This window comes from Bdellovibrionales bacterium, from assembly GCA_041662785.1.
Taxonomy (GTDB): domain Bacteria; phylum Pseudomonadota; class Alphaproteobacteria; order UBA9219; family UBA9219; genus UBA8914.
The window spans coordinates 1-45,620 of sequence record JBAZRW010000009.1; the positions used below are offsets into that span (position 1 = coordinate 1).

The following is a 45,620-nucleotide window of genomic DNA, read 5'->3' on the forward strand; positions in this document are numbered from 1 at the left end:
CCTTCGCTCACTGGAAAAACAAGGTCAAAATACATCGAGGATTGAAGAAGGATCGGCGGAGAAAAATGATCAGCTTTTTGCTCTCAAAATCGTGAATCTACCCACACCTTTTGATCATTATGCCGAATTAACTGATAAGAAAAAGAAAACGGGATCCCCGCTTTCCCCCTACGCTGCTTCGCAGCTTCGGCGCGACAGGTCGCGGGGATGACAATAGAGGTATAAATTTAAAACAAAGACCGTCATGCCCGTGAAAACGGGCATCCCGTTTGGTTTCTTTCAATGAGCCAGTTTATAGGGTCGTTGGTATAAGACACAGGCCTTTAACCGGCATACGCTTTGATGTTGCGGTGAACGCGCTCGCGCACAGGCTCTCCCCCTGATGGAAAGACAAAATCCTTGCCCGTAATCGCTTCATAAAGGCTGATATACCGCGCTGAAAAGTCGACAAGTGTTTCATCGGGAATTTCAGGAATCGACTCTTTATAAGGGTCGCAGCGCTCAGCAATCCATAGACGCAAAAACTCCTTATCAAGACTTTCCGGCTCTTTGCCATCGGCATGACGCGCTTCATAAGTCGCGGCCTTCCAGTAACGGCTGCTGTCAGGCGTATGGATTTCATCGGCGATGGTTAGGCTCCCCTGTTCGTCATAGCCAAACTCATACTTTGTATCGACAAGGATCAAGCCCTGCTTCGCCGCAATTTCGCGGCCCCGCGCAAACAAAGCTAATGAGGCCTTTTCTATTTCCTGCCATTGCGCTGCCGTCAAAACCTTTCTCTCCAGAACCTCGTCCGGTGTTATGGGAACATCATGCTCGCCCATAATGCCTTTGGTTGTGGGGGTCAGAATCGTCGCAAGTAGTTTGTCATTCTTCTTCATGCCATCGGGCAGAACTACACCATAAGGCTTACGGTTACCGACATGGTACATCGACCAAATTGCCGTCGAGGTCGAGCCTGTCAGATAGTCGCGCACCACAATTTCAACGGGCAGCATGTCCAACTTGCGCGCCACAACGACGTTAGGGTCTGGATATTCGATGATGTGGTTGGGAATGATGTCCGCCGTCGCCTCAAACCAGAAACGCGCCGCCGACGTCAATACCTGCCCCTTAAAAGGAACAGCGGCCAGAACTTGATCGAACGCGCTTTGACGATCCGTAGTAATCATCAGGCGGCGATTACCGGACAAATCATAATGATCGCGCACCTTACCCCGTCCAAAGTTGGGAAGCTCAGGAAACTCGGCATCAACAAGGACATCATGAAGATGGGCACTGATAATGTTGTGTAATGTTGATTGATCGGTCATGGGTTTTTCTAATCCGTTTGTTGCGTGCGCCACTTGTCGCAGTAACGGTTGGTGATGGGATAGCGCCTATCCTTGGAAATATGGCGGCGCGTGACCTTGGGACCCGGTGGCATTTGACGGCGCTTATATTCAGCTTTATCCAGCATGGTATAAACACGGCGCACCATGGCGGGGTCATGTCCCATCATGGTTGTTTCCGCTACGGCCAAATCCTGCTCGATCAGGCAGCGCAGAATATCATCAAGTGTCGCATAGGGAGGCAAGGAATCCTGATCCTTCTGAAGAGGCCTAAGCTCAGCTGATGGCGCTTTAGTCATCACCCGCGCGGGGATCAACGTTCCCTCGCCGCCCAAAGCGCCAACGGGCTTTTTGTTGTTGCGCCAGCGCGCCAATTTGTACACTTCGGTTTTATAGACGTCTTTCAAGGGTGCGTAGCCACCGCACGTGTCGCCATAAAGCGTCGTATAGCCAACGGCAATTTCCGACTTGTTGCCGGTCGCCAGAAGCATGGAGCCGCTTTTGTTCGAAAGAGCCATCAACAGCGTGCCGCGTAGGCGGGCTTGGATATTTTCCTCAGTCACATCGGGCTGGCATCCCGCGAATTGTTCGGCGAGCAGGTGATCGAAAACCGTCATCGCCTCTTGGATAGGGATGGTATCCAAACGGCAGCCCAGCGCTGCGGCCACGGCGGCGGCATCCTCAATCGAGTCTTTTGAGGTATAGGGCGAAGGCATCATCACGGTGCGAACATTGCCCGCCCCCAAAGCATCGACGGCCAGCATGGTGGTCAAAGCGCTGTCCACGCCGCCGGAAAGGCCAACCAGAACGCTTTTAAAACCGTTCTTTAGGACATAGTCCTTTATCCCAATCATCAACGCCCGATAAATCGATTCCTCGCTTTGCGGAATGTCGGCAAGGGGTGTTTGCTCTGGCATAAGCTTGCCATCGCTGACCGCACAGGTGACTAGGGCGATCTCTTCTTCCCATGCCTTGGCTTGAACCTTAATCTGGCCATAGGCATCCATGGCAAAAGACGCGCCCTCGTACACCATCTCATCCTGTCCACCAACCTGATTGACGTAAATGAGCGATAGCGCGGTTTCGCGAATGCGTTCCCGCGCCAGATCATAGCGCTTTTGCTGCTTGCCCACCTGAAACGGACTGCCGTTCAAAACCAACAGGATCTCCGCGCCTTTGTTTTTGATGTTTTCCGTAACGCCTGAAACCCACATATCCTCGCACAATAAAACGCCAAGGCTATGGCCGCGCCACGAAAGGGGATCGGGCATTTCGCCTGCCGAAAAGAGCCTTTTTTCGTCAAAGGGGCCGTAATTGGGAAGCTCACGCTTAAATGTTTGGCCTACAATCGCCCCGCCGTCCAAAAGCAAGGCGGCGTTGTAAAGCTTTTCACCCACGGCCCACGGCGTACCCAGCAAAATCGCAGGCCCCATGGCTGTTTCTCGCGCCAGTGCGTCCACGGCCTCGCGGATCACCTTATGCAAGCGTGGCTTCAAGATGAAGTCATCGGGCGCATAGCCCGTCAAGGCCATCTCGGACGTCATGAGCAGGGAGGCTCCACGCCTTTCAGCCTCGCGCCAAGCCGTCATGATTTTGGCCGCATTCCCCGCAATATCACCCACGATAGGGTTAAGTTGCGCCAAGGCCAACGACAAGGGCTCAGTCATAGTGTGCTCCAAGAAACGTCAGAGGTTTTAGTTTATTCAGGCTTCACGGGTTGAGCCGTCGATGCGCTTAAGTCTGCGGCAGCCTTATCGATCAAGGCTTGCGCCGACTTCGTCACCAAAATGCCCGTCGCCTCGGCATCGCGCTCTGCCTCTTTGGTAAGGCAGTTCATGTAGTCCTGCATGTCCGTCACATACTTGTTGTGCGCGGCCTTTTGGGTATTAAGGTCATTCGCTGCCGCTTCGGCATCTTTGGAAAGAGCGGCAGGCGTTGCCGGCGCTGTGCATTGCGTCGATTGCCACCTGCCCCGCATATCGGCATAGGTCACGCTACCCGCCAAAACGGGCGTGGTTGCCATCAAGAGAAACAGGAAAAAGAAACTATAAAAAGCGCGCATGGATGAACCCTCCCTTTAACGTGATGTAAAGCAGGAAAACCATAGCGCTTTCACAAGGCTACGCCAACAAGTTTATTCCTCTAACCCATCGTTTCGGCGCAAGTTTTTAAGCTGTGCCGCCACCAAAAAGGCTAATTCAAGCGCTTGAGAGGCATTCAGGCGTGGATCACAGTGCGTTTCATAGCATTCCTTTAGATCATGTTCGGTGATGTCCGAGGCTCCGCCTGTGCATTCCGTGACGTTTCTGCCCGTCATTTCCAGATGGATTCCACCGGGCCAGACGCCTTCCGCCCCGCAAACGTCAAAAAAGCCTTTAACTTCGGCCAGTACCTTGCTGAAATGACGCGTTTTATAGCTTGTTGAAGTCTTTTCCGTGTTGCCGTGCATGGGGTCAGAGCACCAGACAACGTTGCGGCCCTCGGCCTTGATCCGGCGAAGGAGCGGCGGCAAGGAGGCCTCTATCTTGTCCGCGCCCATACGGGCAATGAGAGTCAGCCTCCCCGCTTCATTGGTCGGGTTAAGCATATCGATCAGGCGCAAAAGGTCTTCCACATCCAGTGATGGCCCACACTTCAGGCCAAGAGGATTATTGACGCCGCGCAAAAACTCGACATGCGCGTCATCGGGGCCGCGTGTGCGGTCGCCTATCCACAGCATATGCGCGGAAACGTCGTACCAATCGCCTGTCGTGCTGTCCACGCGGGTAAGCGCTTGCTCATAGGGGAGCAGCAAGGCCTCATGCGAGGTGAAGAACTCTGTCTCGCGGATCGAAGGCGTTGTCTCGCCGTTAATGCCGCACGCCCTCATGAAGGCGAGAGCCTCGCCGATGCGGTTGGAGACATCCTGATAACGCTCGGCCTGCAAATCGCCCGCGACGAAATCAAGGTTCCAGCTATGCACTTTATGCAGATCGGCATAGCCGCCTTGCGCAAAAGCCCTAAGAAGGTTTAGCGTCGCGGCGGATTGATTGTACACTTGCATCATGCGTTCGGGATCGGGAATGCGAGCCTCTGGCGTAAAATCAAGGCCATTGATGATGTCGCCGCGATAGCTGGGAAGGCTCACTTCGCCCCGTGTTTCGCTGTCGTCTGAGCGCGGCTTAGCAAACTGCCCCGCCATGCGACCCACCTTGACGACGGGGATGGAGCCGCCAAACGTCAGCACCACGGCCATCTGCAAAATCACGCGGAAGGAGTCGCGAATGTTGGCCGCGCTGAACTCGGCAAAGCTTTCGGCGCAGTCGCCGCCTTGAAGCAAAAAAGCGTTTCCTGCGGCCACTTGCGCCAGTCCTTTTTTCAGACGTCTCGCCTCGCCCGCAAAAACCAAGGGTGGCTGTTTGGCCAAGCGCGTTTCAACCCCCGCGACTTTTTCTAGGTCGGGATAGGTAGGCTGCTGCAAAACTTTTTTCGTGCGCCATGTTTGGGGAGACCAGTCGGTGTGTTTCATGATTTTTGCCTATGCGTAATAAGGAGCCGGTGATCCGGTGGTTTTGTGTTTTAATAATGGGGGTGAGCAGCGTTGTTTATGATCCGGTTTTACCGGAACCAATAACCAAAATAAAAGCCATAAACGCCACCAGCAAAGGCGCGTTTTTGAACGGCTGTTAAAGATGATTCTGGACTTGTCATGGGATGACTATACTCGGTCTATGGGCTAGGCGCAATCCCGACCGCGTGTTTTTTGTGGGAAAGAGAATCCATATAGGCCACGACTCGTTCAATGTTGGGATTAAAATACTTGGCCCCTTGGGATTGGAAGCCATTTCCTGCCACGCCCTTGACAAAAGACCGAAAGTTTCTGGTGGAAAGGGGCTTGTCCCATTCTAGGCCAAGCTTCTCATTCTCCTTGCAGGCCTGTGGACCCGTAAGGCCGATGGCGGGAAGCAAATCGGCATCGCCCAACATCTTGGCTTTTTCGGCTACATCGGGACGCAGGCCTTCGGGGTAAGCCTTGACCATATCTTCTGCTCTGCCTGCCAAATCCGTCCATCGCAGCATAGTTTGAATGTCACGGATTGTTTGATCATCGACCCACGCCGCTTTAAAGAGGGGACGGGCATAGGCCATAGACTTATCCTCAAGACGAAAAGGTATGTGTTTCCCATTGACGGTATTGGTGCTGCCGTCATGGTTGACGTCATGGATCATCGCCGCGATAAGAAGGTCCAAAGGCGGAGGCTGTATCCCCTTCCTGTCAGACAGTTGGCTGATAACAAAAGTGTTGATTAAAACCTGCTTTAAGTGGTCGGCGTTGTGATAATCGTTGTTGAGATGATGGGCGGATAAATCCGAGTCTAACTGTAACGCGGTTAATTTTCCCGCTTCGTATAAGGTGGGATTGCCGCCCTGCCCGCCATAAGAGCAAAGATCAAAAAGAGTGCTAAAGGATGCCGCATTAATCGTTTTATAGGCATTCGTAATTTCAAAGGCTAACGCCCAGCACGGCACGGATTGATCGCGGCATAACGCGCTCAAATGCTCAATCGTTTTTTTTGTCGTCAATATGTTCTTGTCGATCATTTTTCCACCACGCGCCATTATAGCATTTACACCTTTATTTTTAGTATAAATTGCACGGGGGATCACATAACCACTTTATAAATATGACTTATTTGGCCTTAGCCCTACTCCACCGTTACGCTTTTGGCGAGGTTACGGGGTTGGTCAACGTCCGTTCCTTTGGCCAGAGCGGTGTAATAGGCCAGAAGCTGCACAGGGATGGTGTAGAGGATCGGTGCGACGACAGGATGGCATTCCGGCAACGTCGTCACCCAATAAGGTTTGCTGCCCATGTTCGCAAGGCCAGCCTTATCGGTGAAGAGAACAACCTTACCACCACGCGCGACAACTTCCTGAATGTTGGATGCTGTTTTGTCGAACAGCGCATCATGCGGCGCGACGACGACAACGGGCATTGTTTCATCAATCAGCGCAATGGGGCCGTGTTTCAGTTCGCCCGCCGGATAGCCTTCCGCATGAATGTACGAGATTTCTTTAAGTTTGAGAGCGCCTTCCAACGCGACGGGATACATCAGGCCACGCCCTAGATATAGCACGTCTTTCGCATCGCAAATCTTTTGCGCCAACTCCTGAATCTTGTGATCTTCGCGCAAGACGTCGTTGAGCTTGGCTGGAACCTCGCGCAAGGCTTGCAGAATTTCGGCAATTTTCGCCTCATCCATTGCGCCGCGCGCCTTCGCCGCATCCAGCGCCAGACACAGCAAAACCGTTAGCTGCGTTGTAAAGGCTTTGGTAGAGGCCACAGAGATTTCGGGGCCGCAAAGCGTCGCGACCATCGCATCCGCTTGCCGCGCAATGGTGCTGTGTTGTGCGTTGACGACGGCCAGAATCTTTTGCCCGTGTTGCTTCGCATAGTTCAAGGCGGCAAGCGTGTCCGCTGTCTCGCCCGATTGTGAGATGACGATCATCGCGCCCCCGTCAGCCATTGGGGATTGGCGATAGCGGAACTCCGAGGCGACATCGATCTCGACGGAAAGGCCAGCCAACTGCTCAAACCAGTACTTCGCCACCATGCCCGCATAGGACGCCGTTCCGCACGCCACGATGGTCAGGCGCGGGAGGTTTTTCCAATCAAACGGCAAAGGCGGCATCGAGAGGCGGTTGTCGGTGGTCACAAGCGCGTTCATCGTATCGCCGATCACGGCGGGCTGCTCAAAAATCTCTTTAAGCATAAAGTGGCGATATTCGCCCTTGCCAATGACCGCGCCGGAAAGCGCCGTTTCCTGAATCTTGCGCTCGACGATGTTGTCGTCCTTGTCGTGAACGACGGCTTTGCCCGCCGTCAGCTCGACCCAGTCGCCTTCCTCCATATAGGATATGCGGTTGGTTAGCGGTGCGAGCGCCAGCGCGTCCGAGCCCAAATACATTTCCGTACCGCCATAGCCGATGGCCAGTGGGCTGCCTCGCCGTGCGCCGATGAGCAGGCCATCATGTCCCGTAAAGATAATGGCGAGGGCAAACGCGCCCTCTAGCCGTTTAAGGGCTTTGGCTGTCGCGTCTTGGGGTGTCAGGCCGCTTTGCAAATAGTCCGTAATCAGGTGAGCGATGCTTTCCGTATCCGTCTCGGACTTGAAGACGTGGCCTTTGGCCTCTAGCTCTTTACGCAGATCGCGATAGTTTTCGATAATGCCGTTATGGACGACCGCGACTTGTGAGGAAAAATGGGGATGCGCGTTATCCTCTGTCGGGCGGCCATGCGTGGCCCAGCGTGTGTGACCAATGCCAACCTCACCCGCCAGAGGCTCGTTCCCAACTTTATCGGCTAGCGCCTGAAGCTTGCCCACGGCGCGGCGCGTTTCAATGCAGCCGTTAACCAAAGTCGCCACGCCCGCGCTGTCATAGCCTCGGTACTCCAGCCGCCTCAGGCCATCCACAAGTAAACCGACCACAGGACGCTGCGCCAAGATACCAACAATACCACACATGAGAGAACGACTCCTTATAGAAAAAGGAAGGATATAAGCTGTCACCTTTTTGCCCCTGCCCGCGCCTCTTGGCAATCCCCCTGCCCGTCAACTTGCACGACAAAATGTTACGGATAGAGGCAAAAACAGCTTGATTAACCAATCTTTTTTTACTTGCGACCTTGTCATGGGGCTATTCTCATGCAACATTTCACCGATTTCGCCGCACAACCCTATTCGTAAGAGGTATTTACATGACCGACGCCAACAACGTAGAGCTTTATCAAGCTATTCAAAAAGAATTTCAGGAGCTTTATGCCCTTACGATAAATTACCCTAAGGATGGGAAAAAGGATCCCTGTTCCTTTACCCAAGTTGCGGACATGGTTGTGATTCATTTGGATACAACGCCAGAATCACATTTTGTGGATTCGGGGTTCAACGCCATCAAAGAATTTAAGAAAGTTCTTTCGGATGTTAGCCTTCCCAAAACAGATATCAAAGAGGAATATAGCTACATTCCTGCAGGCTTTCATCACCCAATGTCAATAGAACCAACCATTTCCCGTGAGATGCCCAAGGCTTCCGTTCATGGCCGCGCTATCAAGAATGTAAAAAGCGACATGACGCTGACTCTTTCTTTTGCTCCAGAGAGTTTGGACCTTATCGCTCGCGCTCATCGCTTGGCTCTTTATAGAAAAGCCCACGCCAAATTGACAGCGGTTCATCAAGAAGTTGCGCAATTGGTGGGGACTCTTCCCAAGGAAGAACGCTGCGCTTTCATGAAAAATATTCTCAATGCGCAAGGTTTAGGAAGACTGCGTGATTTGGGAATGCGATAGTCAGCTAAGGTTTCTTCGCTAAACCCATTGACCTTTGAAAAATCTTTTATCAGGAGAATGAACGATGTTTGAAGAAAAAAAGGATACGGCGCTTTCTGCTAAAATTGTGGAGGCTTTCAAAACATTCCATGAATTTGCTATAACATCTTTGATACAGGATAATAAACACCTAGAGATATCGAGCGTATTTCTACATCATGAAATAGACGGCAAAATCACTTTTTACGTTAAAACGCCGGTCAAATCTTTTAACGCTGTTTCTGGGATCCCTCCTGTGCTTGATCTCTTTAGCAAAACATTAAAAGCATATTTTCCTGCCACAGAAAGTAAATTGAATAGTCTTTTGAAGGGAAGCGGTTCTCGCATAGCGCAGGAGATGGTTATTCCCTGTGCTTCCAATAACCTTTCGCTTATATACATGCAGGAGGCCTATAGCGCCTTTCGGGTCAAGCTTGCTTGTCAGGCGTTTGAGCCTTTTCTCGATCAGGTCAGCAAAATGGCACCATCGATCAGGGAAGGCATGGCAACATTGGAGAAAATTGAGCAATCCTATCCACGGCCTGTGCGTCAACGCTTCCGCAATATGGTCAAGAATACTGTCACGATATGTACGGCTAGGGGTCTTGATCTTTAAGCGGTCTCTGGACTTTAGAAATTCCGGTACGCCAGCGCAAATCCCCTCGGGGATGGGATGACCGTAAGGTCTAAGGCGCGTTCTGGCTTAGCGACATTGCCGATGGTTTTATCGCCCGTCGAGGCGACGTTTTGGATATAGTACGTCCCGCGATAGCCTGCCGTATCCAAAAACGCGATCATCCACGCCAAGTCTTTTTCATCCAGCAAGTCGGGATGAACCGTCGTGCGGATTTCAAAAGTGATGGCAGAAGCCGCCGCCTCTATCAACAGTCCCAGACTTTGCGTAAACGGCTCCCATAATTTGGCTGTGCCGACCAACTTTTCTGCTTTTTCTGGTGGGCATTTGAAGTCCATGGCGACGTAATCCGCAAGCCCCTCGTCCAGCAGCCCACGCAGCACTTCGGGGCGCGAGCCGTTGGTATCCAACTTGATTTTAAAGCCCATCGTCTTTACGCGGCGCATCAGATCGGGCAGCCCCGCATACAGCGTCGCCTCACCGCCCGAAAACACAACGGCGCTGAGTTTACCAATGCGCTTTTCAAGAAAAGAGATGATCTCGTCGTCCTCTTTCTCGCCTTTCCCCAAAACGATGTTGGGGTTATGGCAATACGCGCAACGCATATTGCACCCCGCCACCCAAACGATGCAGGACATCTCATTCGGATAATCGAGGAGGGAGAACGGGGTTATGTCGTAAAGAGAAGGCATGTCCAGAGTCCAGAGTTCAGAGTTCGATGATTGGAGCGTCAAAAGAGAAAGGGGGAAAGGGTTATTTTCCCTTCCCCCCCCTAAACTCTGAGTTCCGATCTCTGAACTCTAGTTGCAGCAACCTGTTGTGCAGGTGTGATGTTTGCGGATAGCGTCCTCGGTGAAGTGGACGCGCTCACGATGTTCACCCTTCTTGCCGATGTTAAAGCTGTCCACGGGACGGAAGTAGCCCATCACGCGAGTCCAGACCTGTGTCGTTTCACCGCAATGCGGGCATGTGGGTTGTTCGCCCTTCAGATAGCCATGCTCATCGCAGACCGAAAAGACTGGCGTGATCGTGATATAAGGCAGCTGATAGTTGGTCAAAACCGCCTTCACGAACTGACGGCACGAGTCCGCGGTATCCAGCTTTTCGTTCATGTACATGTGCAAAACTGTGCCGCCCGTGTACTTGCATTGCAGCTTGTTTTGCAGGTCCAAGGCTTCGAACGGATCCTCGGTGCAGCTGGCGGGAAGCTGGCTGCTGTTCGTGTAGTAGATGTTCGGGCCGCTGCCGGACTGCTTGATGCCGGGGAAGCGTTTTAAATCTTCCTTGGCAAAGCGATACGTTGCGCCTTCAGCGGGAGAGGCTTCCAGATTGTACAGGTTGCCTGACTCTTCTTGATAGGTGCGCAGACGGGCGCGGATATGATCCAAAAGGCGCAGCGTGAGCGCAATGCCTTCTTGGTCGGTCATGTCGTGCTTACCGTCCGTGAAGTTTTCAATCATCTCGTTCATGCCATTGACGCCAATGGTGCTGAAGTGATTGCGGAAGCTTGACAGATAACGGCGGCTATAGGGATACAGGCCGCGTTCGAACATTTCGTTCACAAAGACGCGCTTTTTTTCTAGCGTGCTTTTGGCCATATCCATCAGGCGTTCGATCTCGGCGATCAAGCCCGTCTCGTTGCCCTTAAACTTGTGGCCAAGACGCGCCATGTTCAGCGTGACAACACCGATGGAGCCCGTCATTTCGGCAGAGCCAAACAGGCCGTTGCCGCGCTTTTGAAGCTCGCGTAAGTCCAGTTGCAAGCGGCAGCACATCGAGCGCACCGCGTTGGGCTTATAGGCTTCGGGGTTCTCAATCAGTTTGCCGTTTTCGTCCAGCTTATATTGGCTACCAATAAAGTTCTGGAAGTACGAGCTTCCCACCTTGGCGGCGTTTTCAAAGATCGCATCGGCGATTTTGTTATTCCAGTCGAACTGCTCGGTGATGTTGACCGTTGGAATCGGGAATGTGAAGGGTTGGCCTGTGCTGTCGCCCTCTGTCATTACGTCATAGTAGGCGAGGATGATGCGCTCCATCTCTGGAACAAAGTCGGCATAGGTCATTTCCGACAGATTTTTCAGCTCAGGACGACGGTATTTCGCCAACGCAAAGAGCCTGTCCGCCTCGCCTGACTTCAGGCTGGCAAAAAGATGCTCGCCACGCGCCATCGGCATCTGGGGCTTCAAATCGTCGGGAACCGTGATGTCGAGCGTCACGTTCGTAAAGGGCGACTGCCCCCAACGTGCCGGAACATTCAGGTTATAGACAAATTGGCGGATCGCCTTGCGGATTTCGGCGTCATCCAATTGATCGCGGAAAACATAAGGAGCCAGATAGGTATCAAACGACGAGAAAGCCTGAGCGCCAGCCCATTCGGACTGCAAGATGCCAAGGAAGTTGGCCATCTGGCCCAAGGCCTCGCGGAAGTGGCGGGGAGGACGTGAGGACACGCGACCCGTGACGCCATTAAAGCCTTCGCTAAGAAGTTGACGCAGACTCCAACCCGCGCAGTAACCAGCAAGGCTGTCCAGATCGTGGATGTGATAATCGCCCTCGCGGTGCGCCGCACCCTCTTCTTGCGTATAGACCTGATCCAACCAGAAATTGGCGATCACTTTGCCCGCAAGGTTGTTGACGAGGCCAGCATGGCTATAGCCGACATTGGCGTTGGCGTTGATGCGCCAATCGGACTTAGAGAGATACTCGTCCACAGACTCAGAACAATTGATTTTTGTTCCCGTATTTTGTTGTTCTTGATCCGACGAAGCAGGACGCGGTTCAAACGGGATAACTTGAGCTGTAGCGAGATCGAGCATGCATTCCCCCCAAGGACTTCTTGTTGAAGTCGTTTAGTATTTTTGTGTGCACCCACAAGATGAGGGTGGCTTGAGATCATTTAAACACAAAATGTAGTGTGGTCTATTGATCTATGTCAAGTTTAAACAAAAAGATTGGTTAATGGAGATGACCAAAGATTAACCCCTAATTGCCACGATTATGACATGATTCAACCTATCAGCCTATTGGTACGGATTCGTATCAATCGCTGAACTCTTAATAGCACAAAAGGAGTCAAAAATAAATCGACCAACAGCCAAGGAAGGGACGAATTCTGGGGATGGAACTGGGGGTAAAAAGGGGAGAGGTGGCCTACAAGGATATGCCGTCATAACGCCTTATCCCCATCAAAAACAGTTGTATTGTAAGGGTGTTTAGGGGATCGAAACGAAACTTTTGCCTTCTTTTCCATGATAAAAGCCATTGATGAATGTGACTGATTCCATAAGGGTTTTCAAAGAGCTAAGAGCCGATTCGGGGTCGATCAGGGCGTCCAGAAAATTGCGATAGATCCGACTCACGCTCACCATGTCGCAATTTTGAGGCGAAAGGCGGAAATGCGTGACGCCAGCCTCTGCCATCTCGTGCATTTCATTCAATAATACAACATAGCCGCGCGTAAGGGTTTGCGTGCCGTTGACACTCAAAATGGGCTGTCCCGTGATGGTGTCGACATCAAGACCATCGGGATCGTTCTCGCAAACCTTGCGGCAATGATCTTTATCTCGGCCATGGGCGCGGGCGTGATAGCATCGCATCGAGAGTGCCAAAGACTGCCGCCCAGAGACTTGGACTTCGGTTTGAAGAGATTCAATCGGATGGGGTTTAGGCGATTGGTTGGCATAAACACAGTCGTCATCCCGCTGAAAAGCGGGATCCAGCTGCGCGTCGTCCGCCGCGCATAAGAGTCTTTTGCCGCGCAGACGCGCGGCGCTGGATACCGGCCTTCGCCGGTATGACGGTGGTGTTTGCGTCGCGTCCGCTCCTCGCAATGACGACGAATAATTAGCCAACGTCCCAATCGCCTTGCCCGACATCTCTGAGGCAAAAACGACACGCACCGCGCCACGGGCGGCCATAGCCGCCAACGTGCCTTCGTTCATCACGTTGATCATGGGGCCAACAATAAAAGGTTTCCCCTTCAAAAGCTGCAAGGCCGACACGTCGTTGGCCTCAACAAGGCGATCGCCTGATGCCTTTTCGCGCAGGGCTTCCATCTCTCGCGGCAAGGTCAGCAACGCCAGCGAAGACACGACGACCTGCTTGCCCGCTTTTTCCAGTCTTTCGAGAACCTCATCAAGGTAAGGATTGAAAAAAGGCTCGCGCTTTGAGCACACGACTTCACCCACATAAACGCAATCAATAGGGGCTTCATCCGCAATGCGGAAATAGAAATCCCGCTTCTTTTCCGGTGGCCAATTATAGAATAACGGCCCAAGGGTGAGTTTAGCTGAGGGCATTATCGCCATCCCTTCTGATACGCGCCAAGGGTTTGCTGCCCCCCTTCGGCAAGTTGATGCAGTGCGCCTGTATCAATATCGGTTTCGCCAGCCGCAAGAGCATCCAAAACGTGCCGAAAGGAACTGACGACCTGCGTGACGTAGGCGCGCGAGCGTTGCCGTCCCTCGATCTTCAGCGCCGTCACTCCCGCCGCTTTCAGTTGTGGCAAAATATCGATCACGTTCCAGCCCACCGGTTCCTCAAACAAATAAGAAGGTTGCCCCAGCGCCACATAGCGCCCTTTGCATGGCGTGGGATAGGAAGCAGCCTCATCCTTGCCAAAGCGGTTGAGCGTCACGTCACCAAGGCAGGCAAGGCGGCAGCCGCCCTCTTCTTCCTTATAGGCGACATGGCTGGCGGGGGCACAAGCGCCCGCGTGGCTGGGCGACAAGCCCGTCATGTAGGAGGATAGGAAGCACCTGCCCTCGGACATGGTGCCGACGCTGCCAAAGCAGAAAACTTCCGTTTCGATGCGGATTTCGCCGATAATCGCGGCCACTTCCTCTACCGACAAAACACGCGGCAAAACGACGCGTTTGATGTCGAAATTGTCACGATAAAAGGCGATAGAAAGCGGGTTTGAAGCCGCCGCTTGCACCGATAAATGCCGCCTTAGGTTCTGATGCTTGCGCGTGGCGTAATCCAAAAGGCCAATGTCAGCCATGATCACGGCATCCGCGCCTATCGCCGCCGCGTTGTCGATGGCCGCATGCCACGGCTCTGGCTCGCCCGCGAGGGGAAAGGTGTTGATGGCGACCAGCAGCTTGCGCCCGCGTTCGTGGGCATAGGCTGCGCCTTCGGCCATTTCCTCAACATCGAAGTTAAGGCCCGGATAATTGCGCGCGTTCGTAGCATCGCGGAAGCCGCAATAGACCGTATCCGCGCCCGCATCGATGGCAGCGCGAAGCGCGGCGGGCGTTCCCGCAGGGCAAACAAGTTCAAGATACGGAGGTTTCATGAACCCTCTTCATTCGTTCATAAAGGCGCGATCCCAGCGTATCCGCCAACGATAAGAAAAAGCCAGCCGATTTCGCGAAAGGCCCAAAAAGCGACAGGATTTCGGCCATAAGATCGATTTCCTCGCGGTCTAACGTATTGCGAAGGCCAACGATTACAGACGTATCCCCCACAACCTGTATAGCGCGGGAGAAAAAGAGCGTGTCGCCATCCGCCTGCCCCTCCATCATCGCGATCAAGTCCTGAAGCGAGCCTGTGATCGTGGCATCGGCTTGGCACTGTTCGTGAGGGGTAAGGACAGAAAAGGTCACAGGCGCTTGCCCCAGCGTCAGGGCAAAACGATAAGGCGTGTCCGTCGGCGCAAAGATCACAACAGCTTCGCTCAACCGCGCGAGGTTAGCGAACAGCTTGGGGTGGCGCCTGCGGATACGCTGCACGACGATTTCAGTCGTTCGCGCGACGAGAAGCGGCGGCGCGGCCATAAGCGCCATTTTCGCCAATGGCAAAGGAAAGGATCGTTTTTTCATCAAAGAACCATAGCAGAGTTTATAAGACCTTCAAAATAGGTGTCATCCGTCATCCTTATCTCGTCATCCCAAGACCCCGCTACGCCAAGGCTTCGCAGGGCAGGCATTTTCTCTTCGCCCTCTTGGGCTTCGCGGAGCAGGTAGCGGATGGCGCGCAAGCGTCAGACGCTCCCCTCTCGTCATCCCGCACAGCGGATGGCGCGCAAGCGCCAGACGCGTGATGCGGGATCCACAGAGGACTGGGGGCGATACGGCGGTTTTTGGCGGCAAGAAATGAGCTTTCAACTGGGTCCCGCATCTACGCCTTGCGCTATGCACAAGGCTTCGTGCGGGATGACGGAAGGGCTTATTATCGAAAATACAGCTTGCCTCATGTCTTGATATAGATCAAGAATAATGACTATTCCAACCACCTTATAAAAAGGCTTTCCTTTGCCAAACGCCTTGCTCCCTACCCTGTCCTTGCTGGCCGCTCTTCAAAAAGAGCGCGGCATAGCCCTTGTTGAATATGCGCTCACGGATGCGAGTGATATTCTGCCCTTTGAGGATCAGGCCCTCCTTACGCATAAGGAGCTTGTCCTTGCGCAAAAGAACAATCTTGATTTTTGGGTTCTGTTGCCAGAGCGCTTTTTTGAAAGCTTTGCCGAGCGTAATAATGCCACGTTTCGTAAGGAACTTTCGCATGACGCTCTCATCGAATGGTATCTCTTCAATTTAGAGCAGCCCATCTACCAACTGGCCTTAGGTCATCTGGCCAATCATGCTGGTTTTAGTCCCTCTCAGACCAGTGCTTTTATCCATTTTTTGGCCTCGCTTCGGTATTTAAGCCAATTACGCGACAGTGGCCTTTCCATCTATCACAAGGCCGAGATCCTGCCTGTTGATGTCAACCGGATGAAGAATATGGCTCTCTCCTGCCTGTCACGAGAGCGCCTTTTTATGGGTCTTGCCGACGAAAAACTAAGGCTTTGGATGGACGAAGCCCGTGCTCCATCCGCGGCCACCATCGGAAAAATGGATCAGGTTCTTCGGAAAATCAGGGATGGTTATAGCAAAGGGGTTGTGGCGGAAAACCCGATGTCAGCATGGCTGTCCTTATTCAACGACGAGATCGCGCAACGCTATGAATCTTTCATGATGACCCTTTCCCGTCTGACCAATGAAAACAAAGGCGGCGATACAGGCTATAATAGGGGCGTCTCGCTTGAGAGCGACATAGAACAACAATGGGACGTTATTCAAGCGCACCCCCTCTTCCGTGGTCTTTCCGAGGTCGCTCTGCGCAATGTTTTGAAAGGGGCAAAACTTATTGATGTCGATAAAAATACGGTTCTCTTTGCGCAAGGCGATCCGATTTCCCGTTTTATCATTGTTCTTGAGGGTTGGGCGCGTAGCTATAAAACAAGCGCCGACGGACAGGAATCTGTCTTGCAGATTTTGGGAAGAAAAGACTGCATGATGGATCATGCTCTTATGACGGCTTCTTTGGCCCCCTTCACCCTTAAAACTTTTACAAAAGGGCGCATCCTCTCTCTTTCCCTTTCGACGCTGACCGATCATCTTTCGCGCAATCGCGAATTATCGCAAAATCTTTTGCTGGCCTCAACGACACGACTGCAAAGATTGGTCAGTCACTTTGAGCAGATAACGCTTCGCACAGCCGAGCAACGCGTCGGCTGGTTTCTGGTCAACCTCTATCTGGAAACGGGGTTAGAGGGAGAACCCCTTAAACTGCCTTTTGATAAGGCGTTGATCGCGTCCTATTTGAACATAAAGCCTGAAACGTTCTCACGCGTTTTAAAGCAATTTAAACAGCGTGGGTTTCTCATCGATAAACACCAAATTACGATGCCAGAATCGCATGCCTTATGCGAATACTGCGATCCGGACATGGCCTTGCGTTGTTGCCGCGCCGAGGCCGCCAATTGCGCCCCTATCCAAGCGGCGCGTCGGGCACGGGGAGAGGTATAAGATTGAGCTGCGTATAGCCTATCTCCGATAAAGTGATCATAAAAAAAGAAAACAAACGGGATTCCCGCTTTGCCCTTTCGCCCGCCGCAAGCGCGGCGGGACGAGGGCGCGGGAATGACAGGATTTATGTTTTAATTTAAACCCTTACCGTCATCCCCGCGAAAGCGGGGATCCCGTTTTTTTGAATCATTTTATCTGACGTAGGCTATAGATATGGCGAGACAAGAGGCGCGAAGAGAAAGTTTTCTGGGAAGACGTCGGTGGACAAGGTTAGAAAAACGCTCCTCTCTCCTGAAACTTCCCCAAATTTAGCTTTTCCAAAAAGATGATTCAGAAAAGTGTTTGTTTTCAATGGGATAGATGGGGTCGTCGATTTTGACAAAATCGTTATATTTCATCAACATAGATGGTTAATCAGGTACAAACAGACTCAAAAGCGTCTCTCAGTAGGGCTCTGCTCGACGTACGGCCTCTATAAAAGCTCGATTCGTTGATTATAAAGGGTTTTTTACAGTCAAAAAAAAGAGGGGATCCGGCGATCCCCTCTTATATTTTTTCCGCGTGTGTTGGGCGGATTGAGCCTAGGGCTTTACGGGACCAGCAGGCGCTTTCTCATGAGCCACGGGAACCGAGGCGGGCGAGTCAGCTGGCGTAGCCTCTTGATTAGGGAGAACGCCGATTTGCTTAAGGCGGTTGACAAGTTCTTTTGCCGTTGCATTGCCCTGTTCAGCTAATTGACGCGTTCCGACGACAAGGCCGCCAAATTGCGCGTTCAGCTTCTGGCTTTCGGCATAGGGCGTTTCCAGCTGCGCTGCTGTTTGCGTCAGGAAGGAACGATCACGCATAACTTGCGTTAGCTGAAAAACAAAAAACAGCGCCATCGTAAAGGCCATGACGGCCATGGGAAGCAAAAGGTTTTTGACCGTGAGTTGATCGTGTTTGGTGCTTGTCATGGCTTACTCCTCATTCTTTGGTGTTTTAGGCGCCTTGGGCGCGGCCTCGGCTTTTGCTGCCTTATCGGCTCCTTTTTCTGGGATAACAAATCCCTGCGATGTCAAAAGCTCGCGGATTTTTGCATCATTATTTTTGACAGAAGCCTCATACAAGGCGTTTGAAAGCTGTTGGTTCAACGGCAAAACTTTGGAGGCCGTGCTGATGGCCAATTGCTTTTGGTTGATGTCGTTTTGTCTAACCTGATTGCTGTTAATCATGCAGGCATTGGAAACGAACAAAAGGAAGGCCGCTCCAGTAGATAGCATGGTCACCCAGTAAAGGATTTTCTCTGTCATTTTTTCCTCTTTGGTCTGAGATTTGTTATGACCTTGATTCGCAAGGTCTCTTGATATGACAAGATAAGTCTTAATAAATAGTTGACCAATTGCGGGGTAGAATAAATGCGCAAGGAGAGCTCTTATGTTGAGAGCAGAAGAACATAACGTTTCGCGTGATGAACTGGCTCATTTTGGCAGGGAGACGCTTGCGTATATCAAGCCGTTCACCGTCAAAGGGCGCAAGTTTTATATTATCTGCTCGGCAGAAGGCTCACCGATTGGGATCGTGACGGACAGAGATTTGGCTTTTGCTGCCATCCGTCAAAACGATATGGATCCCGTGAGCGTGCATTAGAAGGCTGCTTTGCCTGAAAACTCTATTTGCGGGAAGAAAACAAAACGGGATCCCCGCTTTCGCGGGGATGACGCTAAAGGGGAATGCGGCCACAAAAAACACCGTCACTCCCGCGAAAGCGGGAGTCCCGTTTTCTTGTTTGCTTCTTTTTACCTTCAAAAGCGTTTTTCAGCAGGCTGTTAGTCTTTAAGGGAATCCCCTTGCAGAAACTCTATCGCTTTTTGTAAGCAGGCCTGATGATCGGGGGCGAAATCTTGCCCGCACCACCATGCTTCTGTCTTCTTTAAGGCTTGCCCTAGGCGCGGGCCAGCGGCATGACCCTGTTTCAGTAAATCCTCACCGCGCAAAGGAAAGGCTGGCTTTTTCCACGACTGGACTTGCGCCCATAGGACAGGCAGATCGTGCGGCTCTCCCCCCGCTGCGGCAAGAAGTAACGCGGCTTGAACAACTTCCTTTCCGTTCTCATAAAGCTTTTGGCGGAGGTCAAAAGCGGATAGAGGTGCGAGCAAAGCCGGCGCGAGAGATTCCAGTGCCAACAATCCATCTCGCTCGATGTTGGAAAGGCGGAAGCGCTTGGCCACAGAAGCCGCCGCGCCATGATCCAACAGAGCCGCCAGCCGCGTGATCGCATTAGCCGATATGGAAACGGATTTTTCCAACTCTATCAGATTATCCAGTTTTGACGTGTTTTTCCCCTCTGGCAGGATATAACCCATAACGCCCGCTTTTATCATGATTTGCAGCGCTAAAATGGGGGCTTCCGTGCGCAATAAGGCCGCCATTTCCTTCCAAAGGCGCTCACCCGATAGGGTGGTCAAATGACTGGCCTTCAGCTGGCAGGCCTCCAGCGCCTTATCATCCAGTTGCGCCGGCTGCTCTGGCGTAGAAAGCTGCGCGAGAAACCGGAAAGCACGCAGAATGCGCAAGGAATCCTCATCAATCCTTTGGGCCGGATCACCGATAAAGCGCACAAGACGTGCCGCCAAGTCCTCGCGCCCGTTGAAATAATCGACGATTTCGCCCGTTTCTTTTAAATAAAGCGCGTTAAAGGTGAAATCGCGCCGCGCCGCATCCTCCTGCCAATCGTCGGTATAGGCCACTGTCGCGTGCCGCCCGTCTGTTTGCAGATCACGTCTTAATGTCGTGATTTCGTACCCTTTATGATCGATGATGGCCGTGATTGTTCCATGGGCAAGCCCCGTTGGTACGACTTTGATCCCCGCCGCTGTCAGCGCTTTGATCACAGACTCTGGCGGTAAGGTTGTTGCGGCATCAATGTCTTGGGTGGCTTGTCCCATAAAAGCATCACGCACTGCGCCGCCAACGACCCGAATCTCGCCGCCCGCCGCCCTGATAGCCTTTTGGATAGGTAATAAGCCCTCGTCCCTCACCCAAGGGTTCTTATCAGGAGAAAGAAAAAGGGCGTTGTCATTCATTATTTGTTTCCACTTTTTTCATTCTTATTGTTTAGCGTTCTAAGGTAACAATCAATACCAATGAGCAGACAACATAAAAAGAAAAACAAGAAAACGGGATCCCCGCTTTCGCGGGGATGACGCTAATGGGGTGAATTTATACATAAACCCCGTCATGCCCGTGAAAACGGGCATCCCGTTTGGTTTCTTTTTTGTGAGTCACTTCATTAGTTTTGGTATCAATAGCCTAGTTTTCCCGCCATAAAGGTTCTTTTTCCCATGAATGAGTCCATTCCCCCGAACATCGATATCGGCGCTTTTTACAAGGCGCAAGATAAACTCACCGAAGTTTGCCGCGAGGTGAGCGGCTTTATCTTTGGTCAAAACGAAGTTGTTGAACATGCGCTGATCACCCTTTTGGCGGGTGGGCACATGCTTTTGGTGGGCGTTCCGGGCCTTGCCAAAACGCGGCTTGTCACTATTCTTTCTAAAACCATTGGCTTTGACACCAAGCGGATCCAATGCACGCCCGACCTTATGCCTTCCGATATTATCGGGGCTGAGGTGTTGGAAGAAGTCGATTATGGAAAACGGAATTTCCGTTTTGTTCAAGGCCCAATCTTTTGTCAGTTTTTGATGGTGGACGAAATCAACCGCGCTAGCCCGCGCACGCAATCCGCCCTGTTGCAAGCCATGCAAGAGCATAACGTGACGGTATCGGGCCGCGAATACGCCCTGCCCGCGCCGTTTCATGTTCTGGCAACGCAAAACCCGCTGGAGCAAGAGGGAACCTATCCCCTGCCCGAAGCGCAACTTGACCGTTTTTTGATGCAAATCAACATCGACTATCCCGACCTTAGCGCCGAGAGGAAGATCCTTCAGGCGACGATGGAAACGGCTCCGCCAACGCCTAAATCCATCATGTTCGCGAATGAGCTGCGCGAGATGCAGGGGCTTGTTCGCTCTCTACCGATCCCGCCGCCTTTGCTGGAGAAAATACTGATCTTTGTGCGCTTGGGGCGTCCCGATACGTCATCGCTCGATATTGTCAAACGCTATGTGTCATGGGGCCCTGGGCCTCGCGCGACGCAGGCTATGGCGCTTGCCATGCGTGCCCGCGCTCTCATGAAAGGCCGCGCCGAGCCGATCATGGAGGATTTGCTGGCCTTGGTGCGCCCCGTCATGATCCATCGTATGGCGCTCAATTATTCCGCGCGAACCGATAACGTAACGCTGGACAATGTCTTGCAAAGCATGATCGACGGGATGGAACAAGCAACCTGATGTCCTACGCTCTTTCCCTTGCCACCAAGACAAAAGCGCAAAGCCTCGCGCAGGCTCTTTTTTTGTCGCCGCAAGGTCGCCATCGGGTGAAGCCCACCGAGCGCATCTGGCGCTATCGCACCTATCAAGGTGGCGATTCTATCATCACGATAGACTGGCGGCAATCCGCCCGCAGCCGTGAGCTTGTCGTGCGCGAACATGAACCATTGAGTAGCCGCAAGGTTTTCTTTTGGGCACCGATGGAAACAACGCCTGCGTCTTTGCAAGAAAAGCTTGCGCTGCTTTTTCTATCGTTGGGAAGGCTTCTTATCCAAGGCGAACGCACCATCGGTTGGCTGGGGCTTGATCAGCCAGAAACCAACACCTCTAGTCAAGTCGATGCGTTGTTTGAGCGTGGATTTTCGGATAACGCCAACCTGCCCGCCCCTTGTTCCTTGCGATCAGCGATCTTGATTGTCGCGCTCGATTCATCGGCGATGACCAAGCCGTTTTACGATGCGCTGCGAACCTTTTCCGCGCAGGGCAACCAATGCCTATTGTTGGATATCAACGCCAAGGCCCATGAAGAATCCTCGGTTATCTACAGAAAGAGCTGGCCCGTTTTATCCATGGGGTCAGAGCGCCCGCTTGACGCCCTCCTCCCCCTTCTTTTGGATGAAATCATACGCCTAAGCCGCTAAAACGCCCTGTTTTATCGGGTAGTTATAATCTAACACCATGAAAGTAAATCCTTTTAATCGTTGCTTAAGCCTGCTGTGGTAGTTTGGTCTTTGTCGGATATCTTTAATATGTTCCAGCCGATGGCAAAACGAGGCGTCACAATGGCAAGCGAAAAACAAACCAGCTCCTCTTTCGAGATGACCGAAGCGCAAATGAAAACGCTTGTTCGTAATACCCTTATGGTGGCGGGACAAGAGATGGGCGCGGAGGGTGACCACTGGCCCGTGATCAAAAACACGATCACCGATGTGATGAATGATTGGAAAGAGTTGGAGATCGAGCGCAACGTTTTTGAGGAAACAAAAAAACACGCAGCCGAACAACTTTGCGAAATGGAGCGTATTTTCAAAACATGCTCACCGGAGGAGCAAAAGGAAATCAGGCCGATCCTTGATCAGCTGCAGGAAATCAACGATGCCTATTTCAGCGCTATCAAGGACGAAACGTTTCGCCCAGACGAATGCGAATTTCTTGCTGACGAGAACAAACCTATTCATATCAAACGAGCTGAATCCATTCTAAGTACATTGGAGGAAAACCATGAAGAATGATTTTACTACTGCCCTCTCCTCATTTTTTGGCTATGCCGGAGCGCGCGTTTTGCAAACAAGGCTGGCTCAAAAAACCTATGCCAATGCCGTTGTGCCGTTGGTCGTGGGGCTGGCAACAAAATCGCCCAAGATGGCGGCGGTGGCCTTTCAATTCCGTGAGCTTGTTGAAGCGTCTCTTTCGCCAGAATTTGACATCAAGGACTATAAAAAAGAGGCTACACGCTCAAACGCTGTGGGACACAAGGCTTCGATGACCCCCGCTTTTACGCGTGGCTAAAGATACCTCTTGCACTTCAAGCGTTGGTTTTCTGTAACAGAAAAAATAAGAAAACGGGATCCCCGCTTTCCCCCTACGCTGCTTCGCAGCTTCGGCGCGACAGGTCGCGGGGATGACGCTAAAGGGGACTATCGCCATAAAAAACACCGTCATGCCCGCGAAAGCGGGCATCCCGTTTGTTTTGTCCCTCTTGCTAACGCTTGAACTGTTTTGGGCATACTATCGGTTGATGCCAAAAAGGCCGGATCGTTTGATCCGGCCTTTTTTGTGCTGTTCTTATAAGAATATGTTCTGAATCTTGTTTCTCAAACAGGAGCGGGAGTTCCAATGTACTGAGAAAGGGTGTAGGTCGAGAAACTTCTTTCTCGTGTCGGCTCCATCAACGGTTTGGGGGAGAAGACTGAAGGAACCTTTACAAAGAGAAGATTGCCCTTGTTCTTATTTTTATTATACAGGTAGAGCTGTCCTTCTGATGTGTTATGGAAAACGCCGACGACAGAAGCACCTTCTGTTTTGGCATAATGCTGGGCAGCGTGGACATCATTCAACAATTGTTGCAGACCGAGGCAATCGGCAAAGTTGTTCACCTTGACCCCCGTACGCGACTGGTAATGTCCGACGATTTCTTTTTCTGTTGAGCCTGCTTTCAAAACTTCATTATAGATTGATCTATGGGCTTCCCCCAATGTTTGAAAAGCAGGAGGCAATGCTTGATTTTTGCCCGTCAGGTGATCCGTTGCAGCATTCATCGCCCCACAGGTACTGTGGTGGGAGTGGACAACGGGAACCTGCTCCAAACGCGCAATGGCGAGATAACGCAAGGCCGTTTCTGTTAACGCGCCCTCATTGTTCACAAGGGAATTGCCCGGAGCGCGCAAAACATAAAGCTCAAACCCATCGCTCCCCGGACGCCCAAGGATCAGATGAGCCGGCGTTCTGGAATCTGTGCATGAGCTGCTGCCCGCTTTCGTTAAACGAACATTGTTCAACCCGTCTCTTCTCTCTTTTGTTTTTAGATACAAGCCATAGCCAACGGATAAGGCATGAACCGTATTGTGCCAAGCCAAATGGTCTTCATTGCTCTCTGTCGTGCAAGGATGGTGGCCTGCCGTGTCCTTAAAGAAAGATTTCATCTTTGCTTTTATCTGGGCGGGGCTCCCTTCCTGATCCGGAACGGGAATAAATCGGTCTTCATGCGCTAAGTAAAGATAATGGGAGGCTGTGAAATCGCTTTGAAGAATCGGAACGATTTCTGGTTTCGGATCCTTATACTGGCAAGCGCCGACAAGATCCCACATAAGCGCCTGAGCGGCCATGGCCAGCTTAAACTTTTCAGCCTCGGTTTTAGCCTTGTCAAAATTGATTCCCTTGGCGGCATAAGAGTCAAAGCCTTTAATCTCAACTTCCCTGTATAAAACGTGACATTGCTTGGCATAATCCAAAAGGACAGAAGGTGTTCCTTCTAATTCTTTGGATAACGCCGGATTTTCGCCCCTGCTTATGGCCGAATGATAGGCATAAGTGATCTCTAACATCTTGCTGCTGTCGTTTTTGGAATGAACGATCTGCTTGATGCCCTTGGATTGGACAAGAGCAATAAACGCTTGAGCTTCAGGAACCATTTGTCCATCTGCGGCAAACCATTCAGAACCCGGTAAGCGAAGGACCAATGTTTCCCCGACCATCGTTTGACCGACAAAATACTTTTCATGGCCGTTGGCATTGCTGCCGCCGCTGTAGGCATAGTGAGGATTTTGTCCTTCCGTAAGACTGGCCCCTTCATTACGCGCTTTATATGATGCAAATTCTTTTTCGGTTTCTTTTTGTCCATGCAGCGCAGAAAACGCGATGGTGCGAAGATAGTCATCAACGCCAGAGGGATCGATTTGATCTAAAAAAGAATATATCTTCTCTTGAATCGCTGGGTCGTATTTTTCAATTTTTCTAATATAGTCCATCGTAAACCCCTTGCCCTACCATCAATCATTCATAACTAAATCCATTGTGAATGATGACATATTATCCTTTTTTTCTCGTTAATGCTGCAGTGCGAAAAGCCATATTTTTAGCAGAGTCGGCCTTAACTTGAGCGGACTTATATACCTCGTTTAGGAAAGCGCAAGAGGCAAAAATGCTTTCATAAAAGCAGAAATTTTTTCTGCTGTTAGCGGTTTGTTAAGGGGCGCGTGCCTAGGCAGAAAAGGAATCAATTCTGAGGCATGTCGTTTCTTTTTGTTAACCAAGATGGGGGGGGCAATGCCCTCTTTAAGGTTAAGCGCCTGCAACAATTTGTGATGACTTGAATGGTCGATTAGACTTGTGCTGATTTAACAAAAATGTTCCAATTAGCTTGTTATGATTTTCAATCTATAGGGGTATAAAATGCCGCATACGGCAACTGTTTCTGGAAGCGAATTGACCCTTGAAGCGGGTGAAGCCGTCAGAACCCAGCCCGTTGGGTTGGTTGGTGACGTGTATGTCGCGCAGACATCGCCAACGCTTGAGCGGACGAATGCTCACATTCCTCATCCTGTTCACAACTTAATTCACCAATTCCTTGTCTTTTTTAATAAGAAGAGCATGAAGCCCCATTTCGATTCTGTCAGTCGCAAGAAGGATCTTAGCAATCTGTCATCGGCTCATTTCGGCTACACCACGCCCTCCAACAAAGTTTCGAGTGCGAATGTTACGCTCAAAATCATGGGGAGAATGGTGGATCAAGCCAACTCATTCAACATGAGCCCAGAGGATAGAAAAACGTTTAATAAGTTGGCCAAGCAGTATAGAAAGCTGCAAAAAACAAAGAAGTATGCAGCTCTTAAAGCCTATACCCCAGCCCAGCAGGCTCCTAAGGCGGTCTTTTTCACAGGGCAACAGGCTGAACGGATCCATGAGAAGGTTGCCCCTGTAGAACGGCGTGGATTGAGCCGCAAAACAAACCACTATGCCGACCTTAATACCCTGCTTTTGGCCTCTATGATGGAGCCAACCCCGCCGATGCCCAAACGCGGCGCGGCGGACGATTATCATCACAAGATGGCCCTTACTTTCGGTTGAGCCTGACGTGTTAACCTGTTTTCTTAAAAAGACGCCTTCGGGCGTCTTTTTTTGTGCCTTTTTCGCTTGCATTCCTTTACAGCTGTGCGGTGGCTTGCTATAGGAGCCGCAAGCGTTTTGGGGCCAAGACTAAACGGCCCCGCTCCCTATCCGAAAAGGCTCAGCCCATGCCCGCGAACATCAAGCTTATTGCCGGCTCTAGCAATATTCCTCTGGCTACGGCCATCGCCCAGAATCTAGGGCTTCCTTTGGCTCAAACCAACTTCCGCCGCTTTGCGGATATGGAAATGTATGTCGAGATTATGGAGAACGTGCGCGGCGAGGACACCTTTATCATTCAGCCAACCTCGTTTCCAACCAATGACAGCCTGATGGAGCTTTTGATCACCATCGACGCCCTTAAAAGAAGCTCGGCCAAGCGCATTACCGCCGTCATCCCCTACTATGGCTATAGCCGTCAGGATCGCAAGTCGTCCCCGCGCTCGCCCATTACGGCGAAGCTTGTGGCTAACCTGATCACCGTGGCCGGAGCCAACCGTGTCTTGACGATGGATTTGCACGCAGGACAGATTCAAGGCTTTTTCGACATTCCTGTCGATAATCTTTACGCTTCGCCCGTTCTGGTGGCCGATATTCGCAACAATATGGCCATCCAAGGCAAAATGCCCAGCGACCTGACCATCGTCTCCCCCGATGTGGGCGGGGTTGTTCGCGCCCGCTCCTTGGCCAAGAAACTGGATGCCGACCTTGCCATCATCGACAAACGCCGCGAAAAGGCTGGCGAATCTGAGGTTATGAACATCATCGGCGACGTTCAGGGTCGCTACTGTATCCTTGTTGACGATATGGTTGATAGCGCAGGAACCCTTTGCAACGCCGCTGGAGCCATGATGGAGGCCGGTGCGAAAACAGTTGCAGCCTATTGCACGCATGGCGTATTCTCCGGCAAAGCCGTGGAGCGCATCGCCGCTTCGCAGCTTACCAATGTGACATGCACGGACTCGATTGCCGCGACGCCTGACGTTGCGGCTTCCACAAAGATCAGGCAGCTAAGCGTAGCGCCGCTTCTTGCCGAGGCCATTGCCCGCATCGGACAGGATCGTTCAGTTTCAAGTCTGTTTTGACAACAAAATAGACTGAATAAGGGTCGTTTTGACCCAACCAGCACCCCTGGAGGCTGGATAACTCGTTGCCAAAAGCAACAAACTACTGAGGAGTTCTACCATGACGCAAGTTGTTGTTCTTGCGGCTGTAGCGCGTGAAAGTGTCGGCAAGGGGACCGCACGCGCCGTACGCCGTAATAATATGATACCCGCCGTAATCTATGGCGATAAACAGCCGCCCTTGATGATCAGCATGGAAACAAAGCTGATGCTGAATTACGTCAATAAGGCCAAGTTCTTTACTCATCTTTTTGATATTGAGCTTAATGGCAAGAAACATCACGTTTTGCCCCGTGACGTTCAGTTTGACCCCGTCACGGATCGTCCCCTTCATGTGGACTTTCTGCGGGTTTCGGCCAACACGAAAGTGCGCGTTCAAGTTCCCGTTCACTTCACGAACATGGACAAGTCGCCCGGCATCAAGCGCGGTGGCACACTTAATATCGTTCATCACGAAATTGAAGTGCTTTGCCCCCCCAGCAAGATCCCCGAAGCCTTTGAGATCAATCTGGAAGGCTATGCCATCGGCGCAGCCGTTCACTTGAGCGCGATCAAGTTGTCTGAAGGGGTTACCTACACCTCGAAGGAAACGGACTACACGATCGCAGCTATCGCTGTTCCTTCAGCGCTGCGTGGCGAAGTTGAAGCGGCGGCCTCTACGGCGGCGGCAACGCCTGCGGCTGGTGGTAAGGCAGTGGCTGGTGGTAAGGCAGCCCCAGCGGCAGCAGCGGCGAAGGCCCCTGCTGGCAAGGCGGCTCCTGCTGCGGCAGCAAAGCCTGCTGGTAAGAAGTAAGGTTCAGCCTTATGGCTCAACCCACCAAAATGATAGTCGGCCTTGGTAACCCTGGGGCCGACTATTGTTTTAATCGGCATAATATCGGTTTTATGGCCGTGGATTGTTTGGCCGAGGCAGCGGATGCGAGTCCTTGGCAAAAGAAATATAAGGGTCTTATCGCGACGGGCAGCCTAAAGGACTTTTCCTGTCTGCTGCTTAAGCCTCAAACATACATGAACCTATCGGGCGAGTCCGTGGGCGAGGCCATGCGCTATTACAAGCTGGAGGCCCCTAACGTGATTGTCATTCATGACGACATTGCGCTTCAATCCGGCCAAGTCAAAATCAAACAAGGCGGCGGGCATGGCGGGCACAATGGCCTAAAATCCATGGATGCCCATATCGGTAAGGATTATTGGCGGATTCGTATCGGCGTTGGTCATCCGGGCGACCGCGAGGAAGTCACAGGGCACGTTCTGGGCAACTTCTCGAAGGCCGATAGGTTGTGGCTGGAGCCGTTATTGGCCACCCTGCCCAAGGCCTTTCCCTTGGCGCTGAAAGGCGATGCGGGCAGCTTTGTGCAAGCCTTGCTTCCGCTGCCAGAATCTGCCATCTAGAGCATAATCAAATTTGATTATAAACGCCCACAGGACGCGTTAATAACTTTTTTGGCTGGGTATGTGGCCAAGGACTCGAAATAACGCACCCACGCCCATCCTAAGCGCCGTGAGAGGCCTTTTAAAGGGACATTTCGCCCACATTATCGGAAACGCCCCTCAATTACCATTTTTGTATCGGATTTTAACCATAAAATCCTTTAAGAGCCTTCGACTTGTAACATATAGCTGATCGCAATATAAAGCGATTCAAACAAAGGGGATGCTGGCCTTCGCTGGCATGACGGGGTTTATGTTTAGTATTAAGCTTGTTCCGTCATTCCCGCGCCTTCGTCACGCCGCTCTTGCGGCGTTCGAAAAAAGGGAGGGAGCGGGCATCTCATTTTCTTTTTTTTCTTTGCGGGTCAGTTCATAGGCTCATTGGTATTATACCAACCGGAGCATGAAACGGCTCGTTGAACAAGAAACCAAACGGGATTCCCGCTTGCGCGGGAATGACAGGTTTTGTGTTTAATTTCATCCCTCTATCGTCATCCCCGCGAAAGCGGGGATCCAGTTTTCTTATTTTTTTAATAGGTCATTTCAAAAGGCGTTTGGTATTAGTTGTAGCCCGACACTTGGCATATCCCCTTATCAAAAGCCTCTTGAAGTGGATTGACAACGGGTAAACCATCAACCGTCTCCGTTGTCCTTGCCTTTCCTGTTGCTGTATCAAATGTGGTGGAGGATTTAACTTTATGCCCGCCGTCAACAAGTTTGAGATATTGTGAAACAGCTTTGCGAAACTCCACGTTAAAAGCACAATTTGCTTGGCCAGCATCAGGCATTTGTTCTGTCGTTAAACACTTGCCAGCTTTTTCACCAATAATGCTCTTTGATACCATATCGCCAGTCATTGGATGCTGGTATGAGCAGGAAAAAGGCGTACAGGTTTCAAGCATCGTGGGATAGCGAGAACAATCATTCGCCAGAACAACGCTCGAAAGAACCAAAAGAGAAAGCAAGCAGATTAAAAACAAAGATTTTCTCATAAACGGCGTCCCAAGTGAGTTGATGGTTGTCTATTAAACATCATACGCTGTTATCTAAATCATCGTTTCCGTTGAGAACAGAAATTTATTTCCTGTTCCTAATAATCACAAACCCCGTTTCTTTTCCAAAGAGGGAGGAAACAGCTTTTTCAATTTCGGTCAGAGAAACTGTGATACGTTGGCGATGATCATGATAAGGATCGATTACTGTTATGGTGTTCATTGATGGGGCAAAGCCTTCAATCAGGCCATCATGAACGTAATCACCTTCATGTTTGCTTTTATAGTTATCGTTCGCGTGAATATCATGGGCATGATACTCAATCCATACATCGTTATTAGCAGCAAGATGTTCCATAAGAAAAGCGCCAACATTGGGAATGGTCGAGTATTTATAGCCTTTGGCCTCAAGCGGTACAGAAATTTCATTGAAAAACGTATTAAAATCATCCGCAGACTCAACCGTCGATATACCTTCGTCAAGACCGGCTCTTGTCATGACCTGCATAGCGGCACTGAATGCGTGAGCGTCTTCGGTTGCAATCTTTACCCCAAAGCGGATAGCAAGCTGTTCTTGGTCAAATAAGCCCAATCCATTGCGATAGAGAACCATTTGCAGACAAGCGATGGCACAACAATGTGGTTTTTGGATCAGCGGAATATAGGTGGGATTGACCGCTATCATTCTAAATCATCGTTTCCGTTGAGAACAAGCTGCGGTGTTCTTTGACCGCAAAGCGATCCGTCATGCCCGCGATATAGTCGGCGATGATGCGCGCCTTAAAGGCGTCCTCAGACTCGCGCCCCCGTACCTTGGCGAACCATTCGTTGGGCAAACAGTCGGGCTTTTCCATCAGGAAGACAAACATATCCTGAACGATCTTTTCGGCCTTAGCACAGACGCGGTTGACGCGGCTGTGGCCGTACATCCTCTTTTTAAGGAAGTCACGGAGGACGCGCATATTCTGCTGCATGGCAAAGCTAAAGCAAACCGTAGGCTCCTTAGCCTTACGGACATCCGCCGCCGACTGCAGCTTAAGCCGCGAGATTGTCGCGCGCGTCGAGTCCAGCATATCCGTGATCATGGAGCCAATCACCTGACGCACCACGGCGTGCATGATGCGATCATTCTCGGCCGTTGGGTAGTGGCGCTTGATGTCTTCAAGGATCGGCCCAAAAAGCGGCAGCGTTTTGAGATCGTCAAAGCCAAAAAATCCGGCGCGGTAGCCATCGTCAATATCATGCGTGTTATAGGCAATGTCATCGGCCATCGCGGCGACTTGAGCCTCTGGCCCCGCGAAATGCTGCAGATCAAGATCGAGGAGGAGATTAAACTCGGCAATCGTGGCGGGGACCGGCTCGCTGGACTTTTCGGACATAAGAGGCCCGTTGTGTTTGACAACACCCTCCAGCGTCTCCCACGTCAGGTTGAGGCCGTCAAAATCGACGTAGCGATGCTCCATCTGCGTCAGAACGCGAAAGGTTTGCTCGTTGTGTGAGAAGCCGCCATAGGGCTTCATCAGCTCAGCCAGCGCCCACTCGCCCGCATGGCCAAAGCAAGTATGGCCAAGATCATGCGCCAAGGCCGTCGCGTCCGTCAGGTCTTCATTCAAGCCAAGGGTGCGAGAGACGGCACAGGCAATTTGCGCGACTTCCAGCGTGTGGGTGAGACGCGTGCGGTAATAGTCGCCTTCATTTTCAATGAAGACCTGCGTCTTGTTCCGCAGCTTGCGAAAACCCCCCGAATGGATGATGCGGTCGCGGTCGCGCTGGAACTCCGTGCGCGTCTCGCTGGGGGCTTCGGAGATCAGCCTACCACGGGTTTCTTCCGCCTTGGTGGCATAGGGGGCAAGCTCACGGCTGCCATCTTGCATGTATTTTGTCATAGGCGCAGATTAGCGTTAATGGCTCCTTTTGACTAGAGGCAAAAATGCGCATTGCGACATGGAATGTGAACTCGGTTCGGGCGCGGCTGGTGAACATCACCAGCTGGCTAGAGGCCGCACATCCCGATGTCTTGCTGCTGCAGGAAATCAAGTGCGAGGGGTCCGCCTTTCCACGCTTTGAGTTTGAGGCTCTGGGCTATCAGTGTCACGTCGTCGGTCAGAAAAGCTATAACGGCGTTGCGCTACTCTCCCTCCATCCGGCCACGAAGGTACTGGACACCCTGCCCCTTCTATCGCCTAACGATCCGGTGGACGCGCAGGCGCGGTATATTGAGGCAACAGTGATGGGCGTGCGTATCGCCTCGCTTTATTTGCCCAATGGCAACCCCGTCGGTACGGAGAAATACGATTTTAAGCTGGCGTGGATGAAGAGGCTTAAGGCGCACTGCGCCAAGAGGCTGGCCACCGAAACGCCGTTCGTCCTAGGCGGCGATTTCAATGTGATCCCCGAAGAGCTGGATGTTTATGACCCCAAGGGCTGGGAGGGCGACGCCCTCTTCCAGCCGCGCACCCGCGCCGCGTATCGCGAGATTTTGAACCTAGGGATCACCGAGGCTTTCCGCGCTTTGCACCCGACCGAGCAGGCCTATAGCTTTTGGGATTATCAGGCGGGCGCGTGGCAGCGTGATCTAGGCCTTCGCATCGACCATTTCTTCTTATCCCCTGAAATGGCCGACCGCCTGATCGCTTGCGATATTGACCGCGAGCCGCGCGGCAAGGAAAAAGCCTCTGACCACACACCCGTGGTGCTGACGGTGGGATAGGCTTGGAAAGCCGGTGCGTTCGCCTTTAATAGCCCCCCCACTGGCGTCATTGCGAGCGGAGCGAAGCAATCCAGCTGCGCGGCGTCCGCCGCGCAAGAGACTCTTATGCCGCGCGGACGCGCGGCAGCTGGATCGCCACGCTTCGCCCCCGCTTTTGCGAGGGCTCCGCTCGCGATGACGGACTTTTATTTGAGCGTTTTTCATAGGATGGTTGGTATAAGACAAAAAAAGGGGGAGAGCTTTCGCCCTCCCCCTGAAACCTGAATGCCGAATGCTATCTTAAGCGGCCTTCTTTTCTTTTTCCTTGGTCAGGACGCCTTCAAGCTTAGCGGTCGCCTTGATCTGGTCGATCTTTTCAACGGCAGCAAGCTCACGCGACAAACGCTCAAGCGCAGCTTGATAGATTTGACGTTCGCTGTAGGAATGTTCGGGTTGATCCACGCCGCGGTGCAAGTCGCGCACAACTTCCGCAATGGATACGGGATCGCCAGAGTTGATCTTTGATTCATATTCCTGCGCGCGGCGGCTCCACATCACGCGGCGAACCTTGGACTTGCCTTGCAGCGTCGAAAGAGCCTCTTTAATGCGATCACGCGAGCTAAGGCGGCGAAGGCCAGATGTTTTGGCCTTGGCGACAGGAACCTTAAGACGCATGCGGTCTTGTTCAAACATAATGGAATAAAGAGAAACGCTTTCCCCTGCGACGTCAAACGTATCAACCCCTTCAACGCGCCCTACGCCATGGGCGGGATACACAACGAAATCACCTTTTTTGAATTCAAGCTTCTCGGTCATGTTTTGATGGCTCCCTATGTTTAAATAGTGCTGAAACTTCCTTTTACATCCCAAACATGGCAAAATAACGATATAGAGACCAATCACCAATTGACAGGCGAGGCGATACCCATTTTTGCTTCCGTTGCTATTATGTATACCATTTTTTAGTGATTATTACAAAACTTTCACATAAGAAAATTACAGATTGTTATTTATCAATGGGTTGTTGGTATCTCACATTAACCAAAACGGATCGATTTGGTTAATGTGCCATATTTTCTGCGTGACAAAGGGAAAGTTAGAAGGCAGGAGCGAATGCTGATTCGTCAGCCGTTTCCATTACCCAAGCCGATGTATCTGAAAATAAGGTCTGCAGGAGTGCGTTATTCATCGCATGCCCTGGCAGAACCCCCTTATAATGGCCACGGATGGGAGCCCCCGCCAGAGCCAGATCGCCCACAGCATCCAATGTTTTATGGCGGACGAACTCATCGCCATAGCGTAGGCCGCCTTCGTTCATCACACGGTCGCCATCAATGACGATGGCGTTATCCAAAGAGCCGCCACGCATTAATCCAACCTTGGTCATCGCCTCAACATCCTTCAAAAAGCCAAAGGTGCGGGCGCGGCTGATTTGAGCCTTAAAGGCCTGCCGCGATAATGTCAGGTTATGGTCCTGCGTGCCAATCAGCGCGTTGTCAAAGGCGATTTGAACGCTGAATTGCGCCTCATCAGAGGGCGTTAAGGAAACACTCTTGCCGTTCAAAGAAAACTCAACAGGCTTAATAATGACGATTTCACGACGCAACGCGTTTTGTTCCTTCACGCCCGCCATTTCGATTAGAAACACGAACGCATCGGCGCTGCCGTCCATAACGGGGACTTCGGGGCCATCGACTTCAACAATAGCGTTATCGACTTCGGCGGCGCTAAGCGCGGCCATCAGATGCTCAATCGTCGCAACCTTGCCACCATGATCGTTGCCAATCACGGTGCAGAGACGTGTATCAATGACATTGTCCCACAAGGCGCGGATAGAGCGTGCGCCATTCTTCAAATCGGTACGGATAAAGACGATGCCCGTATCAGGCTCGGCAGGCAGAAGGCGAAGCGTCACCTTCTCACCAGAATGAACGCCCACGCCGGAACACTGGGCCACACCGCGCAAGGTTTTCTGCCGCGCAGCCGTGTTTGCCGCGCAGGCCGAGGCCATAAGGCCTTGCGGTAGCACAGGGGCGAATTGGGAAATCTCTGTAGAAAAAGGAGGCATAAGGGCAACCACGATTACGCTGTTAACATGGTTGATTATGTAGCTCATTCACTTGCTTATAGAAAATCAAGTGTGATTACGCTTTGTTACAGGTCGCACCCTATTGATAAAAAACAAGGTTCGTTCTGTCGTTTGTTGGCCAGTTCCTATGGCTCAGAATGTATTTTTCCGTTTCTTCGTTGTGACATAGGGATATTTGTTTTATAGTTAACGCTTCTCGTTCTACCACCCTAATAAAGGAGACTCACATGAGAAAGTTTCTATTTTTAGCCGTGCTCCTCTGTTTATCGTCACCTGTTATGGCCAAAGGCGGCGGCGGGGGCGGTTCTGCTGGCGGCGGTCATACTGTTCAGCACCCAACGCTCACTATGGACAATGATGAAGGGCAACATCGAACCCGAACACAGAGCCAAACGGGTGAAGAGGCCGGTTCTGAAGATCATTTGCGAACACAAAATCGCGACCAACTTAAAACAATGGATCAGGATCAGCTTAAAACTATGGATCAGGATCAATTGAAAACGCGGGATAGAGATCGTATCCATCAGTAAAAAAAACGGGACGCCCATGCTTTGTGTGCGTCCCGTTTGATGAGAGCAGAGAATTATTATTTCAATGGTGTCCCCTAGGGGATGATTCTGGGCACTGGGAAATCAAGGTCGAAATGATTGACTAATCGTAAGAAAGATAGATTGTCGTTAACCTGTTGGGCCGCCGCCAATAGAACCATTTGTCGCTGTAGGGATGACTTTTCTTCCCATGCTCCTAACCGGCCCAGCCTCGGACGTGTCGGATAGATTTTCAACAACTCGGTGCAGCCGTCTGTTAATCTCGTTATGCAGGCCACACGAATCCCAGCTTTTCTGGCCAACGACAAAAGTTTCTCGGTTAAACGGAACAGGTCGCATAACAAACTTTGTGTAGCTTCGTCCCTCTTGGCCTGTTGGCAGAACAACTCCTTCTTCTCCGACATACCCTGTTGCTCTAAGCCAGCGCATGTCTCCGGCGGCAACAAGTTGCTTGTCTTCTGCGGAAACAGCCTGGGTTGCCTCGATAGCCTTTGCAGAAACATATACGCCATCGGGACCATAGAACGCCTGTTTCCTCGGCTCATATCCAGAATAAGTTTCCGAGGTTTGGGGTCCCATAATTTCTCCCCAAGGACGCAGTTTTTCTGTAGGAGATAAGTCTATAGGCTCCAGTCCGCGTGTTATCTTTACATAACGAGCGTACTGGTTATTATCCATTTTCACAATAACGGTATCATCACCGTAGGTTTTGCCTAGTTGCACGGTTACGTCGGCCTGTATGCCTCCTCTGCGCAAGCCTTCCGCTACCGACGCTTGGTAGCTTGCCAACTTTTCATATTTCGAGAAGCGATCATTGCCATTTCCGCCAACACGAAGACGAGCCCCTACTGCATTTTCGTCCGTGGGCATCCACTTATTAGACAGCCAGTTAAAGGCGTAATTTACCGAGTTTGTAATGTTCACACTGGGATTAGCTGGCGGCGTAAACTTTTCGGAAGGATGCCTTTCTGTATTGCTTATAAATTCGTCTTGTTCGTGCAAAATAGAGGTGCCCGCTAAATGGCACGAGCCATAAAACCCCTTAAAGAACACAATTCTATCAATAAGCTTTTGCGCCACAGGTTCCTGTCCGTTCAATTTCTCGCGATAGGCGCAGAACCGAAGGAGGTCTTGCATTTCGATTAAAGAAGGAACCAGTTTCCCCGACCAATAGTCCTGCGGGTCACGGCTTTGTTCGCTATCAATGTCTTGCTTTAGAAAATATCCGAAGGAATAGTCGCTAATGCGTTCAATAATATTCGGATAGCCATATTCTTTAATCAGCTTGTGTTCCTCGGTGCTTAACTGTTGCCACGCGTCGCGTTGGTCTTCAGCGCGAGCTTCATAAGCCTTCAAAAGCGTTTCAAACTGAGCTAATTCCTTTTCGGAAGGCTTTTGCACGGATAGCCAATTCGCGGCTAATTCGTTGTGCGCTTTGCCAACATTCTGGCTTTGCACATACGCGGCAACATCGCGCAAAACAGAGGCAATCTCTTTTTGGTCAATACCATTCCTATCAGCCATAGTGTAAATCTCCTAAAAAACGATCTAGCCGAAGCGTTCGGTGGCAATAAAGCGCTTACATTATACAACAGAAAGAATGAAAGTAATTTACTATTTTGCTATATGAATCAATTGTTAACACTGTTACCGCCGCCCTGCTATTGCCGTTTGAGAGCTTGCGCCGACGTTTCCCCTCTTTCACGGATGAAAATGCGGACTATGTGTTGCCGATGGCGTCTCTTGCCGGAGATGGAACCGCCTATCGCGAGGAATTGCTTTCCCTCGGTTTGCGCCTTGCCCCCAATGGCAATAAGCTGCTGCACAGCTATATCATTATGGCGAATCCCAAAGCGCGCGGTGTGTGCGTTCAAAAAACGGGCTGGCATAATGGCTGCTATGTCTTACCGCAACGCGTCTATGGACAAAAATCCGGCGAACGAATTGTCTTGCAGCAAACGAGGGCAACCAAGAGTCATGTGTCGCGCGGCACGTTGCAGGAATGGCAACAGAGCATCGGGCGGCTTTGCGTTGGAAATAGCCGACTTGTCTTTGTCGTTTGCGTCGCGTTGACTGGCCCGCTTCTCGAACCCTTGGGCGAAGAAAACTTTGGTTGCCACGGCGAGGGGGATCGTCCATAGGCAAGAGCACCCTATTGATCGTTTCTGCCTCCGTGTGGGGCGCGACGCTTCAAAGCTGGCGCACGACTGATAGCCGCCGTTGGTGAACTTGCCATTGCCTCCGGCCTATTGCCGTGGCTCGAAGGGGAAGCGGAGAACGCCTGCATGCGTCTGTTTACCGACTGGCTGGTGGCGCGTGGTGGCACGCAAGCGCACGAAGGCAAAGACGCTGAGAAAAATCTGAAAGCGTTTATTTCAGAGCATGGCAGTTCCCGTTTTGAGGTGTGGCAAGAAAAGACCGACAACAACAGCATTGTTGACCGGAAAATCATACAACGCGCCGGATTCAAGCGCATGACTGCTTACGAGGAGTGGGAATACTTCATCCTGCCTCCCGTCTTTGAAAAGGAGGTTATTGGCAGTCTGAACAAGAATCTGGTCAAGGGATACCTTGCCCAGCGAGGACTTATGGCCGACAGCCGGAATAAAGCGGAGATTCTTATAATCCGAAGAAAGCCGCATGCAAGCGTCCAACTTATGCCCCAACCCGTCAACGGCGAGCTTGCAGACCTTTTCAGGGTTCACCTTGTTAAGAGGAATAAGCCATGTGTTGAACGCCGTACAGCCTCCACCGAAACTTTGTGGAAGTGAGGAAACCAACGGCGCGGGTGTCATAGGCGAAATGATCATAAATAAAGCACACTCCTGTGTTGCATAAACAACAACCCCATCTAAAAAACCCGTAATTTTAACTTTACGTTAACTACACAATTGTATGGTGCGAATGTTCGGTGGTATGTTGTTCGCACTTCTATCGTATGTCGAATCTTCCGGTAGCATCCAACTGTATGTTTTATATAGGATTCCGCCAAGGATCGAGCCTTAATCCCTATTCCCCTTTCTGGAGGAAATCATGAAGATCAATAAAAAGTACCTTGCTCTTGCCTTTGTGGCCTCTCTTTTGGCCTCAGGTGGAGCTTATGCAGCAACACAGTCTGTTACAGCCAACATGTCTTTTGACTCGCTGCTAACGCTGACTAAAAACAACGATATTAGTTTTGGTACCGTTGGTGCGTTAACGGCTGGCACTTATGTCATCAGCACGGCGGGCGTTGTAACGCCTTCAGGTGGTGGCGTTGTCGTCGGCGGCACACCGGTTTCTGGCCAGATCACCATCACTGGTTCTGCCTCGCAAACCGTATCCATCAGCACGGGAACTTATACCACGAACAATGGTGTAACCCCATCGGCCGCGACCTGCTCCTATAACGCAGGAGCTTCTACGGCTTGCGACACGCCTCTTACTGGATTGGCTGCGCCGACAGGCGTTGGCAAAATCCTGCGGCTTGGCGTAACTGCGGCTGTTGACGGCACACAGGCTGCTAATACAGCTGCTGCTCCAACGTTTGTCGTTACGGTTGTCTACGGTTAAGCTTTTCGACCCACAGGGGTTGATAGTCACTATAAATAAGGGCAGGATTTTTTCCTGCCCTTATTTTTTTAAAGCTGCTAAAATGGACTTATGAAACTCCCTTTTCTTCCTTTTATCTGTTTGTGTTTCCTGTGTTGGACAGCCCCGCAAGCTTTTGCCGCGACCTCCATCACCATTTCAGAAACGCAATCGCTCACTTTTCCGACCGTTGGAATCCCATCAGGGGGAACGGCCAACCTTGCCATAAGTCCGTTGAATTCCTTAACATCAGGTTCTGGACAAATTATCTCCGGCATGGCAAGCCGAGGCGCTTATCCTCTATCCTCCCAAGGGGAAGGTGGTCTTTCCATATCCATCGATATTTCAGGCATAGACACGGGCAATGCCGGTTTGACTTTAGATAACTTCCGTGGTTTCTATAATGGGCAAATGATTAATAGTTTTCCAAGCTCAACACTTCCCCTTCCCTCAACGCAACCAAGCAGTACCCCCCTGTACCTTGGTGCGACCGTGACAGCGAATGCATCCGTTTCTGCCGGAAATTACGCGGGTTCTTTCACAATAACCGTTTTTGTTCAATAACGCGGAGCGCACCATGTCAAAAAGATTTCGTCTATCTCTCGCCTTCCTCCTCATTCTTCTTTTAAGCTCTTCACCCAGCATGGCCAGAAACGCCGAGCTGCTTTTATCGCCTACGCGGATTGTCCTTGATAATGGGGCTAAGTACGCAACAGTAACCATCAGAAATAACGGCGATGGCGTTGGCCGTTATAAAATCGAGCTCGTCGACACAATAATGAATGAAAACGGCGGCATCAAAATACGCGAAGACGGGTCCAAGGGCGATTTTTCCGCTCAAGACATTATAAGCCTGTCACCGCACAGTATGACGCTTAAACCAGATGAGAACCAAGTTGTTCGCATCCTTGTTAAAAACATGAACGAACTACCCGATGGCGAATACAAATCACACCTCCAAGTTCGCATGACAGAGAACGATCTTGATTTAAAAACGGGGCAGCCCGCAGCTGACGGTACAACGATCACCTTAAAACCGAAAATGACCACGGTTATCCCCGTTATTGTTCGCAAAGGTCAAACGGAGTTTAAGGTTATGCTCGATGAGGCCAAACTTATTATGGGAGGAGGTGAAGGAAAACCATCTCCTGAAATCAGTGCAAGTTTTAGTCTTTCAGGCAACCGCTCTGTTCTTGGCGACATCAAAGTCACCCATATTGCAGCCGATGGTAAGGAAACACAGCTCGTCTTTTTCCGAGGCATTGCCATCTATCGTGGCGTAACCAAACGCACTCAGACGGTTGCTCTTACGGTTCCATCTGGTGTCAACATTCACAGTGGCAAACTGGATGTCGCGTTTATGTCTCAAGAAAATGAAGGAAGTCAGGTTTTAACATCAAAAACCATTGTCCCTTGACCCTTTCTGCGATGCATTTCAAAAGACACAACATCATAAAAATAACATAAAACACGATCGTGTTCGTAGCCGAATCACTTGGGAATAAGTACGATTAGCCCTTGATTCGGTTTAACAAACAGTTCGTGCATGATCCGACGTGTTCCTTTGCGCTGTTTTTTGCAGCAAGGCCACCCTAACGAACAGGGCAAGGCCATCTATGATTAGGTTCCCAACCCCTTTTTGCTGCGGGCTGTTTCTAATCGTAGCGGTGTTGACGCTTTCTCTTTTCCCGTATGATGCTCGGGCCGCCGCGCCAGACACTTCAGAAAAGATTTGTGCACGCGTTATAACCGTCTTGCGAGCTTCCATTAATGACAACAAAGAAATAACCCAATCTGTTCAGATCATGGATTTTAACGGTCAGTTTTTTATCCCTTTACAAGATATTATTCATTTTTTTGATTTCCCCATTTCAATAGATCAATCCGGATCTTATGCATCAGGTTTTTTTGTAACACCCGAAAAATCATTTAGCCTCGATGTTAATAATCTTTCCGTGCGCACTGGCGCAACACGTCAATCCATAACACGCCAAGATATTCGAAGACAAGACAGCAGGCTTTATATCAGTCAAGATGCACTGCGTTTATGGTTTGGTATATCAAGCACGGCCGACCTCAAGCAAGGCACTCTTCATTTCACGACAGCTTATGTTCTGCCCTCAAAGGCAAAGGAAATCCGCGCAAAAAAACGCCTTGAGGAACTTGGTTCTTTTACAAAAACAGACCAAGAAATATTTGCTTTACCAGAGATAAAACATTCCCTTGGGCTTTCCTCAACTCCAAACGCCATTCCTGCCACGCAAAAACACAACTTTACCGGCGTAACGGTGGCAGGTTATGAAGTTGAGCTTTACCGCAACAGTACGCTTATAGCCTTTCAGTTTGCGGATGAAACGGGGCATTACATCTTTCAAGACACGCCTCTTCTGTGGGGAGAAAATATTTTCCGCTTGGCAATCTATGGCCCACAGGGCCAACACGAGGAAAAAACAGAAACGCTGGTCGCACAATTTCCTGTAATCGAAAACTTCAAATCCAATTCTTCTCTGCCCACAAAAAATACAAGCGAAGAAAAAAGTGCTGTCAAAGATGCACAAAAGGCCACGTCCCTTTCGACAGGCTCGCAATCCCCGCCTATTCTAGCCAAAAACTGGGCTAATTTGACTGTTGTTCAGGAAGGCAAAAACATCGGTACACTCGATGCCTATATTGGCGTTCGAGGCATTTTTTTACGTCTTGACTCATTTTTACGCTATCTTGGCATTACTTATAGCCAACAAACATCTTCCGACTTTCTAGAGATTAGGGCAGACAACAATCGCCATATAACTCTTGACCTTTCACAACGAACGTATGTCGATGAGGGTCAAAATCATACCCTTTATGATACGGATGCTTTCAAGAACGATGACATAATCTACGCGAACACGGATTTGCTCCATCGCCTTTTTCCGAGCAGCGCTTTTATTGTTGATCAAACTCTGCAAAAAATAGAAATACCAGAGAAGAGAAAAGAAGAAACATATCCACAGACAACCACACAAGCAGCGGATAAGACTGATGTCGCACCAGTTCCCAATGCGGCCCCCATTCAACCTGTCATCATTGACGATTTAAACGGACAACAACGGGTTTCCGGAGCGGAAGCGCGACCCAAAGAAGAACAAGAAGCAAAAGATGTCTTGCATATAGATCAACCAACTCTCACCAAAGATACAGCACAAGACAACAATGATCAGAAAAACGGCGAACCGCTCATTTTGCAGCCACGACTTAAAAACATGCCTGCCAGTAACGAGTTTATCGAAGCCCTAGATCTCCCAGGCCAGATCTTTTTGCCACTGAACGACCTTTTTCAAATCATCGGATTCCCGATTAAATTTGATGATGCAAAGAATGAAGCACACGGCTTTTTCTTTACACCTGATAACGTGTTTTATCTTAACGTCGATAAAAAAGAAGGTCGCGCGGGCAATAAGCGCTTAGACATAACTTATCGTGATGTTCGTAGGCATGAAGGTCAAATCTATGTTAGCACTGAAAGCTTCACCGAATGGTTTGGGATCATTTGCGAGATTGATCGGGCAAAGGCCATTATTCAATTTAAAACGGATCAACTTTTCCCCGCAGAAGAAGCGGAGCAACGTCAGAAAAGATGGAACAAGCTTTTGACCGCTGTCGCGCCTTCCGACAATGATTTACCGGTTTTACAAAATCCGTATCAAGCCATAGATTATCCATCGATCGATGTCTCTTGGGGGTCAAATTTTACTCATAACGACGCCATAACGACGCAAAACAACACGTTTATAAGTAACTACAACATTCAAGGCGCGATGGAGCTCGGCTATCTGACCAACCAGTTCTACGTTCAGGGAGCAACGGATACTAACGCCATTAATACCATTCGCCTACAAGCTGGGCGCAAAGACCCTGCGGGCAATCTTTTAGGGGTCATGAACGCAACCCAGTTTGCCATCGGTGACATCACATCGCCTTCCGTGTCCTTTGTGACATCAAATTCTCTTGGACGCGGCATATCGATGACAAATCGCAGTGTTACATCCTCTGAAAACTTTGATGTGCGCACATTTACCGGAGATTCTGTGCCCGGATACGAAGTTGAATTGTATCGTAATAACGTTCTCGTCTCTTTTCAAACGGTCGAAGCTAATGGCCGTTACAACTTTGTTGATATACCCATCCTTTACGGCGAGAACACCTTCCGCCTTGTTTTTTATGGCAACCAAGGTCAGCGCGAAGAGCGTATTGAAACCGTTTCAGCCTCAAGTGCTCTTCTTAAAGAAGACCAGTTCGAGTATACACTTGGAGCGCAGCAACGTGGCCTTAGCCTTATCCCCATTAATCAACTTACCCTGACGAACCCCAAAACACCCGTTGGGGAGCAGCTTGTTGGTGGCTTTCGCTATGGCGTCACGAAGAATTACACTATCGGAGCCGGAATCGCTGAAACAATTCTGCAGGACGGACCGCACCGCTATCTGACAACGTCTTCCGGTTCAAATTTTTTTGGTATTCTTTCGGAAACAAGTTTTGCAAAGGATATGACCACGGGTGGCTGGGCCAGCGGCATGTCAGTGCTTACCGGCTTTGAGGGAGTTAGTCTGCGCGGCCGCTACCGACAATACAATGATTTCATCAGTGAGTCCGTCAATAATCTAAATATACCACTTAAGTCCGAGGCTCAAATCGATGCAAACACACAACTCTTTTTGCCGCTTGTCCACGACTTCAGTTTGGGTTTGTCGGGACTTCAAGAAGTATTTGTCGATAATGATCTTGTCCCGCGCTACACCTATGGTGTTCAGGTCTCAAAAAGCCTTTGGGGTCTAAGTTTCAACAACAAGATTGATTATATTCTTGACGACGAAAAAAGATTTCAAGATACCTTCGGTTTTCAAACGCGCTTGTGGGATATTAATTTCCGAGCGACAGGCATTTATGATTTAAGCCCTCTACAGCAATTCCGCAGTGCCTCCTTTATGACAGACTACAGGCTGATGGACAAACTTTCAGGCCAAAGCCAAATAGAAAAAGATCTAACAACGAACAAAACGTCATTCGGCCAAAATATTAACTGGGATTTTGACGATTTTCGTTTGAGTCTTAACAACCAAGTTGATAACAGCGGTGATTACGCGGTCGGGATGAACGTACTTTTCTCGCTTAACCATGATAAGGTAAACAACAAATGGAGGGCTCAACCCCAATCAACAACTTCAGGTGGAGCCGTTGCGGGCCGCGTCTTCATCGATGAGAACAACAATGACCTTTACGACGAAGGTGAAAAGCTTGTGAACGCTGACGTGCGGATTGATCGTGCCGCCGTCACGCTTGATGAAAACGGTTTTTTTGTTGCGCCCGTCGCTCCTTATGGAATGTCTAAGGTCGAGATTAATGCCAGCACTCTTTCCGATCCGCTTCTCACACCCAAAACGAAAGGTTATCGCGTCCAGACTAGGCCAGGTGACACGGTCGTCGCAGATTTTCCCTTAGTTCACACCACTATCATTGACGGCACATCATATTTCCTTGAAGGAGATACTAAGCGCGAGATTGGCAATATCGTTATTGAACTTCAAGATAAAGACAACACGCCAATACGTCGCGTTATAAGTGAAATTGATGGCTATTACAGCTTCGATAAGGTTCAAAAAGGTGAGTACTGGATCAGTGTTCCTGATGAGGTTTTGTCGTCAATTAACGCCACGTTGACAAACAAAATTCATATCAAAATCGACGAGATTGATGGGTTCATTTCGGATAACAACATCCTCTTACAACAAAAAGTAGATCTAACTGCGCCACCATCCTTTGGTCTACCGACACCCAACTTGCCTCCCACGCCAGCTTTACCCGCTCCTCCCATATCGCCAACGTTGCCAACGTCGGTTAAGGAAGAAAAAACCATAAAAGAAAAAGCAGACAATACTCCAAATGAAACAGATTCCTCTACGGGTGATAGTAATGAGGTGAATAAACCAATCCACGGCTCATCGCCACCAATAGTCGAGCTTACTCCCTAACTGAACTTGCAATCACTTAAGGCTGTTTCTTGCTATTTCATTTTATCTTTTTGTCGATTAATCAAACTATATTGGCTCTATTATCACGGAAACTCAGCATAATTAAATACTGTTGCTCTCTATTACTACAATAGTAATTCATCACACAGAGGTATTCATTCTTTTTTGCACCATCAATTACATACAATTTTATGTACTTGCTGCACTGGAATGCTATTGTATGGTCTCTTATTCTTGTTTTGTGCACTGCAATACTTTGTTTTTGCGTGCATTTTAATATAAAATGTGGTACAATAAGATGTTAGGTTAAATGGATAGTTCATCGTTTTTTATAAAGAGCCAACCGGACAAGTGGCCATGATTTACACAATCTTTTACAAAGGTTTTTTCGTATTTTTTCTCTTGCTGCTTTCTCTAAATGCAGAGCAAGTTCTTGCGGCTACGCAAACTATGTCCGCCCATATTGCCTTTGATACGGTATTGAGCATCACCAACACATCTGGCATCGATTTTGGTTCCGTTAAAGCAAATCAGGCCGGAACCTACACGGTATCTTCGACAGGTGTTGTTACAGCAACCAACAGCGGCGTTGTTCTTGGTGGTGCAAGCAAAGGGGGAAGTCTGACCATCGCCGGATCAACAACACAGACAATCGATATTACAGCCAACAACTATGTTTCCAATAATGGCGTAACGCCTTCAGGCGTAACCTGTGCTTACAACGGCGGCGCAGCCGCACCGTGCAATCTTACAAGCCAAGCCGCGCCTGCGGCTGGTAAGATTCTCCTTATCGGCATCACCGTCGATGTGGACGGTAATCAGACGGTTAATACAACAGCATCTCCTACATTCGACATAGTGGTTACATATCATTAATGAAGGACATGAGTGAGAAAACAAACGGCGCGTGTGGCCGAGGGAATCGAAGCGATGATCGCCAAAACGGGCAAATGAGATGAATCGTACACGGCGTAGGACGACACTTCTCTGCCTTTTGCGGCTCTCCCTCAAAGGATGGGGCAAAGGCGGACTTCTGATAAGATAGAAGCCGCCAAGCCACCCATCCAAGAGGAGCCCGCCAATGCCTTACGATCATC

The 45,620-nt window shown here is 50.4% G+C and carries 43 protein-coding genes; 21 read left to right on the top strand and 22 right to left on the bottom strand.

The features are described 5' to 3' along the window. Positions 1-211, top strand: a 211-nt coding sequence (locus WC612_06810; GenBank protein ID MFA6280483.1) for a hypothetical protein, incomplete at its 5' end; no start/stop codon positions are given. Positions 212-323: 112 nt separating this feature from the next. Here WC612_06810 and WC612_06815 read toward each other — a convergent pair. From WC612_06815 to glmS, 6 genes are all read right to left on the bottom strand, one after another. Beyond that, positions 324-1,313, bottom strand: coding sequence for a phosphoribosylaminoimidazolesuccinocarboxamide synthase (locus WC612_06815; protein MFA6280484.1), 990 nt, complete (start codon positions 1,311-1,313; stop codon positions 324-326). Positions 1,314-1,321: 8 nt separating this feature from the next. After that, positions 1,322-2,998: an NAD+ synthase gene (locus WC612_06820; protein ID MFA6280485.1), complete on the bottom strand. Its 1,677-nt coding sequence runs from the start codon at positions 2,996-2,998 to the stop codon at positions 1,322-1,324. 32 nt (positions 2,999-3,030) lie between these two features. Continuing rightward, entirely contained in the window at positions 3,031-3,393 is a 363-nt protein-coding gene (locus WC612_06825) for a hypothetical protein (GenBank protein MFA6280486.1), read from the bottom strand. A 72-nt stretch (positions 3,394-3,465) separates the two neighbouring features. Next, positions 3,466-4,839: a 3-deoxy-7-phosphoheptulonate synthase class II gene (locus WC612_06830; GenBank protein ID MFA6280487.1), complete on the bottom strand. Its 1,374-nt coding sequence runs from the start codon at positions 4,837-4,839 to the stop codon at positions 3,466-3,468. A 200-nt stretch (positions 4,840-5,039) separates the two neighbouring features. Further along, positions 5,040-5,930 carry a hypothetical protein gene (locus tag WC612_06835; GenBank protein MFA6280488.1) on the bottom strand — a complete coding sequence of 297 codons (891 nt, stop codon included), beginning with the start codon at positions 5,928-5,930 and terminating at the stop codon, positions 5,040-5,042. Between the two features lie 86 nt (positions 5,931-6,016). Continuing rightward, complete coding sequence (gene glmS, locus WC612_06840; GenBank protein MFA6280489.1) at positions 6,017-7,837, bottom strand: glutamine--fructose-6-phosphate transaminase (isomerizing); 1,821 nt, start codon at positions 7,835-7,837, stop codon at positions 6,017-6,019. A 161-nt stretch (positions 7,838-7,998) separates the two neighbouring features. Between glmS and WC612_06845 the strand changes: the two genes are divergently transcribed. Next, positions 7,999-8,658: a hypothetical protein gene (locus WC612_06845; GenBank protein MFA6280490.1), complete on the top strand. Its 660-nt coding sequence runs from the start codon at positions 7,999-8,001 to the stop codon at positions 8,656-8,658. 64 nt (positions 8,659-8,722) lie between these two features. Further along, positions 8,723-9,292: a hypothetical protein gene (locus WC612_06850; GenBank protein MFA6280491.1), complete on the top strand. Its 570-nt coding sequence runs from the start codon at positions 8,723-8,725 to the stop codon at positions 9,290-9,292. Between the two features lie 14 nt (positions 9,293-9,306). On the opposite strand, the gene WC612_06855 is transcribed toward WC612_06850, so the two are convergent. From WC612_06855 to WC612_06880, 6 genes are all read right to left on the bottom strand, one after another. Then, positions 9,307-10,002, bottom strand: coding sequence for an anaerobic ribonucleoside-triphosphate reductase activating protein (locus tag WC612_06855; GenBank protein MFA6280492.1), 696 nt, complete (start codon positions 10,000-10,002; stop codon positions 9,307-9,309). Between the two features lie 108 nt (positions 10,003-10,110). After that, positions 10,111-12,126, bottom strand: coding sequence for a ribonucleoside triphosphate reductase (locus WC612_06860; protein ID MFA6280493.1), 2,016 nt, complete (start codon positions 12,124-12,126; stop codon positions 10,111-10,113). A gap of 396 nt (positions 12,127-12,522) precedes the next feature. Beyond that, complete coding sequence (locus tag WC612_06865) at positions 12,523-13,608, bottom strand: U32 family peptidase (protein MFA6280494.1); 1,086 nt, start codon at positions 13,606-13,608, stop codon at positions 12,523-12,525. Next, positions 13,608-14,606 (bottom strand): peptidase U32 family protein, encoded by a 999-nt coding sequence (locus tag WC612_06870; GenBank protein MFA6280495.1) that lies wholly within the window; start codon positions 14,604-14,606, stop codon positions 13,608-13,610. Before WC612_06870 ends, WC612_06865 begins: the two co-directional genes overlap by 1 nt. After that, on the bottom strand, positions 14,587-15,132 hold the full coding sequence (locus WC612_06875; GenBank protein ID MFA6280496.1) for an SCP2 sterol-binding domain-containing protein: 546 nt from the start codon (positions 15,130-15,132) through the stop codon (positions 14,587-14,589). Before WC612_06875 ends, WC612_06870 begins: the two co-directional genes overlap by 20 nt. Further along, the gene (locus tag WC612_06880) at positions 15,132-15,290 is read right to left on the bottom strand and encodes a hypothetical protein (GenBank protein MFA6280497.1); all 159 of its coding nucleotides are present in this window, start codon (positions 15,288-15,290) and stop codon (positions 15,132-15,134) included. Before WC612_06880 ends, WC612_06875 begins: the two co-directional genes overlap by 1 nt. A 274-nt stretch (positions 15,291-15,564) precedes the next feature. Between WC612_06880 and WC612_06885 the strand changes: the two genes are divergently transcribed. After that, on the top strand, positions 15,565-17,103 hold the full coding sequence (locus WC612_06885; GenBank protein ID MFA6280498.1) for a Crp/Fnr family transcriptional regulator: 1,539 nt from the start codon (positions 15,565-15,567) through the stop codon (positions 17,101-17,103). Positions 17,104-17,684: 581 nt separating this feature from the next. Here the strand turns inward: WC612_06885 and WC612_06890 are convergent. Together WC612_06890 and WC612_06895 are read right to left on the bottom strand one after the other, a co-directional pair. Then, the gene (locus tag WC612_06890) at positions 17,685-18,056 is read right to left on the bottom strand and encodes a hypothetical protein (GenBank protein MFA6280499.1); all 372 of its coding nucleotides are present in this window, start codon (positions 18,054-18,056) and stop codon (positions 17,685-17,687) included. Positions 18,057-18,059: 3 nt separating this feature from the next. Beyond that, a complete protein-coding gene (locus WC612_06895; GenBank protein MFA6280500.1) occupies positions 18,060-18,392 on the bottom strand; it encodes a hypothetical protein in 333 nt (110 codons plus the stop codon). Between the two features lie 124 nt (positions 18,393-18,516). Here WC612_06895 and WC612_06900 point away from each other — a divergent pair, with 124 nt between their 5' ends. Continuing rightward, entirely contained in the window at positions 18,517-18,729 is a 213-nt protein-coding gene (locus WC612_06900; protein ID MFA6280501.1) for a DUF1150 family protein, read from the top strand. Positions 18,730-18,908: 179 nt separating this feature from the next. On the opposite strand, the gene WC612_06905 is transcribed toward WC612_06900, so the two are convergent. Next, positions 18,909-20,165, bottom strand: coding sequence for a CCA tRNA nucleotidyltransferase (locus WC612_06905; protein ID MFA6280502.1), 1,257 nt, complete (start codon positions 20,163-20,165; stop codon positions 18,909-18,911). A gap of 258 nt (positions 20,166-20,423) precedes the next feature. Between WC612_06905 and WC612_06910 the strand changes: the two genes are divergently transcribed. The 4 genes from WC612_06910 (at position 20,424) to WC612_06925 (ending at position 22,976) form a co-directional block, all read left to right on the top strand. Then, the gene (locus WC612_06910; GenBank protein MFA6280503.1) at positions 20,424-21,428 is read left to right on the top strand and encodes an AAA family ATPase; all 1,005 of its coding nucleotides are present in this window, start codon (positions 20,424-20,426) and stop codon (positions 21,426-21,428) included. Then, positions 21,428-22,108, top strand: a complete 681-nt coding sequence (locus tag WC612_06915; GenBank protein ID MFA6280504.1) for a DUF58 domain-containing protein — start codon at positions 21,428-21,430, stop codon at positions 22,106-22,108. The genes WC612_06910 and WC612_06915 overlap by 1 nt, the downstream gene beginning before the upstream one ends. A gap of 141 nt (positions 22,109-22,249) precedes the next feature. Continuing rightward, positions 22,250-22,699, top strand: a complete 450-nt coding sequence (locus WC612_06920; GenBank protein MFA6280505.1) for a hypothetical protein — start codon at positions 22,250-22,252, stop codon at positions 22,697-22,699. Continuing rightward, complete coding sequence (locus WC612_06925) at positions 22,689-22,976, top strand: hypothetical protein (GenBank protein MFA6280506.1); 288 nt, start codon at positions 22,689-22,691, stop codon at positions 22,974-22,976. The genes WC612_06920 and WC612_06925 overlap by 11 nt, the downstream gene beginning before the upstream one ends. A gap of 305 nt (positions 22,977-23,281) precedes the next feature. Here the strand turns inward: WC612_06925 and WC612_06930 are convergent, their stop codons facing one another. Beyond that, a complete protein-coding gene (locus tag WC612_06930; protein ID MFA6280507.1) occupies positions 23,282-24,934 on the bottom strand; it encodes a carbonic anhydrase in 1,653 nt (550 codons plus the stop codon). 424 nt (positions 24,935-25,358) lie between these two features. Between WC612_06930 and WC612_06935 the strand changes: the two genes are divergently transcribed. From WC612_06935 to pth, 4 genes are all read left to right on the top strand, one after another. Next, positions 25,359-26,033, top strand: a complete 675-nt coding sequence (locus tag WC612_06935; GenBank protein MFA6280508.1) for a hypothetical protein — start codon at positions 25,359-25,361, stop codon at positions 26,031-26,033. 167 nt (positions 26,034-26,200) lie between these two features. Next, on the top strand, positions 26,201-27,157 hold the full coding sequence (locus tag WC612_06940) for a ribose-phosphate pyrophosphokinase (protein MFA6280509.1): 957 nt from the start codon (positions 26,201-26,203) through the stop codon (positions 27,155-27,157). Between the two features lie 100 nt (positions 27,158-27,257). Further along, positions 27,258-27,989 (top strand): 50S ribosomal protein L25/general stress protein Ctc, encoded by a 732-nt coding sequence (locus WC612_06945; GenBank protein ID MFA6280510.1) that lies wholly within the window; start codon positions 27,258-27,260, stop codon positions 27,987-27,989. An 11-nt stretch (positions 27,990-28,000) separates the two neighbouring features. Then, the gene (gene pth / locus WC612_06950) at positions 28,001-28,588 is read left to right on the top strand and encodes an aminoacyl-tRNA hydrolase (protein ID MFA6280511.1); all 588 of its coding nucleotides are present in this window, start codon (positions 28,001-28,003) and stop codon (positions 28,586-28,588) included. A 599-nt stretch (positions 28,589-29,187) separates the two neighbouring features. Here pth and WC612_06955 read toward each other — a convergent pair. The 3 genes from WC612_06955 to WC612_06965 form a co-directional block, all read right to left on the bottom strand. Continuing rightward, entirely contained in the window at positions 29,188-29,619 is a 432-nt protein-coding gene (locus tag WC612_06955) for a hypothetical protein (protein MFA6280512.1), read from the bottom strand. Positions 29,620-29,704: 85 nt separating this feature from the next. Further along, positions 29,705-30,304 carry a hypothetical protein gene (locus WC612_06960; GenBank protein MFA6280513.1) on the bottom strand — a complete coding sequence of 200 codons (600 nt, stop codon included), beginning with the start codon at positions 30,302-30,304 and terminating at the stop codon, positions 29,705-29,707. A gap of 1 nt (position 30,305) precedes the next feature. Then, entirely contained in the window at positions 30,306-31,505 is a 1,200-nt protein-coding gene (locus WC612_06965) for a deoxyguanosinetriphosphate triphosphohydrolase (protein MFA6280514.1), read from the bottom strand. Positions 31,506-31,549: 44 nt separating this feature from the next. Here WC612_06965 and xth point away from each other — a divergent pair, with 44 nt between their 5' ends. Next, positions 31,550-32,329 (top strand): exodeoxyribonuclease III, encoded by a 780-nt coding sequence (gene xth / locus WC612_06970; GenBank protein ID MFA6280515.1) that lies wholly within the window; start codon positions 31,550-31,552, stop codon positions 32,327-32,329. 279 nt (positions 32,330-32,608) lie between these two features. Here the strand turns inward: xth and WC612_06975 are convergent, their stop codons facing one another. Together WC612_06975 and lpxC are read right to left on the bottom strand one after the other, a co-directional pair. Next, positions 32,609-33,124 (bottom strand): CarD family transcriptional regulator, encoded by a 516-nt coding sequence (locus WC612_06975; GenBank protein ID MFA6280516.1) that lies wholly within the window; start codon positions 33,122-33,124, stop codon positions 32,609-32,611. A 280-nt stretch (positions 33,125-33,404) separates the two neighbouring features. Beyond that, on the bottom strand, positions 33,405-34,424 hold the full coding sequence (lpxC, locus tag WC612_06980) for a UDP-3-O-acyl-N-acetylglucosamine deacetylase (GenBank protein MFA6280517.1): 1,020 nt from the start codon (positions 34,422-34,424) through the stop codon (positions 33,405-33,407). Between the two features lie 200 nt (positions 34,425-34,624). Here lpxC and WC612_06985 point away from each other — a divergent pair, with 200 nt between their 5' ends. Then, positions 34,625-34,927, top strand: a complete 303-nt coding sequence (locus WC612_06985; protein MFA6280518.1) for a hypothetical protein — start codon at positions 34,625-34,627, stop codon at positions 34,925-34,927. Between the two features lie 147 nt (positions 34,928-35,074). On the opposite strand, the gene WC612_06990 is transcribed toward WC612_06985, so the two are convergent. After that, positions 35,075-36,469 carry a hypothetical protein gene (locus WC612_06990; protein MFA6280519.1) on the bottom strand — a complete coding sequence of 465 codons (1,395 nt, stop codon included), beginning with the start codon at positions 36,467-36,469 and terminating at the stop codon, positions 35,075-35,077. Positions 36,470-36,564: 95 nt separating this feature from the next. Between WC612_06990 and WC612_06995 the strand changes: the two genes are divergently transcribed. The 6 genes from WC612_06995 (at position 36,565) to WC612_07020 (ending at position 45,399) form a co-directional block, all read left to right on the top strand. Then, complete coding sequence (locus WC612_06995; GenBank protein MFA6280520.1) at positions 36,565-37,086, top strand: DUF927 domain-containing protein; 522 nt, start codon at positions 36,565-36,567, stop codon at positions 37,084-37,086. 144 nt (positions 37,087-37,230) lie between these two features. Then, a complete protein-coding gene (locus tag WC612_07000; protein ID MFA6280521.1) occupies positions 37,231-37,716 on the top strand; it encodes a hypothetical protein in 486 nt (161 codons plus the stop codon). A gap of 262 nt (positions 37,717-37,978) precedes the next feature. Further along, the gene (locus WC612_07005; GenBank protein MFA6280522.1) at positions 37,979-38,497 is read left to right on the top strand and encodes a DUF4402 domain-containing protein; all 519 of its coding nucleotides are present in this window, start codon (positions 37,979-37,981) and stop codon (positions 38,495-38,497) included. A 595-nt stretch (positions 38,498-39,092) separates the two neighbouring features. Continuing rightward, the gene (locus WC612_07010) at positions 39,093-39,932 is read left to right on the top strand and encodes a hypothetical protein (GenBank protein MFA6280523.1); all 840 of its coding nucleotides are present in this window, start codon (positions 39,093-39,095) and stop codon (positions 39,930-39,932) included. Positions 39,933-40,185: 253 nt separating this feature from the next. Next, positions 40,186-44,523 carry a hypothetical protein gene (locus WC612_07015; GenBank protein ID MFA6280524.1) on the top strand — a complete coding sequence of 1,446 codons (4,338 nt, stop codon included), beginning with the start codon at positions 40,186-40,188 and terminating at the stop codon, positions 44,521-44,523. Between the two features lie 357 nt (positions 44,524-44,880). Next, positions 44,881-45,399 (top strand): hypothetical protein, encoded by a 519-nt coding sequence (locus WC612_07020; protein MFA6280525.1) that lies wholly within the window; start codon positions 44,881-44,883, stop codon positions 45,397-45,399. The last annotated feature ends 221 nt before the right edge of the window (positions 45,400-45,620 follow it).

Excerpts from the sequence above, each read along its gene's own strand:
- WC612_06955 (MFA6280512.1), bottom strand. The coding sequence starts at position 29,619 with ATGAGAAAATCTTTGTTTTTAATCTGCTTGCTTTCTCTTTTGGTTCTT.
- WC612_07000 (MFA6280521.1), top strand. The coding sequence starts at position 37,231 with ATGCGTCTGTTTACCGACTGGCTGGTGGCGCGTGGTGGCACGCAAGCG.
- WC612_06875 (MFA6280496.1), bottom strand. The coding sequence starts at position 15,132 with ATGAAAAAACGATCCTTTCCTTTGCCATTGGCGAAAATGGCGCTTATG.
- WC612_06820 (MFA6280485.1), bottom strand. The coding sequence starts at position 2,998 with ATGACTGAGCCCTTGTCGTTGGCCTTGGCGCAACTTAACCCTATCGTG.
- WC612_06850 (MFA6280491.1), top strand. The coding sequence starts at position 8,723 with ATGTTTGAAGAAAAAAAGGATACGGCGCTTTCTGCTAAAATTGTGGAG.
- WC612_06825 (MFA6280486.1), bottom strand. The coding sequence starts at position 3,393 with ATGCGCGCTTTTTATAGTTTCTTTTTCCTGTTTCTCTTGATGGCAACC.
- WC612_06830 (MFA6280487.1), bottom strand. The coding sequence starts at position 4,839 with ATGAAACACACCGACTGGTCTCCCCAAACATGGCGCACGAAAAAAGTT.
- WC612_07010 (MFA6280523.1), top strand. The coding sequence starts at position 39,093 with ATGTCAAAAAGATTTCGTCTATCTCTCGCCTTCCTCCTCATTCTTCTT.
- WC612_06815 (MFA6280484.1), bottom strand. The coding sequence starts at position 1,313 with ATGACCGATCAATCAACATTACACAACATTATCAGTGCCCATCTTCAT.
- WC612_06940 (MFA6280509.1), top strand. The coding sequence starts at position 26,201 with ATGCCCGCGAACATCAAGCTTATTGCCGGCTCTAGCAATATTCCTCTG.
- WC612_07005 (MFA6280522.1), top strand. The coding sequence starts at position 37,979 with ATGAAGATCAATAAAAAGTACCTTGCTCTTGCCTTTGTGGCCTCTCTT.
- xth (MFA6280515.1), top strand. The coding sequence starts at position 31,550 with ATGCGCATTGCGACATGGAATGTGAACTCGGTTCGGGCGCGGCTGGTG.
- WC612_06895 (MFA6280500.1), bottom strand. The coding sequence starts at position 18,392 with ATGACAGAGAAAATCCTTTACTGGGTGACCATGCTATCTACTGGAGCG.
- pth (MFA6280511.1), top strand. The coding sequence starts at position 28,001 with ATGGCTCAACCCACCAAAATGATAGTCGGCCTTGGTAACCCTGGGGCC.
- WC612_07020 (MFA6280525.1), top strand. The coding sequence starts at position 44,881 with ATGATTTACACAATCTTTTACAAAGGTTTTTTCGTATTTTTTCTCTTG.
- WC612_06935 (MFA6280508.1), top strand. The coding sequence starts at position 25,359 with ATGCCGCATACGGCAACTGTTTCTGGAAGCGAATTGACCCTTGAAGCG.
- WC612_06860 (MFA6280493.1), bottom strand. The coding sequence starts at position 12,126 with ATGCTCGATCTCGCTACAGCTCAAGTTATCCCGTTTGAACCGCGTCCT.
- WC612_06960 (MFA6280513.1), bottom strand. The coding sequence starts at position 30,304 with ATGATAGCGGTCAATCCCACCTATATTCCGCTGATCCAAAAACCACAT.
- WC612_06900 (MFA6280501.1), top strand. The coding sequence starts at position 18,517 with ATGTTGAGAGCAGAAGAACATAACGTTTCGCGTGATGAACTGGCTCAT.
- WC612_06905 (MFA6280502.1), bottom strand. The coding sequence starts at position 20,165 with ATGAATGACAACGCCCTTTTTCTTTCTCCTGATAAGAACCCTTGGGTG.
- WC612_06975 (MFA6280516.1), bottom strand. The coding sequence starts at position 33,124 with ATGACCGAGAAGCTTGAATTCAAAAAAGGTGATTTCGTTGTGTATCCC.
- WC612_06965 (MFA6280514.1), bottom strand. The coding sequence starts at position 31,505 with ATGACAAAATACATGCAAGATGGCAGCCGTGAGCTTGCCCCCTATGCC.
- WC612_06945 (MFA6280510.1), top strand. The coding sequence starts at position 27,258 with ATGACGCAAGTTGTTGTTCTTGCGGCTGTAGCGCGTGAAAGTGTCGGC.
- WC612_06890 (MFA6280499.1), bottom strand. The coding sequence starts at position 18,056 with ATGACAAGCACCAAACACGATCAACTCACGGTCAAAAACCTTTTGCTT.
- WC612_06865 (MFA6280494.1), bottom strand. The coding sequence starts at position 13,608 with ATGCCCTCAGCTAAACTCACCCTTGGGCCGTTATTCTATAATTGGCCA.
- WC612_06920 (MFA6280505.1), top strand. The coding sequence starts at position 22,250 with ATGGCAAGCGAAAAACAAACCAGCTCCTCTTTCGAGATGACCGAAGCG.
- WC612_06990 (MFA6280519.1), bottom strand. The coding sequence starts at position 36,469 with ATGGCTGATAGGAATGGTATTGACCAAAAAGAGATTGCCTCTGTTTTG.
- WC612_06915 (MFA6280504.1), top strand. The coding sequence starts at position 21,428 with ATGTCCTACGCTCTTTCCCTTGCCACCAAGACAAAAGCGCAAAGCCTC.
- WC612_06835 (MFA6280488.1), bottom strand. The coding sequence starts at position 5,930 with ATGGCGCGTGGTGGAAAAATGATCGACAAGAACATATTGACGACAAAA.
- WC612_06925 (MFA6280506.1), top strand. The coding sequence starts at position 22,689 with ATGAAGAATGATTTTACTACTGCCCTCTCCTCATTTTTTGGCTATGCC.
- glmS (MFA6280489.1), bottom strand. The coding sequence starts at position 7,837 with ATGTGTGGTATTGTTGGTATCTTGGCGCAGCGTCCTGTGGTCGGTTTA.
- lpxC (MFA6280517.1), bottom strand. The coding sequence starts at position 34,424 with ATGAGCTACATAATCAACCATGTTAACAGCGTAATCGTGGTTGCCCTT.
- WC612_06855 (MFA6280492.1), bottom strand. The coding sequence starts at position 10,002 with ATGCCTTCTCTTTACGACATAACCCCGTTCTCCCTCCTCGATTATCCG.
- WC612_06870 (MFA6280495.1), bottom strand. The coding sequence starts at position 14,606 with ATGAAACCTCCGTATCTTGAACTTGTTTGCCCTGCGGGAACGCCCGCC.
- WC612_06985 (MFA6280518.1), top strand. The coding sequence starts at position 34,625 with ATGAGAAAGTTTCTATTTTTAGCCGTGCTCCTCTGTTTATCGTCACCT.
- WC612_06930 (MFA6280507.1), bottom strand. The coding sequence starts at position 24,934 with ATGGACTATATTAGAAAAATTGAAAAATACGACCCAGCGATTCAAGAG.
- WC612_06910 (MFA6280503.1), top strand. The coding sequence starts at position 20,424 with ATGAATGAGTCCATTCCCCCGAACATCGATATCGGCGCTTTTTACAAG.